This window comes from Nostoc sp., assembly GCF_036917455.1.
In the GTDB taxonomy this organism is placed as follows: domain Bacteria; phylum Cyanobacteriota; class Cyanobacteriia; order Cyanobacteriales; family Nostocaceae; genus Nostoc.
The window spans coordinates 1-43,480 of record NZ_JBALDK010000104.1; the positions used below are offsets into that span (position 1 = coordinate 1).

Genomic DNA, 43,480 nt, shown 5'->3' on the forward strand with positions numbered 1-43,480 from the left:
TTACTTCTTCTGGCTGAGGCAAGATGTTAGAGAAGTAATTTTCTTCTTGGGTTATTTGGTTGGAAGTATTAAGAGAATCTGTGATTTGAGATTGTTGGAGATTAGGTATGTTTAAATGCTGTTTTTTGAAGCGTTCGCACTTAATATCCTCAACCAAATCTTTAACAATCTGGCGATTTTCGTCGCTCAAAATTGTAGCAGCAATTGCTTTTCTACCCAAGGTAACTGTTCTCAATGTTGCTTTATTTGAATTAGCGGTTTCTTGGGATTTGCTGTACAACGGTGATAAATCCACGTTTACCTGATGACTGAGTAGTTTTGCTAATGCTTTAACCATTGAAGCATGGTCATCCATCCCTCTACGATTTAGAGAGACTGTGATATGTTCTTGGTTGCCGAGAATTTTATCAATCCATCGGGAACAAACACTACCTGCACCTGCTTCTAAAAATATTCGGACACCATCGCTGTAGACACGGTTAACTAATTGGGTAAAATCAAGTTCTTGGCACAATCCTTTGGCGATGTTGTGAGCGATCGCATCACTTTCAAGTACAATCGGCTGATAGTCTGCGGCTGAGTAAAAAACGATACCGGGGAGATTCTGTGATGGTAAGGTGTTTACCTTCTTGATTTCCTCGTACTGCGATCGCATCGCTTCACAATGTATCACATGGTCGAAGGGCGCGGGGAAGGCATTACAACCTAAAGTTGCAATCACTCGCTTACAGGCTGCATCATCACCAGCGATTAATACTTCTTCTGGTGTGTTAATTTGAGTTAAGTAGACGCGATTCTCATGTTTCAGGCATTCTCTAACTTGCGATGGAGTCGCCATGAGAACATAAGTATTCCAAAAATTGTTGTTTGGTGAATCGGTTAATCCCCAATATTCACGCACAGCATTTTTCGGCCCAGATAACTTATCGCCAAATAGAGGTGATGAGTTTAAAGTGTTACTTCCACCTTCAAAATCACTCCAAACCCCTTGGGCAACCATCATACTAGTTTCACCCAAGCTATACCCAAATACAGATTGCGGCTTGACTTTAAAATCATCTCGGAAAATTGCCGTCATGTATCTAGCAAAGGCGATTTCACTTTCAAACATTGCCAGTGAATCATCTAACAATTGCTTTTCGAGTGTTTCTAGTTGCCTGGTTGTCAATTTAGGCAAGCTTCTGGGATAAACCAACTTTTCAACATCAGCTGCCCGGTTGTAGAGATTGTTACTTTTTAAGTCCTCGAATACTTTAGGAAATAAGCGGAAGACGCTGCGACCAATACCAATGTAAGAATTGACTGCTGCGGGATAAACGTAAGCAACTGCTCCAGTTTTACCCAATGGTTTTGCTGTGAAATAACTACCAAGTGGCGTTTGCCAATCTGTGCCGTTTTCAAAGGCATTGTTTACACCTTTGCGGGCAGATTCAATTTCTTTGAGTAAATCTTTTGTGTTACGTCCTGTGATTGATAAGACGTATTTTGGATTAGAATGCTGTTGAAAAGTAGCAAATGTTTCGCTGGCGGTAGCTGATAAAGAAGAACTCGCTTCTATGGTATGTTGGAGATTGTTGAGAAGATCGGAGATGGTGGTGCGATCGCTAACTGCGATAGGAAACAGATGAAAAGGCATTTGTTGCAAATATCTGTTGTCCCGCTCCTCTTGGCTGGGTTCCTCCGATAAGATTAAATGGGCGTAACTGCCATCTATACCCATGCTATTAATTGCTGCTATTCTGCGTGTGCCGCCTTTATCAACAAACCAAGGTCTTGATTCCATTGCCACATAGAAAGGGCTACCTTCCCATACTTGCGATGTTTTGACACCAGACCATTTGGGTGTGGCGGGAATATACCTGTAATAAAGACAGAGGGCGGTTTTGATTAAGCTAGCAATTCCCGATGCTGTATAGGTGTGGCCGATATTGGCTTTAACGCTACCTAATGCACAGTGCAAACCATTACCTACCTTCGGATAAGCTTGCAATAAACCTGTGATTTCGGCTTCATCCTCCTGGGGAACGCCGCTACCGAAGACTTCCACATAGTTAACTTCTGTGGGTTGAATCTCCGCCATCTCGAAAGCTTGTTTGCAGACATCACTGATAGCTGAAGCATCAGGTTTTACCAGAGCGTCACTCAAAGTAGAATTACCTTGTGCGAAACTCATGGCATCAATTACTGCATAGATGCGTTCATTATCTTCCTTAGCAGCTTCGTAGCGCTTGAGGACGACAGCACCCGCACCTTCGCCAACTGTCCAGCCATTTGCTTGTTGGTCGTAACCCAACGTATTTACACCCGTATTAATTGGTGCAAATTGGCTGCGGAATAAAACATTTTCCACACCACCAGCTAAATCTACTGCACCCACAACCACCGCGTCTACTTCACCCGTAGCGAGTAGCATTTGGGCAATTTCCAAGGCTTTGAGGGCAGAATTCTCGCCAGCGCTGACGGTGAATGCAGGGCCAGTGAAATTCCACAAAGCAGAAATTCGACTCGCCATGATGTTGGCGATGTGACTGACATATTCGCCGATTTCTACTGGTTGGTGGATGCTATCTTTAACAATGGTTTCTAGTTGCGCCAGGTGTTCCGCAGGTAGAGAAATTCCTTGGTTGAGTAAGCCGTCCTTAACTTGCCAAGACAAATTCCATCTTTGCTGTAGCTGATGTACGGAAAATTCTGTCTCGGCGGCAACAATCACAGCCACATTGCCACCCTCCTGTAGTTTCGCATCTTTGACGGCGCGATCGCTAACTTTCAGAAGCAATAATTGTTGTGGATTTAACTTGTCTATTTCATTAGGTGGGATTTTGCACGATAAAGTATCGATTTCAAAATCTTTGATGTATGCCCCTACTGGTGCTTTACCATCTGCTAAACCGTACTCTTTCAGGACACTTTCTTGATTTTCTATACCATGCCATCTTTGAGGCGGTAGGGAAGTAAAATGTTGTGTTCCATCATAAATGCTGCGTTCAAAAGCATCTAAGCCATTGCAGTTACCAAAAAAGGCATCCATGCCAACGATGGCGACTTTGGTAGGTGGAACAGGCGTAGTTGATTCAACTGATTGTGTTGTATTTCCTTGTTCTAAAATCAGATGAGAATTAGTGCCGCCAAAACCGAAAGCGCTAATAGCTGCCCGTTTAATTGGTGCGTTATTATTAGGCCATGCCGTAGCTGTTCTAACAATTTTATCGGCGGAAATTGTACCATGTTCTGATGTTAACGGTTCAGAAACATTCATGGTTGGTGGAATTACACCATGAGACATACTCAAAATCACTTTAGTCAAGCCAACCATGCCAGCAGCAGTTAGCAAGTGACCAGTATTTGCCTTAGCAGAACCTACCAGAGGTGCAGCTTGATTTTGACCAAAGAATGTTTCTATGGAATTGAATTCGGTTGTATCTCCTAGCAATGTGCCGGTGGCGTGACACTCTAAATAATCGATGGTTTTTGGACTAAAATTCGCCTCATTGTAGGCTCGTTCAAAAGCTAGGACTTGTCCTTTAGGATTTGGACTCAATAAATGTTTACCTTTGCCATCATTCGAGAGTCCATTACCGCAAATAGTAGCGAGAATATTATCACCATCTCTAACGGCATCAGAATATCTTTTCAGCATTACCATCCCAACACCATCGGCGGGAATTAGCCCTCTAGAGGATTTATCTAAGGGGCGGCTGATGCCATTTTCTGCATACCCTTGAACACCGGAAAATAACATCCGCACGAATAGGGAATCTGCACAACTGATGGCTCCAGCTAACATCACATCAGCTTTGTGTGACCATAGGTAATGAGATGCTAGTTTAATGGCATAAAATGATGAGGAACAAGCAGCATCCAGACATAAATTAATCTGGGATAAAGATAGTGCTTGAGCAACGATAGATGCTGGTAAACCAGATATCAGGGCATTGTATAAAGATGCTTTGGTTGCGCCTGGGACAGCTAAATCAAAGCCTTCATACTGCAAAAGTTCTCTGACAGCAGGGTTAATAGCTTGCTGGTAAATTGGAGAGAATAATTGATTAGATAATTTTGTCGGGAATGACAAATTACCTAAAATCACGCCGCATTTTGCCAGGACAGTTTGATTACCCCAATAACCACTTTGTACAATTGCTTGTTTAGCGGCATATAATGACCATTTGAAGGTGTTATCTAAACCAGCAACAAATTCTGATGATAGATTGTACTCAGAGGGATTAAATTGAAAGTTGCGGATGTATCCGCCTTTGAGAGAATAGGTTTTGTCTGGTGTACCTTTGACTGGATTGTGAAAGATTGTCGGATTTACTCCGATTTCTTCGACGGTTGCAGAAGATGTCGAATCTTTTTGATTAACGATGTTTTGCCAGTATTCTTCAGGGTTTTTGGCATCGGGGAATAGGCATGATAATGCGATGATGGCTATTTTTTCCACGATTTATATGCTCCGAGTTTGGGTATTTAGCAAGAGATAATTAAAAGGCAGGATTTACGCTGTTCCCCAAACTTTGAAGTGGCAAGTTATAGCAATCCTATGTGAGTTGTGAAAATTTTTTAACGAACCGCAGAGGCGCAGAGAGCGCAGAGAGAAGAATAAAAAGAGATTTTTACAACTGATTTAGGATTGCTATATGGATGTTGAGTGGTAAAGGAAGATTACTAGCTTCTGAGCATTTTCATTGACCAAATAATGGCATGAGCGCCGAGCATTCGTGAGTATATTTTACCTTGGCGATCGTGTATGATGAAGTTTGCGATCGCACTACTTGGTGTCTTAGCTAGTACTTCACAAGAAACGTAAAAGGTTTCGTTATGTGGTATAGCTTCAAACTGTTCAAATTTTTCTACTTTTCCAGGTAGACAACCTTCTTCATGAAAGTGTTGTGTCCAAATCCATAAAGCGTGCATACTCAAGTCAGTTGTGTAAGGATTTACCCATTGGACTGGGAATTGTCCTTGTTGCTGTGGGGTGAGTTCTGGCCAAAGACATTCTGTTGTGATTTTTTCAGGACTGATGTTTAAAACTCTTTTAACTTCTTGAAAACCGGGGCCGTGGAATAATGTCGCCCCACCATTTTGGTAAAAAGCTTTTCCTGTCGCCGTGATGATATTATCTTCTTCAAGATTGAGAGATTCATAGATGGGTGCATCTGGGATTTCTCGCTGAAGATGGAGTTGAGCGCTAAAATGAAAATGGATTCTGCCTTCTGGATTTTTACTCGAAATTTTGGCTTTAAGTTCGATATTTTCAAGGTTAACTTTAGAAACTTCTTCTATTTCTAAAATATGCTCCTTCGCTAAGGTTTCATTAAAGGTAATTCCTTTCAAGACTTTGAACTCTTGGTAATAAAACAATCGATAACCAGGATATAATTGTTCAGAAGCATTGATAATCCAGGTCATTGCACAAGTTGCTGGTAAAACCGGAGAACCAGCAATAGTATGATCGTGCAAAAATGGATTAGCCTCTAATGTCATTTGGCGACGAATACGATAAGTTCGTAGTTCTGAATCTAACTCCGCCGCCATTGGAACGAGTGGGCTACCAATAACAACTTGTGCGGTTGCATGATTGGTATTATCCATTTCTTTAACCAGCATTTGCGCCCCAACTGCAATGGGAATTATTTCAATTTTTCGCTCTTGAAAAATCTTCTTTAATTCTGCTGTCACCATTCCACTGTCCCAAGCGCCCCAGTTGATAGCGACTACGTGACATGAAGGATAAGTTTGCTTAAAAATATGGGCTGATTTGTTCAGAATTTCATTTGCGATCGCATAATCAGATTGTCCAGGATTTCCGTAAAAGCCTGTTACGGAAGAAAACAAAACTAAATGCTGAAGTTGACTAGGGTTAACGCAAGCAAGTAGGTTTTCTAAGCCTTGAACTTTGGCGGTGTAAACTTTTTCAAAATCCTCTTCTGTTTTCTTTTCAATTAACTTATCAGCTAAGTTTCCCGCGCCGTGGATAATTCCGGTAATTGGGCCGAGATGTTGGACAGCAGTGGCAAGTTTTTCTTGTAAAGCTGCCGTATCTGTAACATCGACGCTGATATATTCTGCTTTAGCTCCGGTTTTTTCAATTGCTGCTAGAGTCTTCTTAATTTCACGACTGGAAGTAATTTTGTTATATATTTTTTGTACATTCATGGGTGTGGGCTTCTCTCCTTGAGAAAGAAGATTTTCCATGATGCATTTTTTCAATGCTGATTCATCAGAATTTTGAGCAAAATCTGGTTCGGTTTCTAATAGTTCGGAGCGACCGAGGAGGATGAATTTGCAGGGTTGCTGTTGGGCTAATCTGATAGTACACTCAGCCGTAATCCCTTTTGCACCGCCGCTCACGACAAAGACAGATGATGGACTAAGCTGGGCTGTTTGTGTCATAAATCTTCTGGTATTAATTCGTAATTAAGAGATGCTCTAGAAAACTGGTTACAAGTTGTTTCTTATTTCTTTCTCTGTGTCCTCTGCGCCTCTGCGGTTTTTTTTAAACGAACCACAGAGACGCAGAGAGCGCAGAGAGAAGAGATGGAGGGATTAACTAATCGGCGATAATAGTCACTCGTCCTTGTGAGCCGTAGCCAACTTCACTTATATAAAGGTTGGGATCGTGAAGTTCAGCGATGATGTTTTGTACTGACTGTTTAGCGTCAAGTCTGGGACTTAGGTCGATCGCCCGTGTAAATACTTTTGGCCATTCCCATCTCAGAGTTTTGCTTAATCCGAATAAACCAGCGCCGATCGCACCGAAGTTGACTTTGTACTCTAAACCGAAGGCTCCATCAAGGTGAGCAACTGTGCAGAAACAACTACGTCCATGCTTTGCAGCTTCGTTTAGGGAGGGTTTAAGGTGTTTCGCCATCAAAAATACGTGCTTGACGATCGCCTTTTCTGATTCGTTATAAGAAATACTCCCGGTGTGATTTCCTACAAACATTGGGTGTAGATGGATGAAAGCCCCGATCGCTCCGCAGTGAGATGCGATCGCTTGCAATTGTTGTTGAAGATGTTCTTCACTTAAGTTTGCTAAGGTGACGCGGGTTACTCCTGTGGGTAAGGGCGCTTGTTGGGCGATGAGCGATTGGGGGAAGCTGATAACTACTACTTTCCAACCTTTCTCGATTAGGGATTCGGTTAATTTATAAGTGGTGAGGGAACCATCATCAGTGATTAAACCAATGTGTCCCTCTGGTAACTTGAAATCCAAATAATCGGGCTGTGGTAGACTTCTGAGTTTGACCGGATGGCGCTGGATAGTATGCTCTAATTCCGGTGGTTGTTGGACAAACTCAGGTTCAGACTTTTTTTTTTCACCTCCAGCCAACTGCTGTAGGTAATCAACTATTTGACCGATGGTGCGAAGATCGCCGAGTTCTTCAATATTTGGTTTGGGTAAGTTGGGGTACATTTCTTGCATCGCCCCTAAGATTTCTACCCGTTTAATCGAGTCAATCCCTAAGTCGGCTTCCATGTCCATTTCCAGTTCCAGCATCTCGACTGGATAACCGGTTTTATCGCTGGTGATGGCTAACAAGGTTTCACCTAAGTTTGCAAATTCATCACTTGTAGCGGGTTCTGGTTCTGGAGTGAATGCAACAACTACGCTTACTTCTGGTGTCGTAACTACCTCAACTACTGGTGCAGTCTCTACTGGAATCTCGGTTGCTGGTTGTACCTCATGAACTGCAATTTCGATTAAAACACTTTGAGAAGCGTGGGATTGCAGATACTCTACAACTTGACCGATGGTGCGTTTTTCTGACAGTTCTTCTAAATTGGGTTTGGGTAGGCTGGGGTACATTTCTTGTAGCGCCCCTAAGATTTCTACCCGTTTGATGGAGTCAATTCCTAAATCGGCCTCCATATCCATGTCCATTTCCAGCATTTCGACTGGGTAGCCGGTTTTATCGCTGGTGATGGCTAAGAGGTTTTTATCCAAGTCAACAATATCGATGGTTGCGCCAGATACAGGTGCAGCAGTTGTAGGTGCTGGTTCTGCAACAACTTCCTCGACTGGAGGCGAGCTAATTTTGACTACAACCTCAGCTTGGGGTTGTTCTACTACTGGGACAGGTGGCGCAACTACAGGCTCGACTGTCTCGACAGTGGCGAAGTGCGGAGTTGGTAACGCGATCGCTCGCGTCTGTATTGGGGATACAGGAGTTTCAACTACAGGCTCTACAGCAGCCGGGAGAGGTTCTTGGGTAACAGCTACAGGCAGAGGCTGGCTTTCTACTATCTTGGCAGTAGGAGGTACGGGTGCATCAGTAACAGTTGTTTCTGTTGTGAACGGAGTGAAATTGCTGAGTTTCTCTGTTAATTGAGTTGCTCCCTCACCAGAGATGATTTGAGAATATTCTTGCTGTATTAGTTGGAAAAAGCTCTTAGTATATTCCAACTGCTCTTTGAGATATTGCTCATGGATGCGTAAAGTTTCACCTTGTTGGGAATGAAACTGCATCATGCTACGCTCTAAGCTTTCCATGACAACTAGCTTCATCTTGGCAGTTTCGGCTGTTGATTTACTTTCACTCAACAAAGAATTCTGCTGCTGCATCAGTTGGAAAAATGCTTTAGCGTATTCCATTTGATGGTTGAGATAAGTACCGTGAACTTGTAAATTCTCAGCTTGATTTTCCTGGAACTGTGTCAGGAGATATTCTAAACTTGCTAAAAGTTGTTCGTAATTTGTCAGCTTTTCTGGTGTTGGTTGCATCTTAGATTCCTGGACTGGTTGTGACAGGGTAACAGGATTCATCTGTTGCTCTGGCTGGGTGATGATATTAGCAGTCACACCGTTCATTTCTGGGGCAGATTTTTTATGTCCGTTAGTTTCTATCACAGCCAGAGGTGGAGTTACACCTGGGCTGCTAAACAAAGGAGCCGCATCAGGATATTCGGGTGTAGGTAATGTGACTTTATGCCCATCCTGCAAAGCTAAAGCGAAGGCATTTTTCGTTTTTTCGGATCTGTAGTTTATACCGTTTAAACGTACATTTAATGTCTTCTTCGTCTCAATTGGGGGAATAGTTTGGGGAAGTTGGTAGGGATCGAGGTTATTCAAAGCCAGACCAATTACTCGCAACTGCACAACTGCTTCCCGCAAAGAGCGATCGCTATTCTTTTGAACGCTAGGGTTCAAAGATACGGTGATGTGTGGGCGATCGCCAAGAATATCTTTTACTAAGTTGGTGAGAATTCTTCTCGGCCCAAATTCCACAAAGCAAGTACCACCCGCCGCATAGATATTTTCAATTTCCTGCTTAAACAGCACTGAATTGGAAAGATGGCTTTCGAGGATTTTTTGAATATTTTGGGCTTCTTTGGGATACTGCTTACTGGTAACGTTGCTGTAAACAGGGATTTTGGGACTTTGGAATTTAACAGACTTGGTTGCGATCGCAAATGATTTCTGAGCAAAGGCGATTAGCGGTGTATGGAACGCTGCTGAAACAGGTAGCAATACAGCCGTATATCCTTTCTCGTGTAAAGCCTCTCTGACTCTCGCTATTTCTGCGGTAGGGCCAGCCAAGACAAATTGAGTAGGAGAATTTTGATTAGCGATCGCAACTTGCGGAAAATGTCTCAGCACTGCTTCCACTTTGCTGATGTCTTCTTTGACAGCCAACATACTACCCGCATCATGATCCGGGTCTTCAGGTGCAGCCATCGCTTGACCCCTAGCTTTCACTAAGAACAAGTAATCTTCAGTACTCAAAACTCCCCCAGCCCATAGTGCTGTTAGTTCACCAAAGCTATGACCGGCAACAAAATCTGACTTGAACCCAGCTTGTTGCAATATGCTGTACATCCCTGCACTCAACACCCCAATGGCTGGTTGAGCATATTCTGTGCGTTGTAAGGCAGCAATTTGGACATTTTTTTCTGCCTCTCCAAACACAGGATGAGGGAAAACAATCTCTGAAAGCGGCTGCAAATTATCCTTGAGCAACAGGCTATCCATATAGCCATGAAGACGACGCATCAAAGGAAAATTCATCACCAGTTCGCGTCCCATCTCCAAGTATTGCGAACCTTGACCAGAAAATAGAGAGACAACTTTTCCGCCCAACTCCATACCAGAGGAGCGGTAATAAATCCCTTGGGGATGCTCCCAAGATGCTGCTGTTCCTTTGTGTTTCAGCCACTCAATGCTAGTTTGCAGCAACTTGCAAGCTTCTTCGAGATTCTCAGCTACAAATCCAAATCTGGCAGCAGAGAGGGGAATTTGTGGCGACTTGCATTCTTTGACTAATTGTGCATAATGTGTATTTGCTTCAGGCGATCGCAACTTACCTAAAATCTCTTCAGATTTGCTCAACAATTGGTCTACTGTAGGAGCAAATAACAACACTTCATTAGCACCACTGTGTAAGCGGTAAGCGGCGTTTTGCTCAGCTTCATATTCTTCCAAAACAACGTGATAGTTAGTGCCGCCAAAGCCAAAGGAACTCACACCTGCGCGTCTTGGTGCTTCCCCTTCTGGACGAATCCAAGGTCTAGTTTCGGTATTCAAATAAAAGGATGAAGTTTTAATGTTGAGTTTGGGGTTTGGCTCAGTAATGTTAATTGTCGGCGGTAATACTTTGTGATGTAAAGCCAAAGCAGTTTTAATCAGACTCGCCGCACCCGCAGCCGCTTTTGTGTGTCCGATTTGTGATTTCACACTACCCAAAGCGATGTGCTGCTTTTTATCATCATGCACATCAAAAAAGTCTTTTAAAGAGCCGAATTCTGTCGGATCTCCTGCCATTGTACCAGTGCCATGTGCTTCCATCAAACCAACAGTAGCGGGAGAGAAGCCGGCATCTTCATAAGCACGTTCCAAGGCTTTAACTTGACCTTCTTTGCGCGGAGCATAAATGCTCTTGTAACGCCCATCGCTGGAAGTACCAATACCTTTAATTACGGCATAGATTTTATCGTTGTCTCGTTCAGCATCTTCTAACCGTTTCAGGACAATCATCCCAATACCTTCACCCAGCATCATCCCATCCGATTTAGCATCGAAAGGTTTGACATTTTCACTAGGAGAAACAGCCGGTGTTTTGCTGAACGAGATGTAAGCCATGATGGTATTATCGGTATCAACGCCACCAGTCAGCATCATGTCAGAACGATGTTCAACTAGTTCGCTGATTGCCATTTTTAAAGCACCAAAGGAACTAGCGCAAGCGGCATCAACTACACAATTCATCCCGCCAAAATTGAGGCGATTGGCAATTCGTCCAGCAACTACGTTAGCCAACATTCCAGGGAAAGCGTTCTCATCCCATTTCACATAAGCGCTTTTGATTTTATCAACGATTTTTTGTGTATCTTCGTCAGATAAACCACTGCTTTTAAGCGCTTTTTCCCAAATTGGATATTCCAATCTCGCAGAAAGTGGCATTCCTAACTGCTTGGCCATAGCCACGCCTAAGATTACCCCAACCATCTCGCGATTAAAATCACGTTTTTCGCCATAACCTGCATCTTCCATCGCCTCTTTCGCAACCACTAAACTTAATAGTTGCGATACATCTGTAACTTCTAAAATACTCGGCGGAATGCCGAATTCCATCGGGTTAAAATCTACCTCTGGAAGAAACCCGCCTCTTTTACAGTAGGTTTTATCTTCAGTAGTTCTGGGATTGGGATCGTAATAATCTTCGACGCTCCAATGTGTGGAAGGAACATCAGTAATACAGTCAATTTTGTTTACAATATTTTGCCAGTATTCCCGCAAATTTCTGGCTTGAGGCAATAGAGAAGCCATCCCAACGATAGCGATAGGATTGTGTTGTAATTGTCTGTTAATTCTGTTGATTGACACTGATTTATCTGGCTTCATTTTTTTTCCCTCGATAGACTCAATCACAGCCTGTTCGCAATTGTTGATAAGGCTTTCTAACTCTGCTAAGGCAGTATCAATTGAATAAGCAGACATAGGGCATAGTGAGTACTGTGGATTGTGTAGTTACAGTAATTTCTGTTGCCTACTAATAATCAAAAACTCTGGGTTTGTAAGCAGTTAGCATGTCTAAAATTCCGGCAAAAAAGTAATTACGAATTACGAATTACGAATTCTGCGGATACGCGGCTTTGGCACACTGCGTAGGCGTAGCCCGTCGTAGACATCGCGAAAATTGTTATCCAACGCTAGACTTTTTAAATTGTGGCAATAGGTCAAAGACGTTGTTAAAACTGGTAAAATAGTTTTGGAGTGTAATAGCTGCTTGACCAGTTAATTTAATCCATTTGTAATGGTATAGATTTTGAGTAATGGTATCCTACTGGAATTGTGGAAACTGAGGAGTAGCTAAGAGAACAGAAACGTTTTTCACCCGACAGCTTTTAATTATCTAGGCTAACCAGAGCAACATAGCTGTTGTTAATGACAACGTTCTGTATCTTGAGCAATGTCATAGCCAATTTCAACGTTCGGGATAATATATTTTATGCTACTTAAACCAGCAAAGTTGACAAGTTCGTTACACAAAAGACACCACCTTTAATCCGAATTCATGCAAGTTGAAAAAGTAATTAAACGAGCAGACGGTGATGGGAAAGCAGTTATCTTTAGTTATTTTTAATGTCCAAATATTGATTAAATAACTAGTTTGTCTAACCACTTTAAAGCATTGAATTAATAAAAACACTAGCATACTTTACAGAAACTAAATCATTCCTTTAAAGTTATTTTATAAACAAACATCCACAATTACTGATGTTAATTTGAATAAAATCCAGTAAAAAAGTATAATTTGTAACTCTATAAATGTGTCAGATATTTTATTATCTACGCATTAGCCATAAATTTCTGCTGAATTAAGTTAACAATACAAATCTGTTGTCTAGTAAGTAATAATTCAATTAACACATAGATGAACTGAACAACCATAGGTGTGTTTTTTCATAGAAGCATCATAATTGAGTCAAAGTTTTTGGTTATTTTTCAATATAAGTCAACTTAAGAAGCAAGGCGGTTATTTATAAAGCAAATGTTAATTTTTAGTATGTTGCATGATAAACATAATCATGATTTCATGAGTTAAAAAGGCAATTATAAAGCTGGTACAAATGGAATTATACCTCTGCCACGCAGGTGGGTTATGCTTCAGTATAAGCGGTTTATAATCGCCTTTTAATTACTACGATTAAAGCCAAAAATAATGTCTTATACTACACAACCTTGCTAATAATAATCTGTTAGTAATATCAAATCTGCTTAAAAACTAACCATCTATTGGTACTCAATTAGCAGATAAGGGATTAATAACGAGTAATTTTTCAGCATCTATTCTTACTGTAATGAAATATTTTAGTTGGAGAATCAAGACTTATACAAATTAAATCGATTGACAAAAATCATTTTTTACGCCATAATTAATGACAAGTTTATCCAAATTTTGATTGCATTTTTATTAGCGCTTCGTTGTTCTTGAGAGTTAAGTTTTCTGGTTAGCGCTATTGTATTTTACGCTACTGGATTAGATATCAAATTAGGATATAACTTAGGAAGCTTTGAAGTAACACCACCATTGATTTTCACGCCAAAATAGTGAGTTTGGGCGGTAAAAGCTTACAACAATTCATATAAAACCAATTTAGACCCATCCAGTTTATTAAGGTAGAAACCCTAGAGGTAAAGCCCTCTTGGTAATTTACAGATGAGTCTATATTTAATCGACTAAATATAACCAGGCTATCCCCTAGAAAACAGAATTGGAATGAAAATATGGCAGTAAATAAAGAAAGCCGATTATTCACAAAACCCGTAGGGCGATCGCAAGTAATTTTAGCAGCTTCTCTCACTCTAGCGGCTGGATTAATAGCTTTTTATAGTTTAGTACCGTTTTGGTCTAAACCTAAAGTTGTGACACCAGCAGCAAATCCTCCAAAAGCTGTGACTCCTGCAAAAGTTGCTGTAACCGCCTTGGGACGTTTGGAACCAGAAGGCGAAGTTACTACTTTGACTGCTCCCACTTCTAATAATGGAGTGCGAGTAGATAGACTGTTAGTGAAAGAAGGAGATACGGTTAAAGCAGGGCAATTACTAGCTTATCTAGAAAATTATGGTCGTTCTAGAACAGCTTTGCAACAAGCTTTAGACCAACTGCAAGTTGCTAAAGCTAAATTAGCGCAGGTGAAATCTGGAGGTAAAACGGGAGATGTTGATGCTCAAAAGGCTGCGATCACCCGTTTAGAGCCACAATATAAAGGGGATGTTGCTACCCAACAGGCGACAATCGACCGCATCCAGGCGGAAGTAGACAACGCTCAAGCTGAGAATAATCGCTATCAGCAATTATATAAACAAGGTGCGATCGCAGCTTCTGTAGCAGATACCAAAGCTTTGCAACTCAAGACTACACAACAGCAGCTAACAGAAGCCCAAGCCACTCTCAAGCGGACTCAAGACACATACCAAGCACAACGCAAGCAAGCACAAGCACAACTCACCAGTATTAGCGAAGTGCGTAGTGTAGATGTTCAAGTCGCGCAAACCGAAGTCAACAGTGCCACAACTTCTGTTCAACAAGCAAAAGCCGACTTGGATTTAAGCTATATCAAATCTCCCATAAATGGCAAAATTTTGAAAATTCACGCCAAAACCGGAGAAGTCATCAGTACTAGCAGAGGATTTGCTGAAATCGGTAAAACATCTCAAATGTATGTGATTGCAGAGGTGTATCAAACCGATATTCAAAAAGTGCGTGTAGGACAAAAAGCCACAATTAGCAGCACTGCATTTACTGGAACAATAAAAGGAACTGTAAAAGAGATTGGTTGGCAAGTTGACAAGCAAAACATCTTCAGCCTCAACCCCGGTTCAGACACAGACCGCAGAATAGTTGAAGTGAAAATCTCCATCGATAATCCCGCAGATAGTGAGCGCGTAGCTCGTTTAACTAACTTACAGGTAGATGTCGCCATTCATATTTAGTCAATTGGCATAAGTCATTCACAAATGACAAATGATCAATGACAAATGACCAATGACAAATGACAAATAAATCCATGAATTTTAAAATTCCTTTAGCATGGCTACAGCTAGCCCAGCAAAAAGTTCGTTTACTAGTAGCTGTAGCTGGGATTGGTTTTATTGTATTGCTAATGTTTGTGCAACTTGGTTTCCAAGATGCTCTTTATTCCAGTGCAACCGCAGTGCATCAAAATCTCAAGGGAGATTTATTTGTAGTCAGTTCGCAATACAAATCTTTAACCTCAAATCAAAGCTTTTCACGGACTCGTTTGTATCAATCTCTGGGGTTTGATGGCGTTGAGTCAGTTAGCCCCATGTATTTGCAATTTGCTAAACTGAAGAATCCGGCAACTAGTGAGAAATATTCAATATATGTTATTGGTTTCGATCCAGGTAGACCTGTGATGAATCTCCCAGAAGTGGAGAAAAATTTAGATAAACTCAAAATTCCTGATGTCGTACTTTTTGATCGGGGTTCTCGCCCAGAGTTTGGCCCAATAGCTGAAAAATTTGATGCCGGAGATACTGCACAGACAATTGAAATATTTCCCTTCAATTCATTAATTGGCTATAGAGTCAGAGTTGGCGGCTTATTCACATTAGGGCCTTCCTTTGGGGTAGACGGAAATTTACTTGTTAGTGACTCAACTTTTTTGAGGATAAATCCCAATACTCGTCCGGCAGATATGATAGATATCGGTTTGATTTCCCTCAAACCTGGTACTAATGCAGAAACAGTATTAAAAAGTTTGCAAGCAAGTTTGCCTAATGATGTCCAAGTCTTTACACGCCAAGGCTTCATTGATTTTGAAAAAAAATATTGGGCTGTTAGAACCCCCATTGGTTTTATTCTTAACTTGATGCTGACAATGGCTGCGGTTGTTGGTGTGGTTATTGTTTATCAAATTCTCTACAGCAATATTGCTACACAGTTCGTTGCTTACGCCACTTTAAAAGCAATTGGTTATGCCAATAGATATTTGTTGAATGTGGTATTTCAGCAAGCTTTAATCTTGGCAATCTTAGGTTATATTCCAGGATTCCTTACTTCTGTTTTGTTATATAGTTTTGCAGCAGAAGCAACTAAATTACCAATAGTTATGACCACTAATAATGGATTGATTGTCTTAACTTCAACAGTTTTAATGTGTATAACTTCTGGGGCACTTGCTATCAACAAACTCCGCTCCGCAGATCCAGGAGATATTTTCTAGTTATTTTTAGCAGCAACATAAGCCAATTATTTTGCCTGAACTATACTCCTAAATAAGCATTGATGTAGCCTCTCCAGAGAAAATTTATTCTTTATAGCAATTTTAGATTTTTGATTAAAAATCTTTACCAAAATCAAAATTTGGTATAGCTTCAAGTCTTTTATCTAGCAACTGAAATTCACCCCTTTAACAATAGTTTCGATTTTATGAACCTCAAAGACAAAACCCTGCTAATTACCGGGATTGATGAATTCGTCGGTTTGCGTGCAGCCGAGTTAGCTATAGCGCAAGGAATGAAGGTTCGTGGACTACAAAGTTCTACAGAACAGAACAAACAATTACACAACTTAGGCGTTGAAGTAATTATTGGTAGTATCACCGATTCTACTATTGCTCAAAAGGCCTGTCAGGGAGTAGATATCGTTTTACATACAGATCAACTTGCCGAAGAAGCTGGCGCAATTAAGAATTTTCGTGATGTGAATGTTGGCGGTACTGTCAACATAGCTAAAGCCGCTAAACACGCTGGTGTCAAAACATTTGTGCATCTATCTAGTGTAATGGTTTACGGTTTCAACTATCCTAATGGTGTTACAGAATCCGGGCCACTTTCGGGCGAAAATAATCCCTATTGTCAAACAAAAATAGAAGCTGAAACAGCAGTTTTAGAACTAAATAATTCTCCAGATTTTGGCATCATCATTATTAGAGCCGGAGATGTTTACGGGCCAGGAAGTATTCCCTGGATAGTCAGACCAATTTTAATGATGCGTCAAAAATTATTTGCCTGTGCCAACGATGCTAAAGGAGTAATCAATCACGTATATATAGATAACCTGATTGATGGGATCTTTCTAGCGATAGAAAAAGAAACATTCGGTGAAATATTTAATATCACTGACGGACAAGAAACTTCTTGGAAAGAGTATTTTATGCGTTTAGCAGCAATGGAAGGTTTACAAGCACCCCTTTCATTATCGAAAGATGAAATCAAGTTGTTTCTAAAGCTACGCGTTCAAGGACAAAAGCTTTTTCGGAAAAAAGTTGATATTTTACCAGAGTCTATAGATTTTATGACTCGTCCCTACGCTTGTTCAATTGTCAAAGCTCAAAGTCTGTTAAATTATAAACCAGCAGTCGATCTAGAATTAGGAATGCAGCGAACACATGAATGGCTGCAAAAAACAGATATTCAAAGCTTGATGAAATAGTCAAAATATTTTTGGAATCATTATTGGATTGTAAGGAATTTGGAGTTAATGACTTCTAACTTCTGAATTCTTCGGTTGCATCTGCCTAACAATTATCTGCAATTGAGAACAAAATAATCCATATATTTTCCGAATAATCGTTTTATATGACTACTAATCAGCCACGTTTAAGCATCGGATTACCTGTATACAATGGTGAAAAATTTATCAAAGAAGCCATAGATTCACTCTTGGCTCAAACCTTTGAAGATTTTGAGTTAATTATTTCAGATAATGCATCTACAGATAAAACTGAAGAAATTTGTAGAGCTTATGCTGAGAAAGACAAACGTATCTGTTACTACCGCAATGACAAGAACATCGGTTGCGCCCGTAACTTTAATCGCGTCTTTAAATTGTCTTCTGGTGAGTATTTTAAGTGGGCAGCTTATGACGATCTACATGCTCCAGATTTTATCAATAAGTGTGTTGAGGTGCTTGACCAAGACCCTAGCATAATCTTGTGTCACTCTCAGACATATTTCATTGATGAAGAGGGGAGTTTTCTCCAAAACTACAATATTAAACTCAAGGCAGATGCACTAAAACCACATAAGCGTTTTGACGAATTGCTGACGAAACATTTATGTTATCAATGTTACGGAGTAATTCGCTCCAGTGCCCTGAGAATGATACCTCTGATGGGTGGTTATGGTAATGCAGATGGAATTCTTTTGTTAAGACTTGGTATTCTTGGTAGGTTTTATGAAATCCCTGAACATCTGTTTTTTGCCAGAAGCCATCCGCAACAATCAATGAGTATGTATTTTCCTAATTATATGTTGTTTGCTAACAACACTAAAAAACCCTCATTGAGTATGCTGCCTGATTTTTATGCCTATACAGTGTGGTTTGATTCAGCAAAGAAAGGACAAATTTTATTGCCACATTGGAGAATAATTTGGGAGTATATACTCTCTATCTGGCGTAGTCCCCTGAGTTGGAATGACCGGCTGCGTTGTCATTTAAGTCTATATCGGCAGTTAAAAGGGACAGAATATCTTTTGCTGAAAGATTTACTAAAAGTGCTGCAAGTACTTTGGAAAGCTTGGCAAGCAGCATCAATTAAAAAAACTCAAGTTTTACATTGAATAATTAGTTAAAAATAAAAGCTACTAAATACAGCTTTTATCCAGCCCCAAAACCACCTATTCTTTACTACAAAACTATGCTGAAACTATCTCAATTATCTCATTTTTTACTTGCCACTTTAGTGAGCTTTAGCTTTGCTAAAACAGTAAATGCAGAACCAACTGAAACACTAAGTGTTGTGGTAAATGGCATACAACACAAAAAAGGTGAGATTTGCTTCAGAGTTTACGCAACTGAAAAAGGATTTCCGATGAGTAATTCTACTGGATCTCAAAGTGGCTGCGTTAAGATTACTGGCAATTCTGTTAAAAAAGAATTCTCAGGTTTAAAGCCTGGAACTTATGCTGTCGCCGTGGTTGACGATCAAAATGGCGATCGCAAACTCAATAAAGACTTTTTTGGTATTCCCACAGAAGGTTTTGGGATTTCCAAAAATCCAACTGTGTCTATACAAACAGGTTCACCAAAGTTTCGTGATGCCAGTTTTGTTGTAAATAAAAATACAACGGTCAACATAATCATGAAGTATTCGCTGGATTCATAAAGGCGATTGGGGACTGGGGACTGGGGACTGGGTACTGGGGACTGGGTACTGGGTACTCCTTCTCTAGGAAATACTTCTGATTTTCAATCCCAAATCCCAAGTCTCCAATCCTTAATCCCAAGTCCCCAATCCCCAATCCCTAATCCTATCGGAGATTAAAAATTTAATGGAAGATTTGGCGATATTTTTGTCTAAGTCTTTGATGGGTTGGCTGGTTATTCAGGTGTGTTTTACGCTTGTCTTTATATGGTATCTGCGCTCATCAAAAAAAAACTTATTACCAGATGACCAGTTACCCAAAACAGCAGTGATTCTTTGCCTACGCGGAGCCGATCCGTTTTTGCCTAGATGTTTGCGATCGCTCCTGAACCAAAACTATCCACACTATGATTTAAAATTGATCGTTGATAGTCATGAAGATCCCGCTTGGAAAATTGCCAGTGAAAGCATCACAGAGCAAGAAGCGACCAACGTTCAAATTAGCCCTTTGCGAATAGTACGCAACAATTGTAGTCTCAAATGCAGTTCTTTAGTCCAAGCTGTCCGTGAGTTGGATGATTCCTACAAAGTGGTTGCCTTAGTAGATGCTGATACCATAGTCCATCTGAATTGGCTGCGAGAATTAGTTAGCCCTTTAGGTGATGCTAGAGTAGGGGCAACAACAGGTAATCGTTGGTACGTACCTACAGGTAGGTATTGGGGATCTTTAGTGCGGTATATCGGCAATGTATCCACAGTAGTGCAAATGTTTATCTTCCAGATTCCTTGGGGTGGGAGTTTGGCTGTGAAAACAGAAGTGCTTCGCCAAACAGAACTGCTAGATAAGTGGGGACAAGCTTTAGGCGAAGATTTTATGATGCACGACATCCTCAAAAAACATGGATTCCAGGTAAAGTTTGTGCCTTCGCTGCTGATAGTAAATCGTGAAGAGACTGATTTATCCAACTTAATCGACTATCTCAAACGCCTAATACTTTATTCTCGACTGTATCACCCGCGTTGGTTAGCTTTAGTCAGTGAAGCTGTTTCTAGCATTTTGTTTCCTACGGCACTGATCATTTTAGTTCTAGAGTCCTTCTTAGAGGCAAAATGGGAAGCTGCGGCTCTCTTCTTAGTCTGTTATGGTGTCTATACTTTAGGATTACTGTTGATAATGCTTGTGTTGGAATTAGAGATCCAGCGAGTGGTTCGCTCTAATGACCAGATGATGCCTATGGGCAAGCCGTTGCACGTCTACGCCAAATTATCAGCTGCTACAATTATCAAAATGTTGATTGGGATTCCGCTAACACAGTGGGTTTATGGGTTAGCGATGCTATCATCTATTTGGATTTCAACAGTCACCTGGCGCGGTGTCTCCTATCGAGTTCAAGGGCCTTGGAATGTCCGGTTAGTGGAATATCGCCCTTATCAATGGTTAGATCAGCCTATTGATAGCAAGGTTTCTCTTTGAATTAAATCACTAAATAGGAACTAGGGCATGAAAGTTATTACACTAAACATTCCCTAGTATTCAAGTTAGATTATCTTATATTTAGTAGAAATATCCTAGCTATAACCCTTGTCAAAATACACGTTTGTTTGCGAATCTTCAAAATCAATTTGTCTTAATGGCAAGGGTTTAGACAAATAGATTAAGGGGAATTTTGACTTAGCATTTTGGATATTTTGATAGTTTAAACCAAGGTTTATAAGCATCCACTTCATAACCCACGCTTTCGACTGTTTGACAATGTTTAAATCTTTGATTTAACAGTATTGGTGGTAATTTCTGAGCTAGATAATCAGGATACTCATGAAACATTTGCTGTGTAAATCCTAAATTAAAAACCAGTATTTTCGTGAAAGATTCCCCTTTTTTATGACTAAACAAAAACTTCGCATTGCACTGTTTACAGGGTTGTATGCTCCTTTCTTAACTGGAGTTTCCGTTGCAGTTCACCAACGAGTTCGTTGGTTGCTAGAGCAAGGACATGAGGTTTTTCTAATCCATCCGCAAATCAACGATCGCTACCCCAAAAATGTTGGCGATCGCCCCATGCCAGGTTTGAATGAAATTCAGTCTTTCCCCAATTTCTCTGCTTACGCATTTCCCACCGAACCACTGTTATTCTATAAGTCTCTTCCTCAACCGTTGAACTATCGCCATTGGAGCGATACCAAGTTGCTGGAGAAATTCAAACCCGATATTATCGTGGTTGAAGAAGCTGCACAAATGAGAGGTTTGTACTCATTTTTCTTGCAAGGTTATGGTCGCCCTATCGGCACTCAATACGCAAAACGAACAGGCACGCCAATAATATCACTCTTCCATACAGATATCGTTGCCTATATCAAATATTACTTTGGAGACAGGTTCTTCAATTTGGTTCGTCCCATCGTTCCTGTTTTAGTCAAGCAATTTAGTGAGTTTTATGACTTCAATTACTTTTCTTCTAAAGAACAACTCACTAAATACGAAGAACTAAAATGCCAACGCGCTGAATATGTCCCTTATCAAGGCATTGATTGCGAAAAATTTCACCCGCGAAACATTTGTTACAATCCCATTCCTAATGACAACCGACCAACTATTTTGTTTGTCGGACGCATTACGCCCGAAAAGAATGTTAGCCAACTACTTGATATCTTTCCAGTCATCGCGGCCAAAATTCCTGATGTTCATCTGGTGATTGTTGGTAGTGGCCCGCTAGATGAAGAAATCCGTGAGCGTGCTAAAAAGTTTGGAGCGGGTATTACTGTATGGGGCGAGTCCCACGGGACAGAACTTTTAGGTTGGTTTGCTAGAGCAGATATTTTTGTCAATCCCTCCGTTACCGAAAACTTCTGTACTACAAATAACGAAGCACTGGCTTCTGGAACCCCTTTGGTTGCGGTTGTTGCACCCTCAACTTCAGAACAGGTATCTCCTGGTCATAACGGCTTTCTTGCCCAACCCAACAACCCTACAGACTTCGCCCAAAAGGTGATTGCGATTTTAGAAAATCCTGATTTGAAAGCAGATATGACTCGGCACGCTCGCCCTTCTATACTCGAATTTGATTGGTCGGCGTGTATGCAAAAACTTGAAGACAAACTTTACCAAATCGTTGAAGCAAAACAGAAAGTGCAGGTAGGTACAGGCAATATCAGACGATAACAAACGCGATCGCTAGTACCCTAAATACTAGCGATCGCTAGCACTGCTTTAATTGGAGAGATGTCGTTATAGAAATATATGACGACATCTCCCAATAATCGACTAACAAAAAGCATTCAACAAATTAACCATCGGCAACAAAATTTCTTAACGCCGTCTGCTACCAAAACCACTTGAGCGGCGGGGTGCTGTACTACGTCCACTACCAAAACTACTACCAGAATTGCGCTTAGTAGTGCTGGAGTTACCAGAGGGTCGCAAGTTACTACCACCAAAACCAGAACCAGAAGGACGGCTATTACCTGTAGTGCTACGCGGTGTATTGCGTACATTTGAATTTCCAGGATATGACCTTCTAATTGTCCCTGTATTGCGGAAGGCAGTGCGATTTGTCACGGCTGCGGGTGGCGCATTGTAGCGAGTTTGGTAGTTTTGAACTGCTTGGCCATAACTTCCGCCATATCCACCGAAGCCACTTAATCCTTGTCCTGATTGATAGACAGGGGGTACATAATACTGGGGTCTAAACAACATACTACCAATTGCTTGTCCCGCCAAGCTACCAGCCACAGACCCAGCAAATGGTGCCCAGAAGCTATTTTCTCGACGGACTACAACCGTCTCTTGTTGTCCTGTTTGGGGATTGGTTTTATTCTCGGTAACGTTGTGGACGTACTCAAGTTTAAAGTCTTCTGTCAGATATAAAATCGGTTGTCCTTTGTCTACCTTCAGATATGTCTTCTTACCCTGCTTGATTTCATCCTCAGTTAACCGTGCCATTTGCAGATTTTCGGTTGCAAAGGTTGGCGGCTTGTTGTTCAGTAAAAACAGGTTATATTCACCACTTGCATCGTCATAAGTGGCTTGTTGTATTTGATACTCACCGTCACTCAGCTTTGTGGTATTAGAGGTTTGGTTAACGTTCTTAGCCGGGGGATTAGTTTGGTTTTCGCCACCACAAGCGACAGTTGTGATACACAAACTCAGAGCTAAAAAAACTGCTGTAAATTTACGTACTATGGTCATGATCATTGGATTATTGTCCTATCTCTGAGCTTAACAATTTCTCGATGTGAGTAGTAAGTACGGACTACCCAACAGATTATAAAGGAATCAATTCTGGGTAATATTGCAACAGTTGGTCGCTAGTGAGGTCATCACCTAACTGTGCAGGGGAGAAATGCACTTGGATTGCTTGTAATCTATGTTTATAATGCAAATTTATCAATGCTTTCAATCCTTCTTTAAGTGCCTGAACGTTAGAAAGATCGGTTTCTAACTCTGGGACTTCTCCTTCATAAGCTACTGTAATCATCACAATGACGTTACGAGTTACAGGTATAGATAAAGGTTCATTCGAGTTAGAGTCAGAGTTGTAATCTGGTTCGCTGAGATATCTTTCAGCCGAGTCAGTAAATAATTCATTTACGTAATCTCCCGCTTCGCCTTCGTCCCAAAATACATCACCTTCGTTGGCAGCCGAAAGCCAATATTCATCGTATTGCAACAGGGTTTGGCTAATTTCTACCAATCCTTCTCCCAAAACTTCTAAGTCACCATCGACATCGATCGCATCCCGTCCAGCACTATTTAATACTCCCAAAATTGGTGCTACTTCACCTCCCCCTAAGTGCAGAAATAAGCGAAAGACTACATAGCGAGTCCGACCGATCATTTTATTAAAGGTATCGCGCATTTTTGTCCTCCATAAATTTGATTTTTGTCATTGGTCATTTGTCTAATAACTAATGCCCTATTCCCCATTTCTAATTACTAATATAGTGAAATCCTTTGACAAAATCTGTAACCATATTTAACGAAGGCAATATATCATATTTTATTGACTCATTAGATATATCATCATAAGTTGAAGCATTGAGAGCAGAACGATTAATAAATCTTTTCCCAAAGTTGGGATTGTCATGAACAATTAAAGTGTGGGCGCTAGAATTTGTTAGAATTATTTGGGTTGGAGCTTTACAAAAATTTAACTTTGCGGCTACTTCAATATTTTTTTTGGTCTGTTTAATTGTTGTAGCTTGATTGATGGCTTGCTCTAGAAGAATATTTAATTGTTTCATCAGAAGGGGTGATTTTAGCGATTTTAAATCTTGGTTTGTAATAACTTCACTATTAATCATTTGCACCACACTGGCAATACTATTTTGAGTAGATGCCGCATCTAGAAAGGGAAGAATCACAATATAAGCAGTGGGAAATAATGCTTCGTCGCTATCTACATAGAATGTGAAAACGGTTCGACGACGACCACTTTCTATACTTGGAGGTTGTTTCAGCCCCCGGTATTCCTGAGCAATTTGGTAGTAAGCGCCTGCGATCGCAAAATTGGCTTCGTGTTCTAAGGCTGCATCAACAATAATGCGGATTGTGGGCGGTGTTTCGTTAAAAAAGTCTCGTGAGTCTTCCGAATGGAACTTCTGGATAATGGAGCGATCGCCGGCTGGGCTAAGATCGACCCATTCACAAATCATCCCTTCGGTTTTTAGACCAAACCTGGAGGTGGCATAAAGCTTGGCCCCAGTTAAAGTTGCTCCTGTTAAGTCAGCACCAATCCATTCCGCCCTAATTAATTTTGCCTGGGTTAAATCGGCGTGGATGAAAATTGTATTCGTTAAATTAGCATTGGTTAAATCTGCGCCAATTAAAGTAGCCCCGCTCAATTTTGCCCCGCTCAAATCTGCCCACCGGAGATTCGCAGCGCTCAAATCTGCCCACCGGAGGTTCGCACCGCTCAAATCTGCTCCGCTCAAGTTAGCATGACTGAGATTCGCTTGTCTGAGTTCGGTATCTCGCAAATTTGCACCACTCAGGTCACAACGACTGAGGTCACTAGCGTTTAAGTTAGCCATCTCTAAATTTGCTCCCGTCAAAGAAGCGCCTCTCAAGACAGTCTCGCTCAAGTTAGCGTGGCGGAGATTTGCTTGACGGAGTGTCGCCTCTCGCAAATCAGCACTGGTGAGGTCAGCCTCCGACAGGTCAGCGCGACTGAGATCAGCGCGAATTAACTCAGTGCGAATCAACAAGGCTCCTTTAAGTTGAGCGCGACTGAGATCGGCTCGAATCAAATTAGCGACATTGAGACTAGCGTTATTCAAGATGGCGTTGCATAGATTCGCACCACTGAGTCTGGCTACATTCAACTTGGCATTGCTCAAGTTAGCTTCACTCAGATTCGCACCACTGAGGTTAGCTATACTCAAATTAGCATTGCTAAGATTCACGCCACTGAGTTTGACCCCACTCAGATTAGCTTCCGCAAGGTCAACGCCACTAAAGCTTAAGACTCCTGCTGCGTATTTTTCTAGTAATTCCTCTACAGTCATCGATGCTACCCCTTGGATGCCAACTTCAATAGTTGGTAAAGTCATTAAAAACGGAATGTCAAAATCAAAAATGAATATTGGGATTTTAGGACTGGGACTAATCGGCGGATCTTTGGGCTTTGATTTGCGATCGCAAGGACATCATATCTTAGGAGTCAGTCGCCGTGAATCTACCTGTGAAAAGGCAGTTGCTATCGGCAGTGTTGATGAAGCATCAGTTGATCTGAGTCTGTTAGCAGCCGCAGAGGTTGTATTTATTTGTACACCTCTAGCGCTTATTGTGCCCCAATTGCAGCAAACGATCGCTCATTTGTCTACTAGTATCGTAGTGACTGACGTGGGTTCGGCGAAAGCACAGATAGTCAAGGCGATTTCTCCCCTTTGGGATAATTTTATCGGCGGTCATCCAATGGCGGGAAGAACAGACAGTGGCATAGAAGCTGCACAACGGAATTTATTTGTTGATAAACCTTATGTATTAACACCGACAGCTACAACGCCAACTAGTGCAATTGCGGTTGTAGAAGAAATTGTGCGATCGCTTGGGGCTAATATCTACTATTGTCAACCAGAGCAACACGACCGCGCTGTTAGCTGGATTTCTCATTTACCTGTAATGGTGAGTTCTTCGTTGATTGCGGCTTGTTTGAGTGAAACTGACCCTGATGTTTTGGAATTAGCTCAAAAGTTAGCTAGTTCAGGTTTTCGAGATACCAGCCGTGTAGGTGGTGGGAATCCAGAGTTGGGCGTGATGATGGCGCGGTATAATCGTCAAGCATTGCTGCGATCGCTACAACAGTATCGTCACAATCTCGATGAGTTGACTAACCTAATTGAGCAAGAAAATTGGGCAGTTTTAGAGCAAAAATTGAAATCAACGGGTAAGACACGACCTGATTTTGTTGATTAAAATTCAGAAATCAGGAGTCAGAATTAATTCTTAATTCTGACTAAAAAAGCGGATAAATGGGTTTTATACCCCTACTCAATCTGCAATTTAGTAGTTAATTATAAATCTGCAAACGTTTTGATTCTGACTTATAAATTCTGACTTCTGAATTCTTCTTCAAGAATGCTTTTTGAGATATTTGATAAATTTAGGTGACTACTTTATTGGTAAATTAATCAACATAGCTATTTAATAATTTTAACAGTAAAATCTTTAAAAAATGCTACTTAACAGTTTGACAGTCACCAAACCGATGTACTATACAGATAAATTTACAAAAATCAACAATGGTAGAACGTCCAATCAAGAAATCGGAACGTCAGTCCCAAGCAAGTACTGACAACAATTCCGAAAACACGGATTCTATAACTCCGATTGAATCCAACCCTAAAAGCTCAAAACCGAGCCGTAATCGCTCATCAGGCACAGGTAAAAAAGCATCTTATAGCGATGAAAACAAGCAACAGGGGAATCCTGCCCTAGCGCGTGGCCCAAAACCCGTTAAACCTCCAGTTAAAGTCCAAACAGAAGAACTTGAAACCGAATCGGAAACTATCTCTGAGGAGTCTCAAGACTAACGTTACTCCTGCGTGTGATGTGGGAAGCTTTAACTCGTCTTTATAAGTATATGAAGACAGGATTTCTGCCTCCGAAGGCAGTAATTATGCCCCCCATCACCATTGAGTTATTTTTAATATTGAATATTTAATAGCTTTCACTAATCAATTTCTGTAACTAACCATTGCCACTCAGTAACTATAGTGTTGGATATCTTGAGAACCAATTGCTGTCCACTAAAGAGAGGTACATAAAGTTTGATTGCATCAGTTGTTGACAATTTCGATAAGATATTAGTTAGGTTATATTCCCCCACATTGGGGACGGGTGTAGTTAAAGCATAAGCATCTGATGCACTCAGCAATTTTCCGACTGCTGTCTCAATCAACAATGGTTGAGGGTGAGCAATTTCAACGACACCCGGAAAAGCAACTAAGCGTAACCGCAAGTCTTTTACTGCACTGGTGTAATTCTGTTTGAACAACAGCACTTGCCAAGCATATCCTTTTTCATCTTTAATCGATACTTGTGAATGGTAGCGTAAGATACCGGGAGAGTCATGATGTTGACGCAACAGTGCTTGTGCTGACTCCACACCCCATCCATATATGGTTAATGTAAGAAACCCTACTAGGGCACAACACCAAAAATATTGTTGAAATTTTCGCTTCATTTGACGCATTTTACAGCATAATTCAGTGTTAGAGCCGGGGATGCTCAAGATGTCAGAATTCTCTGTCTAAATCAACCTTCTAATCTTAAAACTGCGGTGTATGGTGAAATGAATAGCGATGTCTATGACGGGCTATGCCTACGCATCATTTGGCTAACTCTCCCCATTAACGGTGGATTGGCAGATTTAGCAAGTGTATGGGAAATCCTCAGCCCTATTAGTAAACTCCGCCTTAGCATTTCTCCAAGTTACAGTTATACTGCCATCATTGCTACTTTTATTGGCCAGTTAAGTACATCGAGTATTATTTTATTCAGTTTTTTTATGGCACTTTTATACGTAGTTATGTAGGCAGCGAATTAGTACAGATAAAATTGGGACTTCCCTTGGCTTTAGCTGGGATATTTCAAGGTATTTTATACTTTTTTCTTTTAGCCGTAGATATAGCACAAGCCTTGGTGGTTAGGACATCAACAGATGATGAAACTTAGACACAAAAAGATTTTTCACCCAGTCACCATTGCCCCTAATCCCCAAAGGGGGCCCCGAGTTCCCCAGTCACCATTACCCCCTATCCCCAGAGGGGGCCCCACCTTCCCCAATCCCAAAATTTAAGGAGATTTAATGTGTCTAATCGTAAATTATCGCCGTTTTTAAAGGTAGTAACTATTGCATTGCTTGCTGGCGTAGGTAGTTTGGGTATCAGTCTGCTTGCAGGCACAACTAAACTTGACCGTCTGTTGGGAATTCAAAAGCCAAAAGGTGAGAATGCTAAAACGGTTTTAGGTAGGGCAATGAGCGCAGATGCACAATCTATCAGTCCAGCTACAGACCAGATGAATGAAGTGCCAAAGCCTTTTCAGGGCACAATCGTTTATCAAGCAAAACTAAAAGCAAATGAAAAAGTCATCGCCTTGACCTTTGATGATGGCCCTGGCCCTAAAAATACGGAACAGGTTTTAGAAATTTTGAAGAAAAATAATATCAAGGCGACATTCTTTATGCTTGGGGAAATGGTGAAATATTTTCCCAAAGTTGCCAAACAAGTGGCTGCTGATGGGCACGTAATTGGTAATCACACATGGCATCATTGGTATTTTCAAATGGATGCAGCGACTGCGGCTAGTGAAATTGACCGCACAGCAGATATTATTTATAAGACGACAGGAGAGAAAACTACTCTGTTTCGTCCCCCTGGTGGCTTTCTGAATAATGGATTAGCTAAATATGCCAAAAACGAGAAATACGCTGTCATGATGTGGTCAGAAGAGTCGGGAGACGCTGAACGTCGTTCGCCTCAAGTGCCAATGCTAGTTAAAAATGTGCTGAAATATGCAAAACCAGGTGCAATTGTACTGATGCATGATGGCGGTGGTAATCGTTCTAGATCCGTCAAGGCTTTACCAGAAATGATCGCAGGTTTGAAGGCCCAAGGCTATCGATTTGTAACAATTCCCCAACTGCTAGAAATACAAGCCCAAGAAGAAAATGCACTAACGGCAGCACCACCTGTAGCTACAAATCACGAACAATCAAATCATCAGTGATATGCTACAGGGGAGCAATACGATTTTGTCAGCAGGGGGAGCAGGGGGAGCAGGGGATGCAGGGGAGGCAGGGGAAGAGAAATAAATAAGTGTATTTATAGCTATAAAGGTCGTAAAAAATACTAAAGTTTTCTCTTCACTCCCCCTGCCTCCCCTGCTCTTTTCACGAGGATCTCACTTTTTCGCGTTGCTCCCTGCTACAGATATCTACACCTCGAATTTTGGCGATAAAAAAATCTGGCTAATGATCCTGTTTGGGCTGTAGCTAGTTTTCTTCCTCTGTGTTCTCTGCGTCTCTGTGGTTCGTTCTCATAATCGACCTGCAATACTAATGCAGTAATCTAAAATCTAATCCGCTTGGGTTAAAGCTTAACTCTTTGTCAAAGTAATTTTTTTAACAAACCGCAGAGTGAGCAGAGGACGCAAAGCAAGAGAAAGAAGAAATAGTTAACTGAATTGTATTAATCTAAAATCGACTTTCATACTCAACTTGAAATAGATTTTCATCCCCCAAATTAGTTGAGCCTCGCATCAAAATTTGGTCGTTGAGTCGATAAAGAACGTTGTAACCCAAGGACTGATTTGTAGATGTAGATAAAGGCGCAGATAAAGAGACAGAGAAATTTTTATTAATATCAAACACACCTTCTGCTGATAAATTTAGAACTGAAGCTCTTGATGTTTCATTACTCGTAGTAGGAGTAGGAAATATCCGAAATTGGCTAAAACCAACAGCCTGTCCGATCGCAGTGATAGTTCCTTGCAAACCACCTAAAATGGTAGAACTAGCAAAATTAGTCAACCCTTGGCCTGCATCTGCTTGACCGAAAGAACCAAGAATTGAGCCACCCAAGAGAGCAACTATTTCTCCCTTACTACGGCTAGGTTCACTCGTCAGTTCTAGATTGTCGCCCAACTTACTAGCTGGCCCGTTAACCCTAGCTTGAACGCTAACAGTCCGTAAAGTTCCAAAGTTGTTTACAGAAACATCGCTGACTTCAGCAGACAATGGTGATTCCAAAACTTGACTGTTCGTACCTGAAGCTTCAGGTACGATCGCAGTAAGGCGAACATCCAAAGTAGGATCGAGTCCTTGACTTGGAATAAACCGCGCAGTTTGTTCGTAACCTCGCGCCAAAGCAAACTCAGTGGAAAATAAGCTCAGTCGTCCTCCTGTCAAACGAATCTCTCCTTCAGGAAGCGGCTTGGCTAATGTACCATTGATGGTCAAGTCGCCTTTTGCCTCGAAATTTAGTATAGGCTGACTCAATGCAGCTCCTCCTGGTACAAAGCTCAGTAGGGACTGAGTTGTAACACTAACATTCTTGTCTAGAATCAACTTTAAATCTGCAAACTCTATAGGCAAATTGGGTGGAGTTGCTGCACTAGCGCTACTTGCTGATGTAGTTACGGGGCTAGCATTACTATCTGGTGTAGTCACTGAACTAGCGTTATTCTCTGCTGTCGGTATCTGTTCTCTATTTATGACGTTAGTATTCGCTTCTGTTGTCGCTGCTGATTTGGTCTTAGCAGTAGAATTTCCAATAATCACCTTACCATCACTCAACTTAATCTCTCCACCAATTACAGGTTTTAGGGCTGTTCCGCGAATTACCACATCGCCGCCAACACCCCCTTCATACAATCCTGCAAGCTTAAAATTGAGTTTGTCTGCTATTGATATCGTTAGGGGATTCGCTGCTGCTTGCTGAGGATCAAAAATTGGCAGGATACCTGATGCAGTTATTTGCCCTTTATTGTAAGTACCTTGAATCTTTTCTACACTCAAAGTATTGCCATTAAATTGCGCTGTCCCTGTCAAATTCGTTAGGGGTTCAGATAAAGCTTGAGCGCGAACAGTTGCGTTGTTAACTGTGGCGTTTCCATTAATAATTGGTTCCTTTAAAGTACCTTGAACATTTAAGTCTACCTGTCCTTGACCGTCTACCCAACTTACTTGATTGTTGGTAAACAGATTTAACAGCGCCAATCCTTCATTATTCACATCGGCTTTGATGCTGATTTGATTGCTATCTGGTTGCACTGCGGCAAAAGGTAATGGAGCCGGTACGCTACCTGTAACGGTAACTGGCTGCGTTCCTGTTACTAGCAAAGTACTATCAAAATTCAAACGAGCTTTGTCGTAGTCAAAGTTTACCAGTCCTGTTTGCACAGGTTGTTTGTTGAGAGTCGCATTCGCCAGTGTCACTTTCCCTTTGATATTAGGGTCTTTTAAATTGCCTCCTAATGTGGCATCAGCATTTACATTACCAGTGATATCTACGGGATATTTTTCTATAAAAGGTTGTAAAAGTGATAGAGGTAGACTTGCGACATTCAACTTTCCAGATAGTTGTTCAGTTCCTAGTTGTCCCGAAAAAGCTACTAGTCCTTGATTTATGCCAACACTCAAGGGCGAAAGGGTGACGATTCCATCCGCAAAAGTACCTTGAGCAATGACTTGATTAATGGAGTATTCACCCCATTGCCAGTTAGCACCTTGGAAATTAAAGCCGACATTTAACCCAGATTTTAATGAGCCATTAGCTGTAATTCCTCCACTCAAAGCACCCGTTAACTCTGCAAGAGTAGGTAAAGATGTGGCTTTTTTTGTTTCTTCTTGCTGTTGTTTTGCTAGGGATGCTGCAATATTAGAGAAATAGGCTAACTGGGTTTTCAAATCTGCATTGGGCAAACTGATTGGCTTGGTATTTAGTACTTCTGCTCCAGCTAAGGTTGGAGGCTTCAAGCCGGTACCAAGGTCTTGAAAGTCAAAGATATTAAACGCTTGTAAAAGTCTCTCGATTCTGGTTTGGTCTAAGTTAGCTTGGAATTGAAATTGGGGATCGTTCCCTGTTTTAACATTTCCACTTAAGGCAATGTTGCTATCTCCAATCCGCAATTGACCGTTAGCCAAGCTAGCAGTACCATCAGCATAATTAATAGTGCCGCGAAATTCATCGGCTGCAACTCTGGCAACACGAGGCCCTACGATCGCAACGTTCCCCGCAACTGCATAATTATTCAGATTGACAACTAAATTTCCTGATAATTGCCCCCCTAAAGGTTTCAATTGATTGTTAGGTAAAAAGCCCCCAATTAGAGCGATAGGAAACTGTTGGGCGTTGATGAGTAAGTTATCTCCCTCAGTTCTACCCATGCTAACGGCCCCATCCCGACTGACTAAAAATGAAGTTGGCCGATAATTTGCACCCAAGTTAAGCGCAATTATGTCTTGCTTACCAGCTAATCGTAGACTTGCCCCCTGTCCCCCTTGAAAATTCACGTTTCCGGTTAAAAGTGGGTCAAAAGCCAAGTTACTAACCTGAAAATTTCGCAGCCGAATGTTGCCATTAGCTTGGGGAACATCTGGAGTGCCTGTGACTTTTCCATTAAAATCAAGTAGCCCCGCTACTGCTACGTCGCCAGGAATTTGAAAGCCAGTATTTTTTAAGTTGAAATTCTGCGCCAGCACGTTTAAATCAAATCCCGCGATTTGGGGTGCGCCTGTTGGTGGAGACTGAATTGCGATCGCACCATTAGCACTCAATCCGGCGGTACTTGCGTTTTCAACTATAATCTGCTGTCCATTCCACTGAAATTGAGCTGCGAGCGGTTTTGCCAGCAGTGCTACCCCTTGGGAAAGGCGGATTTTGCCGGCGGCCCGAATATCTGCAAGCTGGAAAGATTTTGTTGTGCCTGATAACTGAATATCGCTATTGAGCCGTCCTCGCAGTTGTGGTGAAAATCGGTTAAGTTGAATTTCAGAAGTGTTGACAACTCCTTGCCAGCGTTCTTGTGCAAGTTGACCTTTAGCTACGATTGTCCCGCCTGCCACGTTCAACACCGCATTTGGAAAGACGATATTCTCTCCTTGTTTGGTAACAACAACTCGTCCGGTAGTGGGATAGGTAGCTGTAGGCGCTTGCACCCGCGCGACTGCTTGTAGGTTCTTCAGAGTGCCAGAAATATTGGCATTTGCCGAGACTTTACCAATAGTGATGGAGGGTGAGGATTTGTACGCTTGGGCGATCGCGTCTCCTGGTAAATTTTGAGCTTGGACATTAAATGATACTCTTCCTTGGGGTGCAAGCTGAAGTTGACCGCTAGCTGTAACCTGCCCTCCCACCTCTGGATTGGCCTGAACGCGAGCAACATTGACGTTTAAGGGTGTACCCAGAGAACCTGAAACTCTAGCGGTTGCAGATATACCACCAAGATTCAGGGGAGTTGAAATATTGTAACCTTGAGCGATCGCATTTCCTGGTAAGCCTTGAGCTTGAATACCTATATCTACTTGACCTTGGGGAGCTAGTTGAATTTGACCGTTGGCTGTAATTTGTCCCCCTGTTGGTGGCGTTACCTGAACGCTGGAAACATCAAGGTTCAAGGGTTGTTTGGCAAGTGAACCAGAAATTTGTGCTTTTGCGGAAACATTTCCAACTGCGATCGGTAGAGTAACGCCATAGCCCCGTGCTAGTATATCCCCTGATACACCATCAACTTGGGCATTAAATATTACGTCTTTGTTGGCTCCTAAATTAGCTTGACCGCCTCCTGTGATTTGACCACCAGCTGCGGGGACTATTTTCAAATTGGAGACAGCAAGTTGAGATGCAGTTTGAGATACATTCAAGCGGAAATCAGTATTGACAGCTTTGAAGAGAATGCGATCGACTTGAATCGGTTTTGTGTTGCTTACTGTACCGCTAAGGACTGGTTGCTGAAGTGCGCCTAAGACTTTAATATTTGCTTGAATTTCGCCACTAGCTGGGACTGACGAATTTACATTCAGCGTGTCTAAGATATTTTTAGCACTAATTGGTTTTATCTGAGCAGAGACATTAAAACCTGTCTGAGTATTAATTGTTCCATTGGCCAGAATGGGAATTTTACCAAAATTTGTACTCAAATTCTCTAAAGCAACTGTCTGACCTTGAAATGTAAATCTCCCATGAAAATTGGAAACTGGCTGAGGAATATTTTGGATTTTAGCAGTGACTTGATTCGCAGTAGCTGTTCCTGTAACGGCTATTTCTGATAGTTTGGGTGGAATCTGAACCTCTAAGTCGGCATTTAAATACCCTGATTGCAATGCGATCGGTAACTGAATTAATCGACTAATATCAGATGCTTGTAAATTTTGTGTTGAAAGGTTGAGGCTAGTTTGTTGAGCTTTTAGTTGGGTTTCACCAGCAATTTTAACTGCGCCTCCCCTGGTGAGTTGAGCATTGATGTCATAACCAATTCTTTGATTTTGATCCGAAAATCGAGCAATACCACCAACTTGATTTAATATTACTGAGCCTTTCGGTTTAGTTGGTACGGCGAACGGCATCAACTCTACATTTCCATCTTGAATTTGAAGTGTTTGCAATTCAGTTTGAATAGCACCTTTTCCTTCTCCAGCCTTAACTTGGGCTGTAACCCAACGCCCATCTCGATCCTGTTGGATGTAGACATTGGGCTGAACTAACGTTACATTTAATGCCAGTTTTCGGGTTAAGAGAAGTTCCAAGGGTGAGAACTGCACATCCAAGGCTTTTGCTACCACCTGGTCTGCATCGGTGGCAGTTGCTGGTATAGATAAAGAGCTAAATCTCAGACTAGAGAGCGAAAAACCTTCAACTTTGCCTACTTTTACTGGCCGCCCAAGCAATTGTTCGAGATTTTGCTGTACTAATGGCGCTAAATCTTTATATACATAGTTTCTAGCCCACCAAGCACCGACTGCAATTCCAATCAGTAAAATGACACCGAGAGCCAAACTGGTACGTCCTAACAGAAGGAGCCATAAACGAGGATTAGATGGTTCCTGATTATTTTCTGGATTTGGAGAGCGCGTCATTATCGTTATCAGTACCAGTACTTTTTTCTGGAGTAAGCCGAGAGACAGGCTAGCCGCATTTGTATCAGCGAGTTACAAACTATGGTTTCATAATCTGAAGACTTCCGCAAGAACTTTGCGCCAACCTGCTTACAGTATGAGTTAATGTTAATAATAAGATTCCCAACTTCTTAGAGAAGTTGGGAACCTAAGTTTTTGCATTACTAGATTGTAAACCCGCTTATCGATCGGTTGCATCATCAATCATTTCTGGCGTTAAAGCTGGGTTACTCTTACGTTCTTCTGGTGATTGCTCCCGAATAACATCGTCTATTCTTGCAGGGTGTTTGATTTTGTCGAGTACCTCTGGACTTAGTTCCAATGGTTCGCCTTCTGGATTAGATTTTTCAGCTTGACTAGGAACTGTTTCCTTATTCATCATTATTTCCCCAAACTTATACACCAAGCTTAAGTTGTTCTGTGGTGAGCTACACACTATCTTGAGACTTAATTTCATCCAACAGTAGATAAGACAGTAGGTAAGAAAGACGTAAATGTAGCCTGTCGGAGACATCATCCCTCACAGAGCAAAAATCATTCCCTAAACTAAATAGCACTTACCATAAAAAACATAAGTATTCAGTATTCTCAGTGCCGTAAATTATAAATAGTTACAGCCAATACTTAAAACGTGAAATTGCGATCGCTAATTTAGCCAAACCAGCGATTAATTCTCCCATAACTGCGATCGCTTAGTTATTCGATAGGAATAATTGAGTATTTCTAACAAGCAAAATCTATTTAAATTACTTTTTAAAAAATCTTTACGTTTCTCAATAAACTTTAAGAAATCTTGTAATTGAGTTAAGAATCAATTAAGAGAAATTGCTTTGTAAAGGTTAATTGATATTCCTTGTCAAATTGCTAGTGAAGTTAGAAACTAGGAATACAACACACGCAATTATTTTATGACTGCTATTTCTAACATTGAATTCAAACGACCAATTTGGCAAACTGCTATTATATTGACTTTGGGCTTTTGGCTCAGTGCTAGTCTAGTTTTAGACTGGGTAATTATGCCTAGCCTTTATCTTTCCGGTATGATGAGCCAAGCTGGTTTTACGACAGCAGGCTATACGATTTTTTGGAACTTCAATCGGATGGAATTATTATCTGCTGCTGTAGTATTAACTGGGGCATTAGCTTTGGGTAAAATCCAATATCACTGGCATATTGGCAGTATTATTTTATCTGGACTGCTGCTAACTATAGCTGTGCTTGATACCTATTTCTTAACTCCGCAAATGTCCGCTATCGGAGTTCAACTCAATCTATTTGAAGCTGCTACTGCTATTCCATCGACAATGAATTTACTACACGGCACTTATTGGGTACTAGAAGTAGTTAAGCTGGTTGCTGGTAGTACACTTTTAAACTGGTGCTGGCGGGAACAAGTTTAAGTAGATGGAAAACTATAACGGTGAGAATGTCCACTTCTAAATCTCACACTAAAGACGCAAAGAATTTCTTTGCGTCTTTTTGCTACATAGCTTAATCAATGTAATGTTTACGACGGGCTACGCCCATGCGGATAATTTTGTATTGATATTTGTGATTTTTAAAACTTGAGATTCTTCAGGTAAATTGCTATCATAAAATGATTCATTCACTTATAAGTGTAATTAAATCAGCAGACAAAATTATCTTTTACTGTACATTTTTAGCCTTCCCGGATATTAGAGAAAAGAAATACTAAAAGATAACATTAGTTAGCTTTCATCTTTACTTCACTGATTTATCATGAAGTTTATATATTGCTGCTAACTTTTTTTGAAAATTATAGTAATCTGAATTTTAGTGAGTACGTTACTTGTTATCTACCATTTAGCTAAAAATAGCTATTTTGCAGGTATGTACTACCAATCAAGAACTTCGCTGTAAATTCTTGAATTTGTCACTCCAAATTGTACAGAGTGACTATTTAGCCCCACACAACAACCCGTTTCCAGTACTTATGAAGAGATTCCCTTCTGCTGAATCGGTCGCCTGTGCATCTCACCACACACCATTATGGCGGCAATTATCAGCTAACTCATCCTTGGTCGGAGATTTATCATTCTTGTTGTGCAAATAATAATTTTGCTTAATCCCAACACTAAGAGCTGCTCTACACCCATAAACCTCAGTAAGACATTGAGCTTTTTGAATGCTTAGTTTTTAATAATACTTTTTCTTTGGATGAAGTTTACCTCAAACATAAACCTCCACTAAAAGTAGCCCATAACTCTCGTTACGGATATAAAAATAGCACTAAGTAAATCATTGAAAGCCTTTATGGATAAGCCTTTTTATCCACATCACCAGAGATTTTGATTGCTCCCGATTTTAAGATAAAGGGCAAAAAAACTTTTGCAAGAGAAGCAAAGCATCTACAATTTTAGGCTATTAAATACGGATAACAAGGATGCTTTTGTGACTGATGGGCGAGAGCCAATGGTCTGTCTGTTGCACTTGAGTTACTGTTAGATTGGCTAGATTAGCAAAAGATACAGAAAACCAATCTAATTTTTGAAATACTATATCCTGGCAACCAGTCGGGCTATTTTGCTATTGGGCAATAATATGAATTGGTTTAATTGTAATTCGTGCTTTCTAGCTTAACAGAGATTGGTTAATTAAGAGTTGGGGGGTGTGGAATCTCTGTACTAAGTCAAATGTGACCGCTATATTTATTTGATAGTGTTTCCAACAAAGTCGCAGTGAATTCCGAAAAGGTAATTCACTAATTTTGCCTGCAAATGTTAATTTTATTCCAGAACTATCTCAATGAAGACACTTCCAATTAGTAGATACAGATTTTTTCAAAAGCTCCAGCCTTTATCTTTGTTGAAAAAAATCACTGGTAAGTCGGTTACTGGTTGTTTGCAGGTGTTTAGCACATCAGGCTCTTGGTCAATATATGTAGATGAGGGTAAGCTCATTTATGCCTGCTATTCAGAGAAAATGTTTGAGCCGCTTTACAGAAATTTGCAACGCTTGAGTCAGCAAATTTCTACTCTCCCTCTTGAAATTCACGAACAATTACGGGCAATATTTGAAACTGGGATTGAAAATCAGGCAATACCGAATCCAGATTATCTGGCTATTTGCTGGTTAGTTAATCAGAGATATATTAGTCCCTCTCAAGCAGCAATACTGATAGAACAATTGGCACTAGAAGTTCTGGAGTCATTTCTCAACTTAGAAGAGGGAAGTTATGAATTTATTCCTGAAAGCTTTCTGGATGACATGCCAAAATTTTGTCATTTAAATCTCCGCTTACTAGTTGAACGGTGTCAAATGCCCCGAAGCGAAGTGGCTTATCGTCAGACATCCCCATCTTCTCAATCGCACCCCTCAGAACTGTTCAAAATAAATGAGCTAAAACCTAAAAACAAAAGTACATCAAACTGGTCTAGAACAAACGGCTATAAACCTTCAGCCTACTCTGTTAATACTAATGAACATAGGGGTCAGCGAATCGTTCAACCACCTGCTGACAAAAAAATATACACTATTTTTTGTATTGATTACAGTCCTACAGTATTGAATGCTATTAAAAGTTATTTAGATGAGCAAACCTTTTCTGTTGTGGGAGTCACCGATTCTCTAAAAGCTTTAATGCAAATTGTTCATACAAAACCCGACATAATTTTGTTGGATATTTCAATGCCTAATTTAGATGGATATGAACTCTGTTCTTTGCTGCGTAAACACTCACATTTTAAAAAGACACCTGTGATTATGGTGTCAGAAAAAGTAGGATTGATAGATAGAGCTAAAGCTAAGATGGTTAGAGCTACTGGCTATTTAACTAAGCCTTTCACACAAGGAGATTTACTAAAAGTAATCTTTAAACATATTATTTGATTTTTTAATATAATAAATCCATTTTATCTATATATTTTTTTGTATGTCTCAGGTTTAGTATTACCTAAATTGCTAATTTTTATCGTTATAAATCATTGTCTGATTTAATGAAACCAATTTTCGTTTTATCAAACTAAAAATAATAATTGTAGTCAGTAGTAACAAATAGCAGTCTCATGCTAATTATGACTTACGCAAAATCATGAAAAAACGAACCACAGAGGGCGCAGAGGACACGGAGAAATAAGAGTTTCAGAGAGTTTTTGCGTAAGTCCTAGCTACCATTACAAGCAATTTTATTGTTAATATCTTAAAATCTTTTTAGAAAAATAAAAGTTGGCGATTTCCCGAAATAAAAACTTTTTAGAACTCGCCCGATCGCTAAATGTTTGATCGCTGAGGGAAATGATTGATGCAAGTTCCAGTAGATTTTGCCGACATCACAGCAGAAACTCCAACGCTTTTAACGGTAACTGCCGAATACCAAGCTATCCAGATGCAGTTTAACCAGGCTCAAACCTCTGAGCCACGAAAGGTTGTCTTTCAACAGTGGGATGCCTTACGACGCAGACTCAGTACGTGGAAGGAACTCACGCAACTGCACTTTCACCAAGATACGCAAAACCCAGAGTACAAAACTGCCTTGGACTATTGCAGCGAACTTTCACCATCCCTGACTGCCCTTGAAGTAGACCTAAAACGGCAACTGATTCACAGCCCCGATCGCACCGAGTTAGAACAAAGTTTAGGACGGCAAGCCTTTTTGGTGTGGGAAGCCGACATCACGACTTTTGAAAGTGCGATCGCAGCCGATTTAATCGAAGAATCCAAACTCACCAATGAGTACACCGAACTGATCGCCTCGGCAAAGCTAGAATTTCAGGGTCAGCAGATAAATTTATCGGGTTTGCAACCCTATCTCCAAAGTAAAGAGCGAGATATTCGCCACCAGGCAGAACAGTGTCGCTGGCAGTTTTTTGAGCAGAATCAAGACCGCTTCGATCGACTGTTTGATCGATTGGTGAAACTGCGCGATCGCATGGCAAAAAAGTTGGGCGATGAAAACTACATTGCGCTAGGATATCGTCGAATGCGAAGGGTGGATTACAATCAAACCGATGTCGAACGCTATCGGGAACAAGTCGTGCAAGAGGTCGTTCCCTTAGCGATGGAGCTAATTCAGCAACAGGCAAAACGGCTCAATCTAGACACCATATATTTCTGGGATGAATCTGTCTTTGATGCAGAAGGTAGTCCGGCTCCAATTGGCGATTGTGAGTGGATGCTACAAAGGGCGCAAGAAATGTTTGATGCCATGAATCCATCGCTGGGTAGTTTTTTTAGCATGATGGTTGAGCGGCATTTACTGGATTTGCAAAACCGTCCTGGAAAGGCAGGAGGCGGATTTTGCACAAGCTTCCCAAACTATGATGCTCCCTACGTGTTCGCAAATTTCAATGGCACAAAAAACGATGTGCAGGTGTTGGTTCACGAAATCGGTCATGCTTTTCAAATGTGGCGAAGTAACAATTTGCCAGTTTTAGATTACTTATGGCCCACTCAAGAATCGTGTGAAATTCACTCCATGAGCTTGGAATTTCTTACCTATTCGCAGATGGAAAAGTTTTTCGGGGATCAAGCCGATCGATTTCGGAGGCAGCATCTAACCTGGTCGATCCTATTTCTACCTTATGGTGTAGCAGTGGATCATTTTCAGCATTTGGTATATGCAAATCCAGAAGCAACCCCGCAAGAACAACATCAAATGTGGCAACAAATGGAAGCTCGTTATCTGCCTTGGCGTAAATATGGAGATTTGAACTACCTCAATAAAGGCGGACTCTGGCAAGACAAACAACACATTTACTGTTCGCCGTTTTATTACATTGATTACACCTTGGCAGGGTGTTGCGCGTTACAGTTTTGGGTGAAAGCAGAAGAAAATTATTCGCAGGCGTTGGGGGAGTATATTGCATTATGCGATCGCGGGGGTTCTGCCTCTTTTCGAGAATTAGTGCGATCGGCAAATCTTATTTCTCCCTTTGAAGCTGGCGCACTTTCTCAAGTCGTTGAAAAAGTGCGTCAGACTTTGAAGGCTGGCTGATTGACCTCAGAATACTTTACGTACTTATAAAAGTCTCTGGGCGTACACCACACAAGCATTTAAAGTCTTCTGACTTTAGGCTCTTTGCTTGTTCATAGGTCATAAATGCTACCCAAATCTAACCTACTTATCTCACGCATCTGGGACTTTTGCAAGAGGTCTATTAATAATTCGTTCAACATCGGGCGAAATCATCCCATGATTCAGCAACGCCGAATATCTGAGCGAGCGCAATTTTTTGTTGGCAAACATCTGTAAGGGAGCAACGCGATTTGGTGAGGTCAGGCAAAAAGGTGCGATGCCTTCGGCGGGCTGCACCTACGCTAAAAATGATATCTAGGTACAGAGTGATTTTATTTACATCCAAAAATCCTGTATCACAGGAGAATTCATCTTGATAAGATATCTCAAAAAGATTACTAGCAGGTCATTTGACGATTATTTCCAAAAATATCTGCAATCATTCTTTGATAATTAGTATCAATTACACTATAAAATCACTTAAATAAGGAATTTAAGTATAAAATTCATCAAGGATTTTGGGTTTGATAAACAAATTAAAAATAGAATTGCTAAAATTATCCCAACTTCCAGCTATCCATTGCGAGCGTTGATGCAACATAATTTCTGCATTATTTTTTAACCAGAATTTACTATTACCTTTCATACGTAAATTAACGACTTGACGAATTAAACTTTCAACCGCACCACTACCAAGAGGGAGTTTTAAAGATGCAACTTTGTTATATGACTAATTCCCAAACGGAACAAATACATCTCTAATATTTCTAAAAACCCTTGATATCCCTCATAAGTCCCATAATTTGTGATAGGAATATCTGATGTTTTAATTTTTTTATCTTGCTCATTCACTACGTAAATAGTTAATAGCTTAGGCTCAATCCATTCTCCTGTAAAGCCTCTACGATTAGTTTTAACCCTAAATCAATTCATGCTCACAAAGAATTTTACATAGTTCTTGATATTTATGACTATCTTTTTCTACCTCTTCCATTTGAGAAGCTGGTAAGATCTCTCTCAAAATCTTCACCAGACATCTCCGAAAATACTCAAAGCCTTTGTGTGGCTAGGCTATAGTCCGTAAATGCAATCATCCTAAAATAGCTAGTCTGTACAATAAAATAATACTTTGAGATATTTGCTGTTAATAATTAGGCAAAAATATTTAGTTATATGCGGTAATTTAAACCTGATGATATGGGCGATATTTTTAATGGTAATATTAACGCTTTAATTCGTAATCTTACTAATCCACAAATCGTCAAAATCACTTGTTCATATTTGTGGGGATTTAACCTAAATCTCTCTTGGAAAACTCGAAATATTTTGACTGAACGAATTCGATGTTCAACAAAAATTCGTTTAGATGAGAAGGCTTTATTATCTTCTTTTTGTTTAGGTGTTAATTCTCTATTTTTTGGTTTTTTAATTGGAGTTGTAATTAAATCTTCTCCAACATATGCTTTATCTCCCTTAAATCTTTGTTGAGATTCAAACTCCGAGCGATATTCTCTAAATATTGTTATATCACTTTTTTGACCCGGCTAACCTGTCACAGCATCAACAATATCACTACCATCAGGTAAGATAATCATTTGACTTTTAAATGTGTGATTACTTTTCTTCCCTGAAAAATATTTCTTCTGCTCATTATTCTCTCCAAGTCTCTCTCTGACTTGCTCATAGCTATCTACTATTAATTCATAATCTGTGAGTATTTCTTTTACTATTTCATAGTCAGAAGCGTTTTTTTTACTTGTTCAAGCAAGCTAGATGGTAGCAATTCTCGTAAGTTTGGCAACCAATAATTAAACGTATCATTGGCTGTAGACTCACTTACTCCAAACTGGATGCCCAGAAGTTGAAAGGTTGTCATGTGTCGCAGATAGACCAAAGTTAAAATTATTTGTTCAATCATAGATAATTTTGGTTTACGACCTCCCCCACCAGCAATAATTCTAACTTTTTTGGATTCTAACAATATCTGTTTTTCATGATGTAACCGTTCCGCATTTTGGATTAACTGTTGTAACTGTTCATACTCCAGACCAATTAACCTCTGTGTTTCTTTAGGATTATCTTCAACATACTTCAGTATGTTACTCATCTTTTTATATCAAAAACTTATTATAATGTTCTTCTACCACGAAATACTACTATTTTGGAGATGTCTATTGAAGTTGAGGGTATTGCGGCAATGGAAGTTGTTGCTAGGGATTTGAAGGCATTATACAAATTTTATATGAAGCTGCATATAATGGAGAAAACAAACTCGATAAATTAAAATAACCATGAGCCGCCCTTTTAGGATTGAAATCACAGAGAGCGA

General features: G+C 40.6%; 26 protein-coding genes and 1 pseudogene. 14 read left to right on the top strand and 13 right to left on the bottom strand.

Annotated elements, in window-relative coordinates; translation table 11 throughout:
* The 3 genes from V7K42_RS11730 to V7K42_RS11740 form a co-directional block, all read right to left on the bottom strand.
* Nucleotides 1–4,444 (bottom strand): PfaB family protein (locus V7K42_RS11730; RefSeq protein ID WP_334916317.1); only part of this gene is annotated, 4,444 nt, incomplete at its 3' end.
* 224 nt (nt 4,445–4,668) lie between these two features.
* Nucleotides 4,669–6,396: an SDR family NAD(P)-dependent oxidoreductase gene (locus tag V7K42_RS11735; RefSeq protein WP_334916319.1), complete on the bottom strand. Its 1,728-nt coding sequence runs from the start codon at nt 6,394–6,396 to the stop codon at nt 4,669–4,671.
* 157 nt (nt 6,397–6,553) lie between these two features.
* A complete protein-coding gene (locus tag V7K42_RS11740; protein WP_334916321.1) occupies nt 6,554–11,941 on the bottom strand; it encodes a beta-ketoacyl synthase N-terminal-like domain-containing protein in 5,388 nt (1,795 codons plus the stop codon).
* 1,791 nt (nt 11,942–13,732) lie between these two features.
* Here V7K42_RS11740 and V7K42_RS11750 point away from each other — a divergent pair.
* From V7K42_RS11750 to V7K42_RS11780, 7 genes are all read left to right on the top strand, one after another.
* On the top strand, nt 13,733–14,941 hold the full coding sequence (locus V7K42_RS11750) for an ABC exporter membrane fusion protein (protein WP_334916322.1): 1,209 nt from the start codon (nt 13,733–13,735) through the stop codon (nt 14,939–14,941).
* Nucleotides 14,942–15,015: 74 nt separating this feature from the next.
* Nucleotides 15,016–16,194, top strand: coding sequence for an ABC transporter permease DevC (gene devC, locus V7K42_RS11755; protein WP_334916324.1), 1,179 nt, complete (start codon nt 15,016–15,018; stop codon nt 16,192–16,194).
* Between the two features lie 206 nt (nt 16,195–16,400).
* A complete protein-coding gene (locus tag V7K42_RS11760; protein ID WP_334916326.1) occupies nt 16,401–17,405 on the top strand; it encodes an NAD-dependent epimerase/dehydratase family protein in 1,005 nt (334 codons plus the stop codon).
* A 146-nt stretch (nt 17,406–17,551) separates the two neighbouring features.
* Nucleotides 17,552–18,535 (top strand): glycosyltransferase family 2 protein, encoded by a 984-nt coding sequence (locus V7K42_RS11765; protein WP_334916328.1) that lies wholly within the window; start codon nt 17,552–17,554, stop codon nt 18,533–18,535.
* A 77-nt stretch (nt 18,536–18,612) separates the two neighbouring features.
* Nucleotides 18,613–19,080, top strand: coding sequence for a DUF2141 domain-containing protein (locus V7K42_RS11770; protein WP_334916330.1), 468 nt, complete (start codon nt 18,613–18,615; stop codon nt 19,078–19,080).
* 166 nt (nt 19,081–19,246) lie between these two features.
* Complete coding sequence (locus V7K42_RS11775) at nt 19,247–20,533, top strand: glycosyltransferase (protein WP_334916332.1); 1,287 nt, start codon at nt 19,247–19,249, stop codon at nt 20,531–20,533.
* Nucleotides 20,534–20,941: 408 nt separating this feature from the next.
* Nucleotides 20,942–22,219, top strand: a complete 1,278-nt coding sequence (locus V7K42_RS11780) for a glycosyltransferase (protein WP_334916334.1) — start codon at nt 20,942–20,944, stop codon at nt 22,217–22,219.
* 147 nt (nt 22,220–22,366) lie between these two features.
* Here the strand turns inward: V7K42_RS11780 and V7K42_RS11785 are convergent, their stop codons facing one another.
* The 3 genes from V7K42_RS11785 to V7K42_RS11795 form a co-directional block, all read right to left on the bottom strand.
* Entirely contained in the window at nt 22,367–23,251 is an 885-nt protein-coding gene (locus V7K42_RS11785) for a hypothetical protein (RefSeq protein ID WP_334916336.1), read from the bottom strand.
* A gap of 70 nt (nt 23,252–23,321) precedes the next feature.
* Complete coding sequence (locus V7K42_RS11790; protein ID WP_334916337.1) at nt 23,322–23,915, bottom strand: DUF1517 domain-containing protein; 594 nt, start codon at nt 23,913–23,915, stop codon at nt 23,322–23,324.
* Nucleotides 23,916–23,985: 70 nt separating this feature from the next.
* Complete coding sequence (locus V7K42_RS11795) at nt 23,986–25,563, bottom strand: pentapeptide repeat-containing protein (protein WP_334916356.1); 1,578 nt, start codon at nt 25,561–25,563, stop codon at nt 23,986–23,988.
* 70 nt (nt 25,564–25,633) lie between these two features.
* Here V7K42_RS11795 and V7K42_RS11800 point away from each other — a divergent pair, with 70 nt between their 5' ends.
* Together V7K42_RS11800 and V7K42_RS11805 are read left to right on the top strand one after the other, a co-directional pair.
* Nucleotides 25,634–26,473: a prephenate/arogenate dehydrogenase gene (locus V7K42_RS11800; RefSeq protein ID WP_334916358.1), complete on the top strand. Its 840-nt coding sequence runs from the start codon at nt 25,634–25,636 to the stop codon at nt 26,471–26,473.
* A gap of 326 nt (nt 26,474–26,799) precedes the next feature.
* On the top strand, nt 26,800–27,090 hold the full coding sequence (locus tag V7K42_RS11805) for a hypothetical protein (protein ID WP_094344559.1): 291 nt from the start codon (nt 26,800–26,802) through the stop codon (nt 27,088–27,090).
* A gap of 140 nt (nt 27,091–27,230) precedes the next feature.
* On the opposite strand, the gene V7K42_RS11810 is transcribed toward V7K42_RS11805, so the two are convergent.
* The gene (locus V7K42_RS11810; RefSeq protein WP_334916339.1) at nt 27,231–27,743 is read right to left on the bottom strand and encodes a DUF3122 domain-containing protein; all 513 of its coding nucleotides are present in this window, start codon (nt 27,741–27,743) and stop codon (nt 27,231–27,233) included.
* Nucleotides 27,744–27,851: 108 nt separating this feature from the next.
* Between V7K42_RS11810 and V7K42_RS11815 the strand changes: the two genes are divergently transcribed.
* Both V7K42_RS11815 and V7K42_RS11820 read left to right on the top strand, forming a co-directional pair.
* On the top strand, nt 27,852–28,094 hold the full coding sequence (locus tag V7K42_RS11815) for a hypothetical protein (protein ID WP_334916341.1): 243 nt from the start codon (nt 27,852–27,854) through the stop codon (nt 28,092–28,094).
* Nucleotides 28,095–28,369: 275 nt separating this feature from the next.
* The gene (locus V7K42_RS11820) at nt 28,370–29,290 is read left to right on the top strand and encodes a polysaccharide deacetylase family protein (protein ID WP_334916343.1); all 921 of its coding nucleotides are present in this window, start codon (nt 28,370–28,372) and stop codon (nt 29,288–29,290) included.
* A 466-nt stretch (nt 29,291–29,756) separates the two neighbouring features.
* On the opposite strand, the gene V7K42_RS11825 is transcribed toward V7K42_RS11820, so the two are convergent.
* Nucleotides 29,757–35,138 carry a translocation/assembly module TamB domain-containing protein gene (locus V7K42_RS11825; RefSeq protein ID WP_334916345.1) on the bottom strand — a complete coding sequence of 1,794 codons (5,382 nt, stop codon included), beginning with the start codon at nt 35,136–35,138 and terminating at the stop codon, nt 29,757–29,759.
* 220 nt (nt 35,139–35,358) lie between these two features.
* The gene (locus V7K42_RS11830; RefSeq protein WP_334916359.1) at nt 35,359–35,556 is read right to left on the bottom strand and encodes a hypothetical protein; all 198 of its coding nucleotides are present in this window, start codon (nt 35,554–35,556) and stop codon (nt 35,359–35,361) included.
* A gap of 529 nt (nt 35,557–36,085) precedes the next feature.
* Here V7K42_RS11830 and V7K42_RS11835 point away from each other — a divergent pair.
* The 3 genes from V7K42_RS11835 to V7K42_RS11845 all read left to right on the top strand — a co-directional run bounded on the left by V7K42_RS11835 (nt 36,086) and on the right by V7K42_RS11845 (nt 41,130).
* Nucleotides 36,086–36,577 (top strand): hypothetical protein, encoded by a 492-nt coding sequence (locus V7K42_RS11835; protein WP_334916347.1) that lies wholly within the window; start codon nt 36,086–36,088, stop codon nt 36,575–36,577.
* Nucleotides 36,578–37,943: 1,366 nt separating this feature from the next.
* Complete coding sequence (locus tag V7K42_RS11840; protein WP_334916348.1) at nt 37,944–39,026, top strand: response regulator; 1,083 nt, start codon at nt 37,944–37,946, stop codon at nt 39,024–39,026.
* Between the two features lie 412 nt (nt 39,027–39,438).
* The gene (locus tag V7K42_RS11845) at nt 39,439–41,130 is read left to right on the top strand and encodes a M3 family oligoendopeptidase (protein WP_334916350.1); all 1,692 of its coding nucleotides are present in this window, start codon (nt 39,439–39,441) and stop codon (nt 41,128–41,130) included.
* Between the two features lie 132 nt (nt 41,131–41,262).
* On the opposite strand, the gene V7K42_RS11850 is transcribed toward V7K42_RS11845, so the two are convergent.
* From V7K42_RS11850 to V7K42_RS11865, 4 genes and pseudogenes are all read right to left on the bottom strand, one after another.
* Nucleotides 41,263–41,448 carry a hypothetical protein gene (locus tag V7K42_RS11850; protein ID WP_334916352.1) on the bottom strand — a complete coding sequence of 62 codons (186 nt, stop codon included), beginning with the start codon at nt 41,446–41,448 and terminating at the stop codon, nt 41,263–41,265.
* A 196-nt stretch (nt 41,449–41,644) separates the two neighbouring features.
* Nucleotides 41,645–42,072: pseudogene (locus V7K42_RS11855) on the bottom strand (ISLre2 family transposase); the annotation flags it as partial.
* 248 nt (nt 42,073–42,320) lie between these two features.
* Complete coding sequence (locus tag V7K42_RS11860) at nt 42,321–42,677, bottom strand: transposase family protein (RefSeq protein ID WP_334916361.1); 357 nt, start codon at nt 42,675–42,677, stop codon at nt 42,321–42,323.
* 200 nt (nt 42,678–42,877) lie between these two features.
* The gene (locus V7K42_RS11865; protein ID WP_334916354.1) at nt 42,878–43,258 is read right to left on the bottom strand and encodes a helix-turn-helix domain-containing protein; all 381 of its coding nucleotides are present in this window, start codon (nt 43,256–43,258) and stop codon (nt 42,878–42,880) included.
* Nucleotides 43,259–43,480 lie beyond the last annotated feature (222 nt).

Coding starts and splice junctions, on each gene's coding strand:
- V7K42_RS11735 (WP_334916319.1), bottom strand. CDS start 6,396: ATGACACAAACAGCCCAGCTTAGTCCATCATCTGTCTTTGTCGTGAGC.
- V7K42_RS11740 (WP_334916321.1), bottom strand. CDS start 11,941: ATGTCTGCTTATTCAATTGATACTGCCTTAGCAGAGTTAGAAAGCCTT.
- V7K42_RS11750 (WP_334916322.1), top strand. CDS start 13,733: ATGGCAGTAAATAAAGAAAGCCGATTATTCACAAAACCCGTAGGGCGA.
- devC (WP_334916324.1), top strand. CDS start 15,016: ATGAATTTTAAAATTCCTTTAGCATGGCTACAGCTAGCCCAGCAAAAA.
- V7K42_RS11760 (WP_334916326.1), top strand. CDS start 16,401: ATGAACCTCAAAGACAAAACCCTGCTAATTACCGGGATTGATGAATTC.
- V7K42_RS11765 (WP_334916328.1), top strand. CDS start 17,552: ATGACTACTAATCAGCCACGTTTAAGCATCGGATTACCTGTATACAAT.
- V7K42_RS11770 (WP_334916330.1), top strand. CDS start 18,613: ATGCTGAAACTATCTCAATTATCTCATTTTTTACTTGCCACTTTAGTG.
- V7K42_RS11775 (WP_334916332.1), top strand. CDS start 19,247: ATGGAAGATTTGGCGATATTTTTGTCTAAGTCTTTGATGGGTTGGCTG.
- V7K42_RS11780 (WP_334916334.1), top strand. CDS start 20,942: ATGACTAAACAAAAACTTCGCATTGCACTGTTTACAGGGTTGTATGCT.
- V7K42_RS11785 (WP_334916336.1), bottom strand. CDS start 23,251: ATGATCATGACCATAGTACGTAAATTTACAGCAGTTTTTTTAGCTCTG.
- V7K42_RS11790 (WP_334916337.1), bottom strand. CDS start 23,915: ATGCGCGATACCTTTAATAAAATGATCGGTCGGACTCGCTATGTAGTC.
- V7K42_RS11795 (WP_334916356.1), bottom strand. CDS start 25,563: ATGACTGTAGAGGAATTACTAGAAAAATACGCAGCAGGAGTCTTAAGC.
- V7K42_RS11800 (WP_334916358.1), top strand. CDS start 25,634: ATGAATATTGGGATTTTAGGACTGGGACTAATCGGCGGATCTTTGGGC.
- V7K42_RS11805 (WP_094344559.1), top strand. CDS start 26,800: ATGGTAGAACGTCCAATCAAGAAATCGGAACGTCAGTCCCAAGCAAGT.
- V7K42_RS11810 (WP_334916339.1), bottom strand. CDS start 27,743: ATGAAGCGAAAATTTCAACAATATTTTTGGTGTTGTGCCCTAGTAGGG.
- V7K42_RS11815 (WP_334916341.1), top strand. CDS start 27,852: ATGAATAGCGATGTCTATGACGGGCTATGCCTACGCATCATTTGGCTA.
- V7K42_RS11825 (WP_334916345.1), bottom strand. CDS start 35,138: ATGACGCGCTCTCCAAATCCAGAAAATAATCAGGAACCATCTAATCCT.
- V7K42_RS11830 (WP_334916359.1), bottom strand. CDS start 35,556: ATGAATAAGGAAACAGTTCCTAGTCAAGCTGAAAAATCTAATCCAGAA.
- V7K42_RS11835 (WP_334916347.1), top strand. CDS start 36,086: ATGACTGCTATTTCTAACATTGAATTCAAACGACCAATTTGGCAAACT.
- V7K42_RS11840 (WP_334916348.1), top strand. CDS start 37,944: ATGAAGACACTTCCAATTAGTAGATACAGATTTTTTCAAAAGCTCCAG.
- V7K42_RS11845 (WP_334916350.1), top strand. CDS start 39,439: ATGCAAGTTCCAGTAGATTTTGCCGACATCACAGCAGAAACTCCAACG.
- V7K42_RS11865 (WP_334916354.1), bottom strand. CDS start 43,258: ATGAGTAACATACTGAAGTATGTTGAAGATAATCCTAAAGAAACACAG.